Source organism: Streptomyces spinoverrucosus, assembly GCF_015712165.1.
GTDB classification, from domain to species: Bacteria; Actinomycetota; Actinomycetes; order Streptomycetales; family Streptomycetaceae; genus Streptomyces; species Streptomyces spinoverrucosus_A.
In genome coordinates this window covers 4,993,696-5,049,932 of the sequence record NZ_JADPZX010000001.1, presented here as the reverse complement: position 1 = coordinate 5,049,932, position 56,237 = coordinate 4,993,696, and the positions used below count along the sequence as shown (strand labels likewise).

Annotated in this window: 56 protein-coding genes and 1 tRNA gene (2 of these 57 only partly in view); 34 read left to right on the top strand and 23 right to left on the bottom strand. The window is 70.2% G+C overall.

The genetic code is table 11. The features are described from left to right. Nucleotides 1–110, top strand: partial view of a TauD/TfdA family dioxygenase gene (locus I2W78_RS22985; protein ID WP_230885555.1) — the 3' end only. 919 nt of this gene lie to the left of the window's left edge; the window shows 110 of its 1,029 coding nt (coding positions 920–1,029); the start codon falls outside the window, past its left edge; it ends in the stop codon at nt 108–110. A gap of 83 nt (nt 111–193) precedes the next feature. Next, nucleotides 194–760 carry a nitroreductase family protein gene (locus I2W78_RS22980; protein WP_196462158.1) on the top strand — a complete coding sequence of 189 codons (567 nt, stop codon included), beginning with the start codon at nt 194–196 and terminating at the stop codon, nt 758–760. A gap of 62 nt (nt 761–822) precedes the next feature. Here the strand turns inward: I2W78_RS22980 and I2W78_RS22975 are convergent, their stop codons facing one another. Next, on the bottom strand, nt 823–1,707 hold the full coding sequence (locus I2W78_RS22975) for a LysR family transcriptional regulator (RefSeq protein WP_307783748.1): 885 nt from the start codon (nt 1,705–1,707) through the stop codon (nt 823–825). A 447-nt stretch (nt 1,708–2,154) separates the two neighbouring features. Beyond that, nucleotides 2,155–2,688 (bottom strand): hypothetical protein, encoded by a 534-nt coding sequence (locus I2W78_RS22970; protein ID WP_196462156.1) that lies wholly within the window; start codon nt 2,686–2,688, stop codon nt 2,155–2,157. Nucleotides 2,689–3,161: 473 nt separating this feature from the next. On the opposite strand from I2W78_RS22970, the gene I2W78_RS22965 reads away from it, so the two are divergent. Beyond that, on the top strand, nt 3,162–4,379 hold the full coding sequence (locus I2W78_RS22965; RefSeq protein WP_196462155.1) for a helix-turn-helix domain-containing protein: 1,218 nt from the start codon (nt 3,162–3,164) through the stop codon (nt 4,377–4,379). A gap of 126 nt (nt 4,380–4,505) precedes the next feature. Here the strand turns inward: I2W78_RS22965 and I2W78_RS22960 are convergent, their stop codons facing one another. Next, nucleotides 4,506–4,865, bottom strand: coding sequence for a GntR family transcriptional regulator (locus I2W78_RS22960; protein WP_196462154.1), 360 nt, complete (start codon nt 4,863–4,865; stop codon nt 4,506–4,508). A 183-nt stretch (nt 4,866–5,048) separates the two neighbouring features. Here I2W78_RS22960 and I2W78_RS22955 point away from each other — a divergent pair, with 183 nt between their 5' ends. Genes I2W78_RS22955 through I2W78_RS22930 form a run of 6 tightly spaced genes read left to right on the top strand, consistent with a single transcriptional unit; the run spans nt 5,049 to nt 9,267 of the window. After that, on the top strand, nt 5,049–5,798 hold the full coding sequence (locus I2W78_RS22955; protein WP_196462153.1) for a helix-turn-helix domain-containing protein: 750 nt from the start codon (nt 5,049–5,051) through the stop codon (nt 5,796–5,798). Beyond that, nucleotides 5,795–6,217 carry an XRE family transcriptional regulator gene (locus I2W78_RS22950; protein ID WP_196462152.1) on the top strand — a complete coding sequence of 141 codons (423 nt, stop codon included), beginning with the start codon at nt 5,795–5,797 and terminating at the stop codon, nt 6,215–6,217. The genes I2W78_RS22955 and I2W78_RS22950 overlap by 4 nt, the downstream gene beginning before the upstream one ends. Continuing rightward, nucleotides 6,214–6,426, top strand: coding sequence for a hypothetical protein (locus I2W78_RS22945; RefSeq protein WP_196462151.1), 213 nt, complete (start codon nt 6,214–6,216; stop codon nt 6,424–6,426). The genes I2W78_RS22950 and I2W78_RS22945 overlap by 4 nt, the downstream gene beginning before the upstream one ends. Continuing rightward, nucleotides 6,423–7,844 (top strand): replication initiator protein RepSA, encoded by a 1,422-nt coding sequence (gene repSA / locus I2W78_RS22940; protein WP_374222695.1) that lies wholly within the window; start codon nt 6,423–6,425, stop codon nt 7,842–7,844. The genes I2W78_RS22945 and repSA overlap by 4 nt, the downstream gene beginning before the upstream one ends. Beyond that, nucleotides 7,841–8,047, top strand: a complete 207-nt coding sequence (locus I2W78_RS22935; protein WP_196462150.1) for an excisionase family DNA-binding protein — start codon at nt 7,841–7,843, stop codon at nt 8,045–8,047. The genes repSA and I2W78_RS22935 overlap by 4 nt, the downstream gene beginning before the upstream one ends. After that, a complete protein-coding gene (locus tag I2W78_RS22930) occupies nt 8,044–9,267 on the top strand; it encodes a site-specific integrase (protein WP_196462149.1) in 1,224 nt (407 codons plus the stop codon). The genes I2W78_RS22935 and I2W78_RS22930 overlap by 4 nt, the downstream gene beginning before the upstream one ends. Before the next feature lie 72 nt (nt 9,268–9,339). Here the strand turns inward: I2W78_RS22930 and I2W78_RS22925 are convergent. The 7 genes from I2W78_RS22925 to galU all read right to left on the bottom strand — a co-directional run bounded on the left by I2W78_RS22925 (nt 9,340) and on the right by galU (nt 14,924). Beyond that, a tRNA-Ala gene (locus I2W78_RS22925) sits at nt 9,340–9,413 on the bottom strand. An 84-nt stretch (nt 9,414–9,497) separates the two neighbouring features. Next, entirely contained in the window at nt 9,498–10,748 is a 1,251-nt protein-coding gene (gene sepX / locus I2W78_RS22920) for a divisome protein SepX/GlpR (RefSeq protein ID WP_196462148.1), read from the bottom strand. 173 nt (nt 10,749–10,921) lie between these two features. Then, nucleotides 10,922–11,572, bottom strand: a complete 651-nt coding sequence (locus tag I2W78_RS22915; RefSeq protein ID WP_307783746.1) for a GNAT family N-acetyltransferase — start codon at nt 11,570–11,572, stop codon at nt 10,922–10,924. 26 nt (nt 11,573–11,598) lie between these two features. Beyond that, nucleotides 11,599–12,135: a MogA/MoaB family molybdenum cofactor biosynthesis protein gene (locus I2W78_RS22910; protein WP_196462147.1), complete on the bottom strand. Its 537-nt coding sequence runs from the start codon at nt 12,133–12,135 to the stop codon at nt 11,599–11,601. Beyond that, the gene (gene moaC / locus I2W78_RS22905; protein ID WP_196462146.1) at nt 12,132–12,611 is read right to left on the bottom strand and encodes a cyclic pyranopterin monophosphate synthase MoaC; all 480 of its coding nucleotides are present in this window, start codon (nt 12,609–12,611) and stop codon (nt 12,132–12,134) included. The genes I2W78_RS22910 and moaC overlap by 4 nt, the downstream gene beginning before the upstream one ends. Before the next feature lie 83 nt (nt 12,612–12,694). Further along, entirely contained in the window at nt 12,695–14,017 is a 1,323-nt protein-coding gene (glp, locus tag I2W78_RS22900; protein ID WP_196462145.1) for a molybdotransferase-like divisome protein Glp, read from the bottom strand. Between the two features lie 4 nt (nt 14,018–14,021). Continuing rightward, the gene (galU, locus tag I2W78_RS22895) at nt 14,022–14,924 is read right to left on the bottom strand and encodes a UTP--glucose-1-phosphate uridylyltransferase GalU (RefSeq protein WP_196462144.1); all 903 of its coding nucleotides are present in this window, start codon (nt 14,922–14,924) and stop codon (nt 14,022–14,024) included. Nucleotides 14,925–15,018: 94 nt separating this feature from the next. Here galU and I2W78_RS22890 point away from each other — a divergent pair, with 94 nt between their 5' ends. Beyond that, the gene (locus I2W78_RS22890) at nt 15,019–15,645 is read left to right on the top strand and encodes a 5-formyltetrahydrofolate cyclo-ligase (protein WP_196464680.1); all 627 of its coding nucleotides are present in this window, start codon (nt 15,019–15,021) and stop codon (nt 15,643–15,645) included. A 69-nt stretch (nt 15,646–15,714) separates the two neighbouring features. On the opposite strand, the gene I2W78_RS22885 is transcribed toward I2W78_RS22890, so the two are convergent. Further along, nucleotides 15,715–18,540 (bottom strand): penicillin acylase family protein, encoded by a 2,826-nt coding sequence (locus tag I2W78_RS22885; protein ID WP_196462143.1) that lies wholly within the window; start codon nt 18,538–18,540, stop codon nt 15,715–15,717. A gap of 199 nt (nt 18,541–18,739) precedes the next feature. On the opposite strand from I2W78_RS22885, the gene I2W78_RS22880 reads away from it, so the two are divergent. The 6 genes from I2W78_RS22880 (at nt 18,740) to mscL (ending at nt 24,404) form a co-directional block, all read left to right on the top strand. Continuing rightward, nucleotides 18,740–20,236, top strand: a complete 1,497-nt coding sequence (locus I2W78_RS22880; RefSeq protein ID WP_196464679.1) for a potassium/proton antiporter — start codon at nt 18,740–18,742, stop codon at nt 20,234–20,236. Nucleotides 20,237–20,485: 249 nt separating this feature from the next. After that, nucleotides 20,486–21,760: an MFS transporter gene (locus I2W78_RS22875; RefSeq protein WP_196462142.1), complete on the top strand. Its 1,275-nt coding sequence runs from the start codon at nt 20,486–20,488 to the stop codon at nt 21,758–21,760. 67 nt (nt 21,761–21,827) lie between these two features. Further along, the gene (locus I2W78_RS22870; protein ID WP_196462141.1) at nt 21,828–22,133 is read left to right on the top strand and encodes an FmdB family zinc ribbon protein; all 306 of its coding nucleotides are present in this window, start codon (nt 21,828–21,830) and stop codon (nt 22,131–22,133) included. Nucleotides 22,134–22,236: 103 nt separating this feature from the next. Further along, nucleotides 22,237–23,070: an S-methyl-5'-thioadenosine phosphorylase gene (locus I2W78_RS22865; RefSeq protein WP_196462140.1), complete on the top strand. Its 834-nt coding sequence runs from the start codon at nt 22,237–22,239 to the stop codon at nt 23,068–23,070. 152 nt (nt 23,071–23,222) lie between these two features. Then, nucleotides 23,223–23,777 carry a hypothetical protein gene (locus tag I2W78_RS22860; protein WP_196462139.1) on the top strand — a complete coding sequence of 185 codons (555 nt, stop codon included), beginning with the start codon at nt 23,223–23,225 and terminating at the stop codon, nt 23,775–23,777. Nucleotides 23,778–23,918: 141 nt separating this feature from the next. Continuing rightward, complete coding sequence (gene mscL / locus I2W78_RS22855) at nt 23,919–24,404, top strand: large conductance mechanosensitive channel protein MscL (protein ID WP_196462138.1); 486 nt, start codon at nt 23,919–23,921, stop codon at nt 24,402–24,404. Between the two features lie 40 nt (nt 24,405–24,444). Here mscL and I2W78_RS22850 read toward each other — a convergent pair whose 3' ends face one another. Further along, nucleotides 24,445–24,627 carry a hypothetical protein gene (locus tag I2W78_RS22850; protein WP_196462137.1) on the bottom strand — a complete coding sequence of 61 codons (183 nt, stop codon included), beginning with the start codon at nt 24,625–24,627 and terminating at the stop codon, nt 24,445–24,447. A gap of 164 nt (nt 24,628–24,791) precedes the next feature. On the opposite strand from I2W78_RS22850, the gene I2W78_RS22845 reads away from it, so the two are divergent. From I2W78_RS22845 to I2W78_RS22830, 4 genes are all read left to right on the top strand, one after another. Next, a complete protein-coding gene (locus I2W78_RS22845) occupies nt 24,792–26,030 on the top strand; it encodes a low temperature requirement protein A (protein WP_196462136.1) in 1,239 nt (412 codons plus the stop codon). Nucleotides 26,031–26,082: 52 nt separating this feature from the next. Further along, complete coding sequence (locus tag I2W78_RS22840; protein WP_196462135.1) at nt 26,083–27,129, top strand: P1 family peptidase; 1,047 nt, start codon at nt 26,083–26,085, stop codon at nt 27,127–27,129. Between the two features lie 174 nt (nt 27,130–27,303). Then, nucleotides 27,304–28,527, top strand: coding sequence for a L,D-transpeptidase (locus I2W78_RS22835; RefSeq protein ID WP_196462134.1), 1,224 nt, complete (start codon nt 27,304–27,306; stop codon nt 28,525–28,527). A gap of 195 nt (nt 28,528–28,722) precedes the next feature. Beyond that, nucleotides 28,723–29,469: a DUF6227 family protein gene (locus I2W78_RS22830; RefSeq protein WP_196462133.1), complete on the top strand. Its 747-nt coding sequence runs from the start codon at nt 28,723–28,725 to the stop codon at nt 29,467–29,469. Nucleotides 29,470–29,937: 468 nt separating this feature from the next. Here I2W78_RS22830 and I2W78_RS22825 read toward each other — a convergent pair whose 3' ends face one another. From I2W78_RS22825 to I2W78_RS22810, 4 genes are all read right to left on the bottom strand, one after another. Further along, a complete protein-coding gene (locus I2W78_RS22825) occupies nt 29,938–32,052 on the bottom strand; it encodes a PTS fructose transporter subunit IIABC (protein ID WP_196462132.1) in 2,115 nt (704 codons plus the stop codon). 160 nt (nt 32,053–32,212) lie between these two features. Further along, nucleotides 32,213–33,160 carry a 1-phosphofructokinase gene (pfkB, locus tag I2W78_RS22820; RefSeq protein ID WP_196462131.1) on the bottom strand — a complete coding sequence of 316 codons (948 nt, stop codon included), beginning with the start codon at nt 33,158–33,160 and terminating at the stop codon, nt 32,213–32,215. After that, nucleotides 33,157–33,918, bottom strand: coding sequence for a DeoR/GlpR family DNA-binding transcription regulator (locus I2W78_RS22815; protein WP_196462130.1), 762 nt, complete (start codon nt 33,916–33,918; stop codon nt 33,157–33,159). The genes pfkB and I2W78_RS22815 overlap by 4 nt, the downstream gene beginning before the upstream one ends. A gap of 225 nt (nt 33,919–34,143) precedes the next feature. Beyond that, nucleotides 34,144–35,667 carry an MFS transporter gene (locus tag I2W78_RS22810; RefSeq protein ID WP_196462129.1) on the bottom strand — a complete coding sequence of 508 codons (1,524 nt, stop codon included), beginning with the start codon at nt 35,665–35,667 and terminating at the stop codon, nt 34,144–34,146. A gap of 62 nt (nt 35,668–35,729) precedes the next feature. Here I2W78_RS22810 and I2W78_RS22805 point away from each other — a divergent pair, with 62 nt between their 5' ends. Beyond that, complete coding sequence (locus I2W78_RS22805; protein WP_196462128.1) at nt 35,730–36,692, top strand: helix-turn-helix transcriptional regulator; 963 nt, start codon at nt 35,730–35,732, stop codon at nt 36,690–36,692. A gap of 13 nt (nt 36,693–36,705) precedes the next feature. Here the strand turns inward: I2W78_RS22805 and I2W78_RS22800 are convergent, their stop codons facing one another. Together I2W78_RS22800 and I2W78_RS22795 are read right to left on the bottom strand one after the other, a co-directional pair. Next, on the bottom strand, nt 36,706–37,413 hold the full coding sequence (locus I2W78_RS22800; RefSeq protein WP_374222694.1) for a TetR/AcrR family transcriptional regulator: 708 nt from the start codon (nt 37,411–37,413) through the stop codon (nt 36,706–36,708). A 476-nt stretch (nt 37,414–37,889) separates the two neighbouring features. Further along, nucleotides 37,890–38,888 carry a sigma-70 family RNA polymerase sigma factor gene (locus I2W78_RS22795; protein WP_196462127.1) on the bottom strand — a complete coding sequence of 333 codons (999 nt, stop codon included), beginning with the start codon at nt 38,886–38,888 and terminating at the stop codon, nt 37,890–37,892. A 193-nt stretch (nt 38,889–39,081) separates the two neighbouring features. On the opposite strand from I2W78_RS22795, the gene I2W78_RS22790 reads away from it, so the two are divergent. Beyond that, nucleotides 39,082–39,600 (top strand): GNAT family N-acetyltransferase, encoded by a 519-nt coding sequence (locus I2W78_RS22790; protein ID WP_196462126.1) that lies wholly within the window; start codon nt 39,082–39,084, stop codon nt 39,598–39,600. A 20-nt stretch (nt 39,601–39,620) separates the two neighbouring features. Here the strand turns inward: I2W78_RS22790 and I2W78_RS22785 are convergent, their stop codons facing one another. After that, nucleotides 39,621–40,412 carry a dioxygenase family protein gene (locus tag I2W78_RS22785; protein ID WP_196462125.1) on the bottom strand — a complete coding sequence of 264 codons (792 nt, stop codon included), beginning with the start codon at nt 40,410–40,412 and terminating at the stop codon, nt 39,621–39,623. A gap of 128 nt (nt 40,413–40,540) precedes the next feature. Between I2W78_RS22785 and I2W78_RS22780 the strand changes: the two genes are divergently transcribed. Next, nucleotides 40,541–41,068 (top strand): MarR family winged helix-turn-helix transcriptional regulator, encoded by a 528-nt coding sequence (locus tag I2W78_RS22780; protein ID WP_196462124.1) that lies wholly within the window; start codon nt 40,541–40,543, stop codon nt 41,066–41,068. A 69-nt stretch (nt 41,069–41,137) separates the two neighbouring features. Here the strand turns inward: I2W78_RS22780 and I2W78_RS22775 are convergent, their stop codons facing one another. After that, complete coding sequence (locus I2W78_RS22775) at nt 41,138–42,667, bottom strand: MFS transporter (protein ID WP_196462123.1); 1,530 nt, start codon at nt 42,665–42,667, stop codon at nt 41,138–41,140. 153 nt (nt 42,668–42,820) lie between these two features. Continuing rightward, entirely contained in the window at nt 42,821–43,465 is a 645-nt protein-coding gene (locus I2W78_RS22770; protein ID WP_196462122.1) for a TetR/AcrR family transcriptional regulator, read from the bottom strand. Nucleotides 43,466–43,780: 315 nt separating this feature from the next. Between I2W78_RS22770 and I2W78_RS22765 the strand changes: the two genes are divergently transcribed. Further along, entirely contained in the window at nt 43,781–45,064 is a 1,284-nt protein-coding gene (locus I2W78_RS22765; protein WP_196462121.1) for a M6 family metalloprotease domain-containing protein, read from the top strand. Nucleotides 45,065–45,372: 308 nt separating this feature from the next. Continuing rightward, entirely contained in the window at nt 45,373–47,046 is a 1,674-nt protein-coding gene (locus tag I2W78_RS22760; protein ID WP_196462120.1) for an IclR family transcriptional regulator domain-containing protein, read from the top strand. A 514-nt stretch (nt 47,047–47,560) separates the two neighbouring features. Here I2W78_RS22760 and I2W78_RS22755 read toward each other — a convergent pair. After that, nucleotides 47,561–48,355: an alpha/beta fold hydrolase gene (locus I2W78_RS22755; protein WP_196462119.1), complete on the bottom strand. Its 795-nt coding sequence runs from the start codon at nt 48,353–48,355 to the stop codon at nt 47,561–47,563. Between the two features lie 154 nt (nt 48,356–48,509). Here I2W78_RS22755 and I2W78_RS22750 point away from each other — a divergent pair, with 154 nt between their 5' ends. After that, complete coding sequence (locus tag I2W78_RS22750) at nt 48,510–49,133, top strand: TetR/AcrR family transcriptional regulator (RefSeq protein ID WP_196462118.1); 624 nt, start codon at nt 48,510–48,512, stop codon at nt 49,131–49,133. Nucleotides 49,134–49,229: 96 nt separating this feature from the next. On the opposite strand, the gene I2W78_RS22745 is transcribed toward I2W78_RS22750, so the two are convergent. Continuing rightward, the gene (locus I2W78_RS22745) at nt 49,230–50,765 is read right to left on the bottom strand and encodes an aldehyde dehydrogenase family protein (RefSeq protein ID WP_196462117.1); all 1,536 of its coding nucleotides are present in this window, start codon (nt 50,763–50,765) and stop codon (nt 49,230–49,232) included. A 307-nt stretch (nt 50,766–51,072) separates the two neighbouring features. Between I2W78_RS22745 and I2W78_RS22740 the strand changes: the two genes are divergently transcribed. The 8 genes from I2W78_RS22740 to I2W78_RS22705 form a co-directional block, all read left to right on the top strand. Beyond that, nucleotides 51,073–51,528, top strand: coding sequence for a MarR family winged helix-turn-helix transcriptional regulator (locus I2W78_RS22740; protein WP_196462116.1), 456 nt, complete (start codon nt 51,073–51,075; stop codon nt 51,526–51,528). Nucleotides 51,529–51,724: 196 nt separating this feature from the next. Beyond that, on the top strand, nt 51,725–51,973 hold the full coding sequence (locus I2W78_RS22735) for a MarR family winged helix-turn-helix transcriptional regulator (RefSeq protein WP_196462115.1): 249 nt from the start codon (nt 51,725–51,727) through the stop codon (nt 51,971–51,973). Between the two features lie 174 nt (nt 51,974–52,147). Continuing rightward, nucleotides 52,148–53,059, top strand: a complete 912-nt coding sequence (locus tag I2W78_RS22730) for an alpha/beta hydrolase (protein WP_307783742.1) — start codon at nt 52,148–52,150, stop codon at nt 53,057–53,059. Between the two features lie 36 nt (nt 53,060–53,095). Beyond that, nucleotides 53,096–53,695 (top strand): flavodoxin family protein, encoded by a 600-nt coding sequence (locus I2W78_RS22725; protein ID WP_196462114.1) that lies wholly within the window; start codon nt 53,096–53,098, stop codon nt 53,693–53,695. A gap of 49 nt (nt 53,696–53,744) precedes the next feature. After that, nucleotides 53,745–54,137, top strand: coding sequence for a nuclear transport factor 2 family protein (locus tag I2W78_RS22720; protein WP_196462113.1), 393 nt, complete (start codon nt 53,745–53,747; stop codon nt 54,135–54,137). A gap of 24 nt (nt 54,138–54,161) precedes the next feature. Continuing rightward, complete coding sequence (locus I2W78_RS22715) at nt 54,162–54,860, top strand: type 1 glutamine amidotransferase domain-containing protein (RefSeq protein ID WP_196462112.1); 699 nt, start codon at nt 54,162–54,164, stop codon at nt 54,858–54,860. A gap of 138 nt (nt 54,861–54,998) precedes the next feature. After that, nucleotides 54,999–55,868: a helix-turn-helix domain-containing protein gene (locus I2W78_RS22710; RefSeq protein ID WP_196462111.1), complete on the top strand. Its 870-nt coding sequence runs from the start codon at nt 54,999–55,001 to the stop codon at nt 55,866–55,868. Nucleotides 55,869–56,008: 140 nt separating this feature from the next. Next, nucleotides 56,009–56,237, top strand: the beginning of a protein-coding gene (locus tag I2W78_RS22705; protein WP_196462110.1) for an NADP-dependent oxidoreductase. 704 nt of this gene lie beyond the right edge of the window; only the first 229 of its 933 coding nucleotides appear in the window; the start codon lies at nt 56,009–56,011; its stop codon lies off the right edge, out of view.

The window sequence follows — 56,237 nt, the reverse complement described above, 5'->3', positions numbered from 1 at the left end:
CCGCCCGCTACGACGGTGCCGACCGCTGGCTGCAGCGGACCTACGTACGCCGCAGCCAGTGGACCATCCGCTACCGGCAGACCCCCGACAACCGCCGCGTGCACTACTGATCCGTCCGGTGGGGTGGGGTGGCCCGGGGGGAAACCAACACCCCCCGGGCCGCCCCACCCCCAGTCTGTGAGGAGGAAAGCGCATGGACGTCATGACGGCCGTACTGAGCCGCCGCAGCGAACACCATCTCGTCGAACCGGCCCCCACTGACGACGAGTTCGCCTACCTGCTCCGGGCCGCCGCCACCGCACCGGACCACGGCAGGCTGCGCCCCTGGCGGTGGATCCTGGTACGCGGTGAGGGACGCGCCGCCCTCGGCCGCTGCTTCGCCGACGACAGCTCCGCGCCCGCCCTCCAACGCGCCAGGACCGAGGCCAAGACCCGCCGGGCCCCGCTCCTCGCCACGCTGGTGTTCACACCGGTGACCGATCACCGCGTGCCCGAGTGGGAGCAGTTGGCCGCGACGAGCGCCATGGCCGGCTCCCTGGGCCTGCTGCTGCACGCCCGTGGCTTCGGAAGCATCTGGCGCACCGGCAGGTTCACCGAATCCCCGCAGGCCCACCGCCTGCTCGGCCTGGGGCCGAACGAACGCCTCCTGGGCTGGCTGTACATCGGCACCCCGGCAGAGCCGCAGCCGCCGAGACGGCGGACACCCGACGACGTCACCCACCGGATCTCCGTCTTCGCCCCCGAACCGGTGGCGGTGTGAAGTCCCTTCACGCGCCGGGCGTACCGCTCTCGTACCGCTCTCGTGCCGTTCTCTGCCGGGGGTCAGCCCGACTCGGCGAGCGGCCCGTCCTCCCGCATCAACCGCACCGCCTGGTCGATGAACAACTTCAGCTCCCGTGACAGCCGCCTGCCGCTGCGCCAGGCCAGCTGCGTATGGACGGAGAACGGGATGTCCCACGGCAGCGCCGTCATCTCCTCCTTCTCCAGTTCCCCGGCCACGGTCACCGCGGGAAGCAGCGCGACGCCCAGCCCGGACATGACGCCTCTCTTGATCGCCTCGATGGTTCCGAACTCGAGAAACGGCGTGGTCTCCGCGCCCCGCAGCTCCTCCTCGAACAGATCTCGGTAGGCGCATCCGGCCTCGGTGGCCAGGATGGACGCCGAGCGAAGATCGTGCAGTGACAGGTCCTGCCGTTGCGCCAACGGGTGGCCGGGGGCGGCGACGAGCACCAGCGGCTCCTCGGCCAACACCACGGTCTCCAGCCCCTGATGCCGGGTCTCCTGTTCCATCAGGAACCCGATGTCGAAGCTTCCCTGACGCAGTGCGTGACAGGTCTCGGCGCACAGACTCGGCCGCAGCGACAGCTGCACCTTCGGATAGCGGTGATGGAAGAACTCCAGCAGCGGCGGCATGCGGTACGAGGTGATGCTCTCCATCGTGCCGACCACCAGGGTCCCCGACGGACCGTCCCCGCCGGCGACGTCCGCACGAGCGGCTTCGGTCAGAGCCAGGATCTGCTCGGCGTACTCCAGCAGCTTCTCACCGGCCGGCGTCAGCCGGATGCGCCCGCCCAGCCGGTCGAAGAGCTCCACCCCCAGCGAGGTCTCTAACGCCCGGATCTGGGTCGTCACACTCGACTGCGCGTAACTCAGCTCCTCCGCGGCGCGGGTGAAGCTCAACAGCGTCGCGACCTTCTGAAATGTCACCAGGTGGCGTATCTCCACCGTGTTCCCCCTGTGAGTAAACGTTACGGCGTGAGGATCATGCCTTCCTCATGAGCTTTGTGCAGCACCCCAAAGACGACAAAACTACAGGTAGACACTCTTCGCTACGCAACGTGATGAGATTTGCGTCACGGTCGACCTCGGCTCGCCGCCCAACTCTCCCAGGAACAACGCCCCGACCCGCCACCGGCGGACGAACTTCCCCCGGCCCGCGGCGAGTCGAAAACGACGAGATCCCGACGATCGTGATGATCGCCGGGATCTCGTTGTGCAGTGGACCTGAGGGGATTTGAACCCCTGGCCCCCTCGATGCGAACTACGGGCGGGGAGGTTGCTGAGGTCTATTCGGCCGGTCAGCCGTGGTCCTGGGAGTGCTGCCAGTCGACTGCGGTCGGTGTGGTTGCTGTACTCCGCTGCTGTACAGCCACGTCAGCTACTTCCCGATGTTGATACGTATGCGCGATCATGCATCTCCTTGAGCTGCTTGTAAGCCTCATCTTCAAGCGACACTTGATCCCCTCGCCGCAGCGCGCCTAGGCAATCCAGTGCGTGCTCGACGAGAGGCGGCACGTAGCGGATCGGATGAGCACGCCGACTCATGGCGCCCCAGTTTTCGATCATGTGCAGGATGTCCACCAAGCGCTGCCGTACCTCGGAGTTGCGGACGCCTCGCGCTGCGATCGACAACGGGCCGATCAGGTCGTGGATGGGCTTTCCCCATGCTGCACGCTCTGCGTCGCTCCAATGCTTCACGTTCTCCGAAGGCGCGGACCTTGCATATTGGCTGATCTCCCACAGCCCGCTCTCAAGGCTCGTCATGGCAGCTAGCTCAGCTTCAGTACGGCGCAAATCCAGTGCCGCCTTCGCCTGGTGCTTCTGCACGAGGAATGATGTCGCACCTGAGGCAAGAGCACCGAGGAGCGTACCGACAACACCGAAGATCGCTGGCAACCAGATATCCACGGTCCAAGCTTGTCACGTGCCGATACGGGCGTGGTCCGCTTCCCAAGAGGTCGGTGGAGCGGCTTTGGGCTGGAGCTGCTTTGGGGCGAGTGATCATGGCCCCGTAAGCTGATGGCGAGTCGGGCAGTCTGTGGACCTGCCCGTTAAAGCACGACGTTGGGGCCATGATCTTAGAGGCTCGCCCCAAAGTGGCTGCCTAAAGCCGTGGAGCCGACCGCCCCAGCCACAGAGGGTTTCCCCATCCCACGCCCCCGCAGTCGCCGGCGCGCCGCCGGGCGGGGCCGCCGCTGGCGAAGACAGGGCGGCGGCCCCGCCGTACAGGCGGCGCGCTCCCGCGCCGTGCGCGGGGGACTTGATGAGGTAGAGAAACCCGTAACTCGGTACTACCGGGGGGCCGTTCGAGCGCCCACTGTCACTTTTACTGACAGTGCCACGGATTGGCGCGGGTACCTTCGTAGTGTCGAAGGGAACCCATGATGAAGGAACTGACCACGGGGCAACGGGTAGCAAGAGCACGGCGCCGTCTCGGCTGGGATCAAGCGCAACTGGCGGCCGCTGTCGATCGCTCCGTGAGCTGGGTCTCTAAGATCGAAACCGGTCGCCTTCCGCTCGACCGTATGAGCGTCCTCGGCCAGATCGCCGAAGTGCTCGGCGTAGAAGTCATCGAGCTGACGGGACAGCCGTATCGCCACGAGACTGCGGAACTCGACTCCGGTCACGCTGCTATCCCCGGCCTCCGCCTTGCCCTCCAACACGCGACCATGCCCGGAGGGGCGGCGCTGATCACGACGGCTGAACCCCCCACCCTTCCGGACCTTGCGGCGCGCGTTGCGGCAGCCGAAAGGCTGAGGCAGGATGCGAGGTTCACGGCCCTGGGTGACGTCCTTCCCCAGATCCTCCGTGAGCTGGTCATCCTCTGCGATACGGCCGATGGAGAGGACGTGCCTCGGGCTGAAGGGCTCATGCTTCGAGCGAGTCACATGGCGCGAGTGTCCTCCAACCTGCTCGGACATCATGATCTCGGCTGGAGCGCCGTTCAGCGTGAGCTGGTGGCCGCCGATCGGGCCGAGTCGCCCATTCTTCAGGCTGCCGCCCGTTGGGATCTTTGTGGTGTCTGGCTGCACGAAGGTGCGCTGAGCGCAGCACGTGACATGGCACGCAAGGCTCTCGATGACCTGGAACCTCACCTGGCCACGGAGGATCAGACGGTGCGTGCGTTGTGGGGTGCGATGCATCTTCGCGCGGCGGTTGCGTGGTCGCGGCTCTGGGATCGGTCGGAGGCCGAGTCGCACCTGACTGAGGCGCGCCAAGCCGCCGCCGGCGTACCGGAGGGCGGGAATGCCTTCCAGACTCAGTTCAACGCCGTGAATACAGAGATCCATTCAGTGGAAGTGAGCCTGGAGCTGGGGCATCCCCGTGACGTGCTCTCGCGCGCTGAGCTGGTCAACATCGCGCGGATTGCATCGGGCGAACGACAGTCGCACTTCTGGGTGTGCACGGCGGCCGGGCAGATGATGAACCGCAAACCGGCGCTTGCCGCCGACGCGATCCTGAAGGCCGACGCGATCGCCCCTCAGCACGTGCGCAACAGGCCGCTGGCCCGCAACCTCGTCGACGACCTGAGGTCGACCGACAAGCATTCGCACTCGGCGGAGATCAGGCGCCTCGCCACGAGCATGAAGCTGAGCTGATCACTACTGGAAGGGGGAAGACTGCCGTGAGGGTCGCGGACAGGGCACGGTTATTGATCGAGCTGCATGAGATCAGGAGGAAGCTCGCCGAAGCCACTCAACGTGTTGATCGGTTGTCTTCCTCGGTCAAGGACGCTCGTGAACCCGGTCTTCGAGTCGATCAAGCCGCGAGTTGATCAGCTCTAGGGCGGCTTTGATCTCGCTCAGCTCGTCGGCCATGTTGGCGTCCCGTTCGGCTGAGTCCGTGCCCACTGGGTCACTGGCCACGAACGTGCCGCGCCCTTGCTGGCTGACGATCAAACGTTCGCCCCTAAGGATGTCGAGGGCATGGCGGATCGTCATGGCGGCAACGCCGTAGTGCTCCGCCATCTTGGCGTTACCGTCGAGCTTCTGACCAGCCCTAAGAACTCCGGAAGCAATCTTCTTCCGAAGGTCGTCGGCTACTTGCTCGTAGGCGCTACGGGGATCGTCCTGGCTCACGGTCACGTCCCCAGGTTACCTAAGTGACCTAAAGAAATCTGCCCCTAGGTCTTGCGTACAGCCCTGGCGCAACTAATCTAGGTAACACAATAGAAGTTAGACAGGCTGATTACCTGCCTAAGCCCGGGGGCGGCGCTCCTACCGCCAAGCAGATTCGCCGCCCCCTTGTCCCCTGAGGGAGCTTCCATCATGCCTGCGACGCTCACCGCTTCGCACTCCGCAACCGGGAACGAACGTCTACGTGGCGCCATGGTCGCCGCCAACGTCACCATCGAGGGTCTGGCCGCACACCTGGGCATCGACGCCAAGTCGGTCGACCGGTGGCTGAACACTGACCGCACTCCGCACGCCCGCAACGCCGCAGCCGCCGCGAAGTACCTCGGCGCCGACCCCTACCACCTGTGGCCCAAGCTGGGTCAGCGGCACCGCTCGACACCGACCCCGCAGGATGAGGTCGTTGCCTGCTACCCGATGCGCAGCACCGTCCCCTACAGCCTGTGGCGCTCCACCCTGGCGAACGCCACCACGGTCATTGACCTGGCGGTCGCGAACCTGCTGTTCCTGGCTGATGCGGTGTGGGATCTGCCCGCCCTGCTGGCTGACAAGACGGCCGCCGGGGTCCGGGTTCGGATCATCACCCCGGAGAATCCGGCTGGACCGGTCACTGGCCTGGCCGACGTCTTCCCGTCACTGACGGCCACTCCCGGCTTACGTCTGGCCACTCATCCCGGTCTGCGCGCTGATGTGCTGCGGGCCGACGATGACCTGTTGGTCACCACGCCCGTGGACGGGCTGACCCCGGCGTTGGCTCCGGTGCTGCACCTGCGGCGGCTGGGCCCGGCTCCCATGGTCGGCGGTTACCTGGCCACCTTGGACCACCTGTTCGCCACTGCCACCCCGGCGCGTCCGGTGGCCCGTCTGCGGGCGGTGGTCGCATGACCGCCTCCGTCGTTGTCCCGCTGGCCGACCGGTCCCGTCCCGCCGTGCAGCCCCCGGTCAAGCGTCCGGCTGACTCGCCGCTGGCGCAGGCGCGTGCGGCCCGTGGCTGGTCGCAGCTGCAGGTGATCCGATCGCTGATGCGGCTGGCCGCCCATTGGGGCTGGCCGGTTGCCTCGGAGACCTCGTTGAAGGTCCAGCTCTCCCGCTGGGAGAACGGCGCCAACGAGCCGAGCCAGACCTATCAGGTCCTGCTCTGCGCGGTGCTGCGAGCCACCCCCGCCGAACTCGGTTTCGGGCGTGCTGCCTGTCCAGCTGCTCCGCTGGCCGGTGAGGACACGGCCGCGCTCGCTGATCGCGTACAGGCGCTGGAAACCCTGGTGATCCAGCTCTCTGCGCGGCTCGGGGCGGTGGTCGCGTGATCTACTTCCCCGACCCCGAGCATGCGGCCGAGGCAGCCGACGAGGACCGCAGCACCATGATCGCCTGCTGGCTGACCGTCAACGAGAACGGCCCGCGTGATGCGTTCTGGACGTTGTTGGACGACGCTCTGAACGCGGAGGACTGGGCCAAGCTCACCGGCCAGTACCCGCCCCCCGGGCACGGCTACCCGAGGGAGGACCACGCGTGACGGTCTTCCCCGTCGTCCCTGAGGCCGTGGCCGGTGCTGCGGCCTCCCTGGGCACCGACCCCATCACCCTCGCCGACCTGCTCCGGGTGGCGAACGCGCCCGGCTTCGACCGCTGGCAGGAACAGATCCGCCGTACCGGCGGCTGCTCCAACCCCATCCGCCTGATGGGCCAGACCGTCACCCGCGATGCCAAGACCGGTGACGTGCTGTACTCCTACAGCACCGAGCACGAGCCGGGCGGCATGCTCCGGGTCGCCTGCGGCAACCGGCGGGCTTCGCGCTGCCCGGCCTGCGCCTGGACCTACGCCGGGGACGTCTACCACCTGATCCGTGCCGGGATCACCGGTGATCCCCGGATGGGCATCCCCGGCGAGATCCGCCAGCACCCCGGCGTGTTCGCCACCCTCACCGCCCCCTCGTTCGGCCCGGTCCACAACCGGCCCGACATCGGCCGCTGCCGTTGCGGCACCCAGCACCCTGCCGACGATCCGGCCCTGGGCACGGCGCTCGATCCGGAGCGGTACGACTACGCCGGGGCGGTGCTGTGGAACAACCACGCAGGCGACCTGTGGCGGCGCTTCACCATCTATCTGCGCCGCGAGATCGCCGCCCGCGCTGGCCTGACCCAAGCCGCGATGCGGGAGGTGTGCCGGGTCTCCTTCGGCAAGGTCGCCGAGTTCCAGAAGCGCGGCTCTGTCCACTTCCACGCGGTCATCCGCCTGGACGGCCCGGCCGGACCCCACGACGCTCCCCCGGCCTGGGCGACCGTGACCCTCCTGGACGATGCGATCCGGGCCGCTGCTGCTCGCGTCGCCGTGCCGGTTCCCCCCGCCGGCGCTTTCTCCGGACGCACCCTCCGGTGGGGATCGCAAGTGGACGTGCAGGGCATCGGCGGCATGGACACCGTGGAACTGACCGATCAGGCGGTCGCCTCCTACGTCGCCAAGTACGCCACCAAAGCCGCCGAGACCACCGAGACCGTAGACCGCCGGATCGGGGAGCTTGCGGAACTAGACCGGCTGTCCCTGCCCGAGCACACCCGCCACCTGATCGAAGCCTGCCGGGCGCTCGATGACGCCTACCCGGACCGACTGCTGTGGCGCTGGGCTCACATGCTCGGCTTCCGCGGTCACTTCATGACCAAGTCCCGGGCCTACTCCACCACCCTGACCGAACGCCGCCAGGTCCGCGCCGACTACCGCGCCCGCCAAGAACGCCACGAACGCGGACTTCCCGAACACCTCGACGAAACGGAGGGATCAACCCTGGTGCTCGCGCACTGGACCTACGCAGGACAAGGCCACACCCCCGGCGAGTCCTGGCTGGCTGCCTCGATCGCTCGGGACATCCGCTTGAACCGCGAAACCGCTCGGGAAGCTCTGCAAGACCAACTGGACTGGGAGGAAGTAGCAGCATGACCGCCACCGTGATCACACGGAAGTGGCACACCACAGCGGAGGTTGCGGCCATGCTCGGCTTCGGCCTCTCCAAGACCAAAATGCTCGTCCTCACGGGAGAGATCCGCTCCGTGAAGATCGGTCGCAACCGGCGCATCCTGCCGGAGTGGGTTGACGAGTACGTTCAGCGCGTCGCCTCCGGATCTGAGGGGGTGTCAGCATGAGCGGCAAGCGCGGTAACGGCGAGGGCTCGATCTATCCGTACAAGAACGGTTTCGCCGCGTACGCCTGGGTGACCACCCCGGAGGGACAGCGCAAGCGGAAGTACGTCTACGGCAAGACACGCGAAGAGGTCCACGACAAGTGGATCAAGCTGCATGCTGAGGCCAAGGAAGGGCCGGTATCCACGTCCACGCCGACGGTGGCCCAGTACCTCACGCGGTGGCTCAGGGAGGTCGTAGAGCCCGATCTGAAGCCCAAGACGGCCGAGACGTACGCGATGCACGTCCGGCTCTACATCGCGCCGGGGCTGGGCTCGAAGCGGCTCGACAAGCTGACCGTGCGAGATGTGCGGAACTGGGTGAACACCCTCTTGGATCAGTGCCAGTGCTGCGCTCAGGGCCTGGACGCGAAGCGAGATGAGCCGCGCTGCTGCGCTGCCGGTGAATGCTGCGAGCGCATCCCGTCACGTCGCACGGTGCAGGATGCTCGCGCGGTCCTGCGGTCAGCGCTGACCAACGCCATGACGGAAGAGCTGATCTCGAAGAACGTGGCGGGCCTGGTCAAGGTGCGATCGGCACGGAAGAAGAAGCGTCACCCGTGGTCCGTGGAAGAAGCTCGCCAGTTCCTTGAGTCGGCCAGCACGGCCCGTGACCCGCTGTACGCGGCCTACGTGCTCATCCTCGTGCTGGGCTTCCGGCGCGGTGAGGTGCTGGGCCTCACCTGGGAAAACGTGAACCTGGACGCCGGAGAGATCACCGTGCAGATGCAGCTACAGCGGATCAATCGGCGCCTGGTCCATGACGAGACCAAGACCGAGGCGTCGACGGCCACGCTCCCGCTGCCGCAGATCTGCGTCACGGCGCTCCAACTCCAGCTGAAGAAGCAGGAGTTGGCGAAGCAAGCGGCCGGTGAGCTGTGGACGGAATCCGACTTCGTGTTCACGACCCGCTACGGCACGCCGTACGAACCCCGCAACTTCAACCGGCTGTTCGTCGCTCGGTCGGAACGTGCGGGTGTCCGTCGTATCCGTCTGCACGACACCCGGCACACGTGCGGCTCGCTCCTCGCTGCCCTCGACGTACACCCCCGGATCGCGATGCAGATCCTCCGCCACAGCAAGATCGCGGTGACGATGGAGGTGTACACGCACGTCCCATCCGAGGCGACTCGCCGGGCACTTCGCAAGCTCGGCAAGCACCTTGGGAAGCGAGATCCAAAGTAGTTGCTGTACTTCGCTGCTGTACGGCACGTCAGAGCCCCGGTCGGTGATCACCAACCGGGGCTCTGAGCTGCGTGGACCTGAGGGGATTTGAACCCCTGGCCCCCTCGATGCGAACGAGGTGCGCTACCGGACTGCGCCACAGGCCCTTGCAACGAGTGAAACTTTAGCACCCCGATCGGGGTGCTTGGAAATCCGTTCCCGCTGGACCCGGGGCCGGAGTCCCGGCTCGGCTACTCGTTGGCCGCCCGCGGCCGCTCCCCGTCCTCGTACTGGTCGAACAGCGGCGTACGCCCCCGTTCCCGCGCCCGTCGCGCCGAAGCCGCCCGGCGCCGCGCGTCCCCGCGCCCCTCGCCGTCGGCCCTGTCCGCCGCGCCGTCCGCCTCCCGGGTCTGCCCCGTCTCCCCCGCCTTCGCGTCGGACGGGGACGCGACGCCTGGCGCCCCGGAGCCGTGCTCCCGCGTGCCCGCGACCGCATCCTGGTCCCGCGCCACCGAACTCGACCGCGCCGAACTCCACGCGGTCGGCGCCCCGAGATCCACATCCGGCGTCGCCCGCGGCGCGACCGGCGCCGTCACATACGTTGGCAAGGGCACCGGCACGGGCTCCCAGCTCTCCCCGCGCCCGGGCCGCCGCTGCCGCTCCCGCTGCTGATCGACCCACTCGGCGTGATCGGTCTGCTCCACCAGCGCCCGCCGGTCCGCGGCCAGCGCCGACAGCCCGGGGTCGGCCTCCGGCTCGGGCCCCTCCTCGGGTTCGCCGGCCTCGGCCTCGGCCGCCGCGTGCCGACGCGGCTGACGGGCCCGCTCACGCAGCCGCTGGGCCGCGGCCTCCGCCCGCCGCCGGTCCATCTGGTACGCGAACCGGCGGCGCTCCTGCGTACGCAGATACGCGATGTACCCGCTGAGCAGCACGGCGGGCACACCGGGCGCCCAGAGGAAGGCGAGCCCGCCGACGGCCGCGACGATCGCGCCGAGCGTGAAGGCGAGGAAGAGCATGACGGTGGTGCGCCTGCGGCGCGCAAGCACCTTCGAGCGCCGGGCGCGTGCCGCGGCCGCCTCCGCGCCGGGGGCACGACGGGCCGGAGGGATCGCCTTGTGTGGGGGCGCGGACGTGTCGTCCCGGGCGGGGGCGGTGCCGGCCGGGCGGGCCTCGGACGCCTGCCCGGCTCCCGACGCCGTCTCCATGACGCCGCCCACCTGAGGGCGCGTCGGAGACACGGCAAAGGCCCGGACGTCCACCGAGTCGGTGACGGCGTCCGGGTCGTCCGCGTCGGGCTCCCCCTCGTCGGCGGAGCGCGCCCGCAGGTCCTTGGCGTATCGGCGCTCCATGCCCGCCCGTCCGGACAGCAACCGGATGGCTGTGCTGAAGCGTTCCGTCGGACGGGCCTCGTTCAGCTCGTCCTGCCTACGGAGCCACATCGGCACCAAGTAGGCGGCCCAGGCCCCGACAATGACTGCGTAGATGAGGCCGCTGCTGCTCACGCCTCACACGGTAGAGGGGTTTGCGTGAGGCCATCTGCCAATTGAGCCGGTGTGTCGCACGATCTGGCTGATATTTCGAGCTTTTTTTGTGACCGATGCGATCAGCAGGCTGCCGGTCCCGCGAAATTCATTGCCCCGGACCGGTCGGGAACCGATCAATTTCGAACATGTATTCAATTTCTGGGTCCGGCCGGATTCCCGGGGGCGTTCTGCGGCATGTCCTGCGCGTTCCCCTGGGTCTTCCGCATCCGGGTCCGGCGCCAGCGGGCCAGCAGTCCTTCGGGGACTTCTTCCGCCGTGAGCGCGAACACGAGATGGTCGCGCCAGGCGCCGTCGATGTGGAGATAACGGGGCCTGAGGCCCTCCTCGCGGAATCCGAGTTTCTCCACCACGCGGCGGCTGGGCCCGTTCTCGGGGCGAATGCAGACCTCGATGCGGTGCAGGCCGACGGTCCGGAAACAGTGGTCGACGGCCAGCGCCACGGCCGTAGGCATCACGCCCCGCCCGGCCACCGCCTCGTCCACCCAGTAACCGACGTGCCCCGAGCACATCGAGCCCCAGGTGATCCCGGCGACCGTCAACTGCCCGACCAGGCGCCCCTGGTACTCGATGACGAACGGCAGCATCCGGCCCGCGCTCGCCTCGGAGCGCAGATGGCGGACCATCTGGCGGTACGTCGGACGGTGCGCGATCGGCCCGCCGGGCGTGGGCGGCGGAATGGTCGCCTCCCAGGGGCGCAGCCAGTCCCGGTTACGCCGGTTGACCTCACGCCAGGCCCGTTGGTCGCGCAGCTTTATCGGACGGAGGACGACATCGCCCTCCACCAGTTCGACGGGCCAGGATGGGCTGTTCAGCTCGCACCCCCGCTGCTGGGTCTGGGGTGGTCGCCACCGCGGATCTGGTCGACGGCGTGGATCAGCAGGGGCTCCAGGACGGCCAGCCCGTCGCGCACGCCGCCGGTCGATCCCGGCAGGTTGACGATCAGTGTCCCGCCCGCCACTCCGGCCAGGCCCCGGGAGAGCACCGCGGTCGGCACCTTGTCCCGGCCGTACGCGCGGATGGCCTCCGCGATGCCCGGCACCTCGCGGTCGAGCACCGCGCGGGTGGCCTCCGGGGTGCGGTCGGTGGGCGAGATGCCCGTGCCGCCCGTGGTGACGATCACGTCGTACCCGGCGTCCACGCCCGCCCGCAGCGCGGCCTGAACGGGGTCCCCGTCCCGGACGACCTGCGGTCCGTCGACGGCGAACCCGAAGCCCTTGAGGCCGTCCGCGATCAGCGGGCCGCCCTTGTCCTCGTAGACGCCGGCGGCGGCCCGGTTGGAGGCCGTGATCACCAGAGCGCTGTACGGCGCGACCAGCGCACCGCCGAGCGCCGCGTCGAGAGTCATGCCCGGCTCCAGTCGCCCGACTTGCCGCCCGTCTTCTCCTCCACCCGCACGTCCGTGATGACCGCTCCCTTGTCGACCGCCTTGACCATGTCGATCACGGTGAGCGCGGCGACGGAGACCGCGGTGAGCGCCTCCATCTCGACGCCCGTGCGGTCCGTCGTCTTCACCGTGGCGGTGATCTCCACGGCGTCGTCCGCGACCGACAGGTCCAGTGTCACACCGGACACCGACAACGGGTGGCACAGCGGGATCAGGTCCGGCGTCCGCTTGGCGCCCATGATCCCCGCGATCCGCGCGGTGGCGAGGGCGTCTCCCTTGGGGACCCCTTCGCCGCGCAGCAGCTCGATCACACTGGGTGAGACGAGGACGCGTCCGCTGGCGCGCGCGGTGCGCGCGGTGACGTCTTTGCCGGATACGTCGACCATGCGGGCGGCGCCCGCGTCGTCGAGGTGCGTCAGTCGGTCCTGCGTGCTCATGGTGTGGCGCTCCCGGTCCGGGCCCGTCGCGGTGCGGCGCACGGGCCTGCTGTGCGCGACACGGTACCGCCAACCTGGGGTGGTCAGCCGAGCAGGACCACCTCGACCTCGGCACCGGGCTCGACGGACTGGACGTCCTCGGGTACGACGATCAGCGCGTCGGCGTGCGCGAGGGCGGCGATCAGGTGGGACCCGGCCCCGCCGACCGGCGTCACCCGGCCGTCGGCGTAGCTGCCGCGCAGGAACTGCCTGCGGCCCTTCGGGGAGGTCAGCGGCTCGTCCCCGGTCAGCGTCGCGCGCGTTCTGGGCCGGTGGACGTCCTTCAGGCCCATGAGGGTGCGGATCGCGGGGCGCACGAACAGTTCGAAGGAGACGTACGACGACACCGGGTTGCCGGGGAGGGCCAGCAGGGGGGTGTGGTCGGGGCCGATGGAGCCGAAGCCCTGGGGCTTGCCGGGCTGCATGGCGAGCTTGCGGAACTCGATGCCGCTGCCCGCCACGTCCTCGTCGCCGACGTGCGACAGCGCCTCCTTGACGACGTCGTACGCCCCGACGCTGACGCCGCCCGTGGTGACCATCAGGTCGGCACGGACGAGCTGGTCCTCGATGGTGGTGCGCAGGGTCTCGGCGTCGTCGGCGACCGCGCCCACCCGGTAGGCGATGGCGCCGGCGTCGCGGGCGGCCGCGGTGAGGGCGAAGCTGTTGGAGTCGTAGATCTGGCCGCCGGCCAGCTCCTCGCCGGGCTGGACGAGTTCGCTGCCGGTGGACAGCACCACCACGCGCGGGCGCGGGCGGACGCGCACGGTGCCGCGGCCGATCGCGGCGAGCAGCGCGATCTGCGGCGGGCCGAGGACGGTACCCGCTTCGAGGGCGCGGTCACCGGCCCGCACGTCGCTGCCCTTCGCGCGTACGTGCGCGCGTGCCTCGGCGGGCCGGTGCACGCGCACCTGCCCGGAGGCGCCCTCGGGGCCGAGGCTGCGGGCCCGCATCCCGCTGACGGGGCCCTCGCCGAGGCCGCCGTCGGTCCACTCCACGGGCACCACCGTCTCGGCGCCGGGCGGCAGCGGGGCGCCGGTCATGATGCGGGCGGCCTGGCCGGGGCCCACGGTCCGCAGCTCGGCCTGGCCCGCCGCGACGTCCCCGACGACCTCCAGGACGGCCGGGAACTCCTCGCTCGCGCCCGCGACATCCGCGACCCGTACCGCGTACCCGTCCATGGAGCTGTTGTCGAACGGTGGCAGGGACACCGGCACCGTGACGTCGTCGACCAGGACGCAGCCCTGGGCGTCGAGCAGTTGCAGCTCGATGGGTTCGAGGGGGCGGACGGTCTCGAGGATGTCCTCCAGGTGTTCGTCCACCGACCACAGGTGGTCCTGGCCGGTGGCGCGGGGCGCGGCGGTGCTCAAGTGGCTACATCTCCTCGGTGACGTAACTGCGAAGCCAGGTCCGGAAGTCCGGGCCCAGGTCTTCACGTTCGCACGCGAGTCTGACAATGGCACGCAGATAGTCGCCGCGGTCGCCGGTGTCATAGCGGCGGCCCTTGAAGACGACGCCGTGCACCGGGCCGCCGACCTTCTCGTCCGCGGCGAGCTGCTGGAGGGCGTCGGTGATCTGGATCTCGCCGCCGCGGCCGGGCTCGGTCTTGCGCAGTATGTCGAAGATGCGCGGGTCGAGGACGTAGCGGCCGATGATGGCGTAGTTCGACGGGGCGTCGGCCGCGTCCGGCTTCTCGACCAGGTCGCTCACCTTGACCACGTCGCCGTCCTCGGTGGCCTCTACGGCCGCGCAGCCGTAGAGATGGATCTGCTCGGGCGCCACCTCCATGAGCGCGATGACGCTGCCGCCGTGCTGCTCCTGGACCTCGATCATGCGCTTGAGGAGCGGGTCGCGCGGGTCGATCAGGTCGTCGCCGAGGAGTACCGCGAAGGGCTCGTCGCCGACGTGGGGGGCCGCGCACAGGACGGCGTGACCCAGTCCCCTGGGGTCGCCCTGGCGCACGTAGTGCATGGTCGCGAGGTCGCTCGACTCCTGGACCTTGGCGAGCCGCTCGGCGTCGCCCTTCTTCTCCAGAGCCGACTCGAGCTCGTAGTTGCGGTCGAAGTGGTCCTCAAGGGGCCGCTTGTTGCGACCGGTGATCATGAGGACGTCGTCGAGACCGGCCGAGACGGCCTCCTCGACCACGTACTGGATCGCCGGCTTGTCCACGACCGGCAGCATCTCCTTGGGAGTGGCTTTGGTGGCCGGCAGGAACCGGGTGCCGAGGCCTGCTGCGGGAATGACAGCCTTGTTGATCCGTGGTTGCGCCTGAGTCATGTCCGCAACCATATCCGGTGCGTTTGTGAGGAATCACAGGCTCCGGACAGTTGGCGCTCATATGAGCCCTTTGATCACGGTACGGGAGCGACGGATGGGCCACCTCGGACGCATGGGCGAGCCTGACAAGCGCACATTGCGGCGAGAGCTCCTCGCGGTGAGAAGCAGGTTGCCCGCAGGTGACGTGGAGGCGGCGGCGGCCGCGCTGGCCGAACACGCGCTCGAACTGGGCGAGCTGGCGCATGCGCGCACGGTGGCGGCGTACGTCTCCGTGGGGAGCGAGCCCGGCACGCTCGCGCTACTCGACGCGCTGCACGCGCGGGGGGTACGCGTCCTGCTTCCGGCGCTTTTGCCCGACAACGACCTTGACTGGGGCGTTTACTCCGGGAAGGGCTCCCTCGCGCGTGTCCAACACGGCGGAAAGATGGCTCTTTGGGAGCCGGCCGGCGAGCGGCTCGGCCCGGACGCGGTGACGGGCGCCGACGCCGTGCTGCTGCCGGGCCTCGCGGTCGACGCGCGCGGGATGCGGCTGGGGCGCGGCGGAGGGTCGTACGACCGTGTCCTGGCGCGTCTGGAGCGCGCGGGCGCCCATCCCGCGCTGGTGGTGCTGCTGTACGACGCGGAGGTCGTCCCGCTCGTCCCCACGGAGCGGCACGACCGGCCGGTGCACGCGGTGGTGACGCCGTCGGGCGTGCGCCGCTTCCCGCGCTCCCGGAGGTGAGGCCCCGGCAGACCGAAGGGCCCTCCACGCGCGCGTGGAGGGCCCTTCGGGTCGGTCGCCGTCAGTGGGTCACGGCTTCAGGGCCAGGGTGTCGTCCGTGCCCTTGTCCACCGCCTGCTTGGTGAACGACCAGTCCAGCAGCTCGCCCTTGGCCCACTTGCCGGTCTGGTCGGTGTAGTGCGAGCTGTAGGCGTGCCCGGAGGCGCCGCTGAGGTTGATCCACTTCGACTTGTCGAAGTCGTCGAGGTTGACCACCATCCGCATCGACGGCACCCAGACGACGCCGTAGCCGCCGGCAGCGTTCCAGCCGGTCGCGTTGACCGTCGCCTCGCCGCCACTGAGCTCCCAGGGGCCGCGGTTGAGGACGTACTGCAGGAAGCCGGGGCCGTCGGTGCCGAGGGTCTGGTTCTTCAGGAACAGGCGGTGCAGCCGGCCCCAGCTCCAGGTGTCGATGTCCTTGCCGAGCTTGGCGGTCAGCTCCCAGCGGGCGTCGATCATGGCCCGCTTGAAGAGGTCGTCGCGGTTGTCGGCGGCCGGGCGGGTGCCCGACTTGGGGGTCGTCCACCAGTCGCTGTTCTCGTCGTCCATGAGGCTGCGCACGACCTCGAACCAGCGGTCGCCGCCGTCCGGCTGGGCCTGGTCCGCGTCGCGCTGGCCGCACTCGCGCACCCGTCGGTCGTCGTCCACCGGGCCGGTGGTGTTGACCGGCTCGACCCACAGGCACTGGCCCCTGACGCGCAGTTCCTTGGGCAGCTTGTCGCCGAACGCGAGCTTGAGGATGTTGCGCCAGACCGAGTTGAAGTAGGCGGCGGCCGCCGAGTCGGCGTCCTGGGTGTAGTCCCAGCCCTCCAGGAGCTTCTGCGCGTCGCGGACGTCCTTGTCGCCGACGTCGATCTTCAGCAGCTGCGGGACGAGCAGCTTGGCGATCTCGCTGCTGCTGTCCATCTGCATCTGCCGCATGTCCTCGGTGGAGATCTTGCCGTCGCCCTTGATCTTCGACTCGATCAGGTCGGTGATCCGCTGGCTGCGGGCGCCGTAACCCCAGTCCGTGGTCAGCGTGTACGGGTAGTCCTTGCCGACCACGGCCTGGTTGGCGGTGACGATGTAGCCGCGCTGCGGGTCGTACTCGTAGGGCAGCTCGTCCTGCTCGACGTAGCCGGTCCAGCGGTACTTGGAGTCCCAGCCCGGCGCCGGGACGGAGCCGTCGTGGCCCTTCGCGCGCGTGGGGATCTTTCCGGGCAGCGTGTAGCCGATGTGGTTCTCGGTGTCGGCGTAGACGAGGTTCTGCGAGGGCACCTCGAACAGGGCCGCCGCGGCGCGGAAGTCGTCCCAGTCGGCCGCCTTGTTCATGGCGAAGACGGCCTCCATGGTGGTGCCCGCGTCCAGCGCGGTCCAGCGCAGTGCGATGCCGTAGCCGTCGCCGCGGTCGGGGGCGGCGGTGTCGACGGTGGCCTTCTTGCCGACCTTCACCAGTTCGTCGTCGCGGTCGGACAGCAGGGGGCCGTTGTTGGTCTCCCGGACCACGATCTTCTTGGAGGTGCCGCCGGCGACCTTGATGGTCTCCTCGTAGGTGGTGAAGGGCTTCACCTTGCCGTCGTAGAGGTAGCCGTCGCCGGTGAGCTTCTCCAGGTAGAGGTCGGTGACGTCGACGCCGGAGTTGGTCATGCCCCAGGAGATGTCCTGATTGTGACCGATTATCACGCCCGGCATACCGGCAAAGGTGTAGCCCGAGACGTCGTACTGGCACTTGTCGGAGACCGTGCGGCAGTGCAGGCCCATCTGGTACCAGACGGACGGCAGCGAGGCCGACAGGTGCGGGTCGTTGGCGAGCAGCGGCTTGCCGGTGATGGTGTGCGCGCCGCCGACGACCCACGAGTTGGAGCCGATGCCGTTGCCGTTCACGCCGACGGCCTCGGGGAGGTCCTCCAGCTCGTCGTAGAGGCCCGAGAGCTGGGTCTGGAGGGCCGAGGAGCCGGTGGAGGAGGACGTGCCCGTCGAGGTGCCCGTGGACGTCCCTGTGCCGTCTGTGGAGGTTCCGGCCGTGCCGTCGGTCGAGGTGCCGCTCGTGCCGTCCGTGGAGCCACCGCTCGTGCCGTCGGTGGAGCCGCCGCCGTCGAACGTCTGGGTGAGTTCGTCGTACTGGCCCTGCTGGACGACGACCTGGTTCCGGTCGTACGGGTACCGCGGGTACAGGTCGGCGACCTGCTTGGGGCCGAGGCGGCTGGTCATCAGGGCGCGGTCGATCTCGTCCTGCATGTTGCCGCGCAGGTCCCAGGCCATCGCCTTCAGCCACGCCACCGAGTCGACCGGGGTCCACTTCTCGGGCTTGTAGTCGTTGCTGAAGCCGAGCGCCGCGTACTCCACGGAGATGTCCTCGGCGCCCTTGCCCTCAAGGTAGGCGTTGACTCCCTCGGCGTACGCCTGGAGGTACTTCTTGGTGGTGGCGGACAGCTTGGTGTCGTACTCCTTCTGCGCGGTCCGCTGCCAGCCCAGCGTGCGCAGGAACTCGTCGTTCTCGACCTGGCTCTTGCCGAACATCTCCGACAGGCGCCCGGCGGTCATGTGCCGGCGGACGTCCATCTCGTAGAACCGGTCCTGCGCCTGGACGTAGCCCTGCGCCATGAACAGGTCCTCGTCGGAGGAGGCGTAGACCTGCGGGATGCCGTAGCCGTCCCGCTTCACGTCGACGGGTGCGGTCAGGCCCTTGAGCGTGATCGAGCCCTTGGTCTGCGGGAAGGAGGCGCGCACGGTGCTGATGGACCAGTACGCCCCACAGGCGGCGCCGCCCATGATGGCCAGCACCAGTACAAGCACCATCAGTCGGGCTTTGCGCCCCTTCTTCCTGCCGGACTTGCCGGGCTGCTGACCCGTTGAGGCGGTGGTGTTGGGGGGCATCGCTGTCCTTGCTGTCCTAACGCGAGCGGCAGGCGGTACTGGAGTGCTGGAGCAACCATAGGCGCAGGGCCCGGTGCGCCTTGACGCGGAGTGGGGAACCAGCACGGACGGACGTTCGATCATGCACGGCGAATGTCAAGAAATCGTCAAGAGTTAGGTAAGGTAACGAAGTAACTGCACCACGGAAAGGGAACGGCCGCTGAGTATCCACGACCTCAACGAACTCCTGCTCGTCTGCTCGCTCGTCCTGCTCGTCGCCGTGGCCGCGGTCCGGATCTCCTCGCGCAGCGGGCTCCCCAGCCTGCTCGTCTACCTGGGCATCGGCGTGCTCATGGGCCAGGACGGGATCGGCGGCATCCGCTTCGACAACGCCGAGCTGACCCAGGTCATCGGATACGCCGCCCTGGTCGTGATCCTGGCCGAGGGTGGCCTCGGCACGAAGTGGAAGGAGATCAAGCCGGCCCTGCCGGCCGCGACCGCGCTGGCGCTGGTCGGGGTCGCCGTGAGCGTCGGGGTCACCGCGTCGGCCGCGCATTACCTGGTCGGGCTGGAGTGGCGGCAGGCGCTCATCATCGGCGCGGTCGTCTCCTCCACGGACGCGGCGGCGGTCTTCTCCGTGCTGCGGAAGATCCCCCTGCCCGCGCGCGTGACGGGCACGCTGGAGGCCGAGTCCGGCTTCAACGACGCACCAGTGGTCATCCTGGTCGTCTCGTTCTCCGCGGCCGGACCGTTCGAACACTGGTACGTGCTGGTCGGCAAGATACTGCTGGAGCTCGCCATTGGTGCCGCCATCGGCATCGCGGTGGGCTGGCTGGGCTCCTGGGGACTGCGGCACGTGGCCCTGCCCGCCTCCGGTCTCTATCCGATCGCCGTGATGGCGATCGCGGTCACCGCCTACGCGGCGGGCGCCCTGGCCCACGGCAGCGGCTTCCTCGCCGTCTACCTCGCCTCGATGGTGATGGGAAACGCGCGCCTGCCGCACTGGCCCGCCACGCGCGGGTTCGCCGAGGGGGTCGGCTGGATCGCCCAGATCGGCATGTTCGTCCTGCTCGGTCTGCTGGTCACCCCCCACGAGCTGGGTGACGACATCCTGCCGGCGCTGGTCATCGGGCTGGTGCTGACCATGGTGGCGCGTCCGCTCAGCGTCGTGCTGTGTCTGCTGCCGTTCCGGGTGCCGTGGCAGGAGCAGACGCTGATGTCCTGGGCCGGGCTGCGCGGCGCCGTGCCCATCATCCTGGCGACCATCCCCATGGTGAGCGGCGTGGAGGGCAGCCGTCGCATCTTCAACATCGTCTTCGTACTGGTCGTCGTCTACACCCTCCTCCAAGGTCCGACGCTGCCCTGGCTCGCCCGCCTGCTGCGCCTGGGCGACGGCTCCGAGGCCGCCGACCTCGGCATCGAGTCGGCCCCCCTGGAGCAGCTGCGCGGGCATCTGCTGTCCGTCAGCATCCCGGGGGAGTCGAAGATGCACGGCGTCGAGATCAACGAGCTGCGGCTGCCCGCCGGGGCCGCGGTCACCCTCGTCGTCCGGAAGGGCACCTCGTTCGTGCCGCTGCCGACGACCGTGCTGCAGCGGGGCGACGAACTGCTCGTGGTGGCCACGGACCCGGTGCGGGACGCGGCCGAGCGGCGACTGCGGGCGGTCGGGCGCGGCGGCAAGCTGGCCGGGTGGCTGGGTGCGAACGGATCTACCTAATCGCAGGTGGACGCACCTCAGGTGCCCATTTTCACAGGTGCACCGGGTCTTCCTACCTGTAGGATGCAGGCGTCACCCAGATCGAACCAACTCTGCCTGACGCAGAGCTGGCGCGACCGTATGGCGGCCGGAAACGCCCTTCGACGCAGTGGGCGCCGGTATCTACCGCAGTGCGCGCAAGAGGACAGCTCTCGGCGCCCGGCCCACCACAAGTGGGCCGCGCTACCAGGCGGCAGAAAGGCAAGGGCCGTGGCGTCCACGGTCACCTCGTCGAAGACCTCCCGCCCGGGATACGGACAGCTGCTGCGCACCCGCGGCGCCTGGACGTTCCTGCTCCCCGGCTTCGCGGCCCGTCAGCCGTTCGCGATGCTGACGATCTCCATCGTGCTGCTGGTGCAGCACACCACCGGCTCCTACGGCGCGGCAGGCGCCGCCGCGGCCGTCACCGGCGTCTCCATGGCGCTGTTCGCGCCCTACAGCGGGCGTCTGGCGGACCGCTTCGGGCAGCGCGCCGTGCTGATCCCCGGCATCCTGGTGCACGCCCTCGCAGGCCTGACCCTGACGGCACTCGCGCTGGCGGACGCCCCCCTGTGGGCGCTGTTCGTGGCAGCCGTCCCCACGGGTGCCTCGGTGCCGCAGATCGGCCCCATGGTGCGCGCCCGCTGGGGCGTGAAGCTCCAGGGCTCCCCCCTGATGAACACCGCGGCGGCCTTCGAGTCCGTCACGGACGAGCTCACCTTCGTCGTCGGCCCGCTGCTCGCCACCGCCCTGTGCACCGTCGTCGACCCGGCGGCGGGCCTGGTGACCGAGGCCGCGCTGACGCTGGTCGGCGGTCTGCTGTTCGCCGCGCAGAAGAGCACGCAGCCGACGGTCACCACCGGCGGGCACGCGCGCGTGGAGCAGGCCTCCGCGCTGCGCATCCCCGGGGTGCGGGTGCTGGCCGTGGCGTTCCTCGGCATCGGTTCCGTCTTCGGCGGCATGCAGGTCTCGCTGGCCGCGTTCACCGAGTCGATCGGCGAGCCCGGCCTGAACGGCGTCCTGTACGGGACCTTCGCCGCGGGCAACATGCTCTCCGGCATCGCGTGCGGCGCCATCGCCTGGAAGGCGGCCCCGCAGCGACGCCTGGTCGTCGGCTACGGCGCGCTCGCGCTGGCCGCCGCCGGCCTGTGGGCCGCGCACTCGGTGCCGCTGCTCGCCGGGCTCGGCCTCCTCGTCGGCATGTGCATCGCGCCCGCCCTGATCACCGGCTACACCCTGGTCGAGGGCCTGGTCCCGGCCGGGGCGCGCACCGAGGCGTTCACCTGGCTGACCGGCGCGGTGGCGCTCGGTCAGGCGGGCGCCGTCACGGTCGCCGGACAGCTGGAGGACCGGTTCTGGGGCGGCGCCGGGTTCCTGGTCCCGCTCGGGGGTACGGCGCTCGCGCTGGTGACGCTGGTCGCGCTGAGGTCGCGACTGTTCGCCCGGCCCCGAAGCCGCACCGTCGCACGTGGCGTCGGTCACCGCTCGCCGGTCGCAGTGGACTGATCCCGGGGAATACGTCACTATGGACCGTCGTTAGCACTCATCGAGTGAGAGTGCCAGGAGGAAGACAGTGCCGACCTACCAGTACCAGTGCACCGAGTGCGGCGAGGGCCTCGAGGCGGTGCAGAAGTTCACCGACGACGCCCTGACCGAGTGCCCCAGCTGCCAGGGCCGCCTGAAGAAGGTGTTCTCCGCGGTCGGCATTGTCTTCAAGGGCTCCGGTTTCTACCGCAACGACAGCCGCGGCTCCTCGTCGAGCAGCTCGCCGGCGTCGACGAGCTCGTCCTCGACGTCCTCGTCTTCCTCCTCCTCGTCTTCGTCCTCGGACTCGAAGGCGTCCAGCTCGGGGACGTCGGCCGGCACCACCGCCGCCTGAGCCACACACCTCCCGGGACCCCGCCGTCGTACGACCGGTGGGGTCCTCGGTCTTTCCGGCGCCGACTCCTGCGGTCACACCGACGGCCGCTACTGTGCTGAGCATGGCGAACGCAGAGATCGGTGTAATCGGCGGCTCAGGCTTCTACTCGTTCCTCGACGACGTGACCGAGCTGCAGGTGGACACGCCGTACGGGCAGCCCAGCGACTCCCTCTTCCTCGGCGAGGTCGCCGGCCGGCGGGTCGCCTTCCTCCCCCGCCACGGACGCGGTCACCATCTTCCGCCGCACCGGATCAACTACCGGGCCAACCTCTGGGCGCTGCGCTCGGTCGGCGTACGCCAGGTCCTCGGGCCCTGCGCGGTGGGCGGGCTGCGCCCCGAGTACGGTCCGGGCACGCTGCTCGTGCCGGACCAGCTGGTCGACCGTACGAAGTCCCGGGTGTCGACGTACTTCGACGGGCTGCCGCTGCCCGACGGGACCGTGCCGAACGTGGTGCACGTGTCCCTGGCCGACCCCTACTGCCCCGCCGGACGGTCGGCCGCCCTGAAAGCCGCTCACGGGCGGAACTGGGAGCCGGTGGACGGCGGCGCGCTCGTCGTGATCGAGGGGCCGCGCTTCTCCACCCGTGCCGAATCGTTGTGGCACCAGGCGCAGGGCTGGTCGGTGGTGGGCATGACCGGCCACCCCGAGGCGGTGCTCGCCCGTGAACTGGAGCTCTGCTACACCTCGCTGACGCTGGTCACCGACCTCGACGCGGGCGCCGAGACCGGGGAGGGCGTCTCCCACGACGAGGTGCTGCGGGTGTTCGCCGCGAACGTGGACCGGCTGCGGGGGGTGCTGTTCGACGCGGTGGCGGCGCTGCCGGCGAACGAGGAGCGGGACTGTCTGTGCGTGAACGCGCTGGGCGGGATGGATCCGGGGTTCGAGCTGCCGTAAGGCCGACTGCGGGGTGTGTGCAGGTGGCGGAACTTCCCGTTCGGGTGAGGGAGTTGTCCACAACCCGTCGGTAGTACACGGGCACCGGCGGACGGCGGCGCGAAGCCTCATCGTGGGCTGCAACCGATCCGTCGTCACAGGTGGTGGTCCTCGTGTCCTTCGCTGCGTCCTCCGTTCCGCGTCCCCCCCGTCCCCCCGGCACCGATGCGCCTCCGACCTGCGAGGTGCCGCACTTCGCTCCGGTTCGCGTGCGCGGCGGGCGGTATCAGCTGCGACGGTTCGTACGGCACCGGCGGCGGGCCCTGGCTGCCGGGCTCGCGATCACCGCCGCCGCGCTCGTGGCGGCCGGCCCACGTGCCCCGGCCGACGTCCATCAGGGCGAGCGGGCTCGCGGGCACCCCGTGGCGGACCGGGCGCCGGAGCGCCGGGCCGGGGAGCGGGTGTCCGCGCCCGTGCGCATCGCCGACGCGGCGACGGTGCGGCTGCTGCGGCCCGGCGACCGGGTCGACGTCGTCGCCGCCGAGGAGACGGCGACGGGCGGTGACGCCGATGTGGTCGCGCGCGGTGCGCTGGTGACGAAGGTGCCCGAGCCGCTGGACGGCGAGGTCGACAGCGGGGCGCTCGTCGTGCTCTCGGTGCCGCGTCCCACGGCGGCGCGTCTGGCGGGCGCGAGCGCGACGGCCCGGCTGGCGGTGACGCTGTGCTGAACCGCGTCTTGCGCGCTGTACGCGACTTGCTGTCAAGTCGCTCGTCGGCGCTACCGAATTGGACACGGCTGCCTCGCCCTGCCGTAGGTTGCGGAACTGTTTGTTCCACAAGCCGCACATGCGACGAGGAGAGGCCACTAGGTGAGCGAGAAGAAGGAACCGAGCGTCTGGCAGGGCTTCAAGGCCTTCCTGATGCGCGGGAACGTCGTCGATCTGGCAGTCGCGGTGGTCATCGGCGCCGCCTTCACCAACATCGTCAACTCGGTGGTGAAGGGCGTCATCAACCCACTGGTCGGCGCGATCGGCACCAAGAACCTCGACAGCTACAGCTCGTGCCTCAAGGGGCCGTGCGAGGTGGGCCCGGACGGGACGGTCACGAGTGGCGTCATGATCCAGTGGGGCTCGGTCCTGGGGGCCACGCTGAGCTTCGTGATCACCGCGGCGGTGGTCTACTTCCTGATGGTGCTGCCGATGGCGAAGTACCTGGCCCGGCAGGAGGCCCGCAGGAAGGCGCGGGAGGGCACGCACGAGGTCATCGAGGTGACCGAGCTGGAGGTGCTCAAGGAGATCCGCGACGCGCTGGTCGCACAGGGCCGGCAGCGCGGCTCGGGCCACACCGAGCCGTAGCGAGGGCGGTTGGCAGGGTCCTGGGGGCCCTGCGAACGGCTCACAGGTGGTGGGGCGGCTTCTCGTCGAGGAAACGCTTCAGGTCGTCGGCCGCGTCGCCGCCGCTGCCCGGCCGCTCGCCCCACCCCCGGTCCGTGTCGTCCGAGGACTGCTGGTCCAGCGGATCGCCGAAGATCAGCGCGGCCTTGGGCGCACGGGGCTCGGGGGCGGGAGAGGTACTCATGCCTCCAGGGTACGGGGCGGACACCGACGCGGCCCGTGGCCGCACGGGGCCGACGCCGCACCGCGCCACGCCCGAACCGGGGCGGCGGGCCCCTGCCGACCGGGATGCCTGGTTGGCCCTGGCTTGCGAAGATTTTCCAGCCGGTATCTGCTGTGCTTGGAATCATGACGTCCAGTCCGACTCCGCCGCCCGCCACGTCCGGCGCGCCGACCCCTCGGAGGCCGCTGCGCCGACTCACCGCCCGAGGTCGCGACGAGGCGCACCGCGCCGCCACGCCACTGGAACTCTTCTTCGACCTGTGTTTCGTCGTGGCCGTCACACAGGCGGGAATCCAGCTGGTGCACGCGGTCGCCGAGGCCCATGCCGGCGAGGGCATCCTGAGCTACGCGATGGTGTTCTTCGCCATCTGGTGGGCTTGGATGAACTTCACCTGGTTCGCCTCGGCGTACGACAACGACGACGCCCTGTATCGCGTGGTCACCCTGGTGCAGATCGCCGGCGTCCTCCTGCTCGCCGCCGGGATCTCACGGGCCTTCGAGGACCACGACTTCCTGCTCGTCCTGCTCGGCTACGTGGTGATGCGGCTGGCCCTGGCCACACAGTGGTTACGCGCCGCGCGATCGGCCGAGGGCGCGGAGCGCACCACCGCGCTGCGGTACGCGGGTGGCGTGCTGCTCTGCCAGGTCGGCTGGGTGGGGCTGGTGCTCTTCCCGCAGCCCGCGCGCCCGTGGGTGTTCCTGGTGATGGTGGTCGCGGAGCTGTGCGTGCCGGTCTTCGCGGAGAAGGTCCGGCCGACCACGTGGCATCCGCACCATATCGCCGAGCGGTACGGGCTGTTCACGATCATCGTGCTCGGCGAGACGATCGCCGCGGCCACGGTCGCCGTGAAGTCGGGCGCGGACGAGACCGACGCGATGGGCGAGCTGCTGCCGATCGCGGCGGGTGGCCTGCTGATCGTGTTCTCCGCCTGGTGGATCTACTTCGCGGTGCCGGTCCACGGGCGCCTGCGCTCCAACCGGCAGGCGTTCGTGTGGGGTTACGGCCACTACCTGATCTTCGCCTCGGCGGCCGCGATCGGCGCGGGCCTGGAGGTGGCGGTCGAGCAGACGATCGGCAAGGCGCACATCTCCACGCTTTCGGCGTCCGCCGCGGTGACGCTGCCGACGGCGCTGTTTCTGCTCACCGTCTGGGCCCTGCACTCGCGCTACTTCAAGGTGGGCATCACCGCGCAACTCGTGCTGCCGATGACGGCGTTGCTGGTGATCTGCTGCACCTTCCTGGGCGACTGGGCGGTCCTCGCGGCCGGCGTGGTGTCGGCGCTGGCGGTGGTGACCGGGGTGATCCTGACGGCACGCCTGGCCGCCCGCGAACGCCGGGCGCAGGCGGGCACGCCGACCGTCTGAGTCCCGGAACGCGCCCTGGGGAAACGCCCGAGGGGGCAGGAGACTGGTCTTCATGACAGTTGATGCTCTGACGGACGTGACCGGCCTGCGGGTGGGGCACGCGACGCGCACCGGCGACGGCTGGCTCACCGGCACCACGGTCGTCCTCGCACCCGAGGGCGGGGCAGTCACCGCGGTGGACGTGCGCGGCGGTGGCCCCGGCACCAAGGAGACCGACGCCCTCGATCCGCGCAACGTGGTGCAGAAGACCGAGGCGGTCGTGCTGACCGGCGGCAGCGCGTACGGGCTCGACGCCGCGTCGGGAGTGATGGCCTGGCTGGAGGAACACGGGCGCGGGGTGCGCGTCGGGCCGGATCCGGCGCACGTCGTGCCGGTGGTGCCCGCCGCGTGCGTCTTCGACCTGGGCCGGGGCGGCGACTTCCGGGCCAGACCGGACGCGACCCTCGGCCGGGCCGCTGTCGAGGCGGCCGCGGCGAGCGAGATCGGCGCGCCGGTGCGGGAGGGGTGCGTGGGCGCCGGTACGGGTGCCGCGGTCGGGCCGATGAAGGGCGGGGTCGGCACCGCGAGCGTCGTCCTCGACTCGGGCATCACGGTGGCCGCGCTGGTGGTGGCCAACGCGGCGGGGTCGGTGGTGGATCCGGAGACGGGGGTGCTGTACGGGGAGTTGTTCCAGGGGCGCGTGAACTACCCGTCGGCGCAGGTGCACGAGGCGGCACGCAAGCGACTCGCGGAGAGCGCGGCGAGGCACGCGCCGCCCCCGCTGAACACCACGCTCGCGGTCGTCGCCACGGACGCGGACCTGTCGAAGGCGCAGGCGCAGAAGCTGGCGGGCACGGCACACGACGGCATCGCACGCGCGGTGCGGCCGGTGCATCTGCTGCACGACGGCGACACGGTCTTCGCGCTGGCGACCGGGTCACGCGAGCTCGATGCCACGCAACCGCTGGCGCTCAACGAGATCCTGGCGGCGGGCGCGGACACGGTGACGCGCGCGATCGTGCGAGCGGTCCGCTCGGCCGAGTCGGTGGAGGGGAAGGGGCGGGGGGAGGGGGAGGGCGGGGGGTGGCCCTCCTACTCGGAACTGTATGGAGGGAGTTGAGCAGCCCCCCGCCCCGCCCTGCCCCGCCCTGCCCCGCGTCAAGCGAAGCGATTGTCCCGGTTCTGTCACGTGATGGCGCTCCCGGTGAGTGGAGGGAACCCCACCGGTCCCCGGTCCCCTCTTTCTCCACGCACCGGAACGGATCACCCACATCACATGAACAGGGAGCAGCCCGTGACAACGCCGGACATAGCAAAGCGGCGCACGCTGGTCGCCTGTGCCGCCCTGATGGTCGGCGCGGTCACCCTCACCGCCTGCAGTGGCAGCGCCAAGGCCGACAACGACGGCAAGGGCGGCGGCAGTGGCGGCGAGAGCAAGACCTCGGCGGCGCGGATCGTCATCTCGGCCAAGGACGGTTCGACCGGCGCGTCGATCAACACGACCGGCGTGAAGGTCAGCGACGGGAAGCTGACCGAGGTGAAGATGACGGTGGCCGAGACGGGGCAGGCCGTGCCGGGGGCGATCTCCGCGGACGGGCGGAGCTGGAAGCCGAAGGAGCAGCTGGAGCGGGGGACGAAGTACGAGATAGCGGCGACCGCGAAGGACGCGGGCGGCAAGGCCACCGCCGCCGACTCTACGTTCACGACCGTGACGCCGGCGAACAGCTTCATCGGGACGTACACGCCGGACAACGGGACGACAGTCGGGGTCGGGATGCCGGTGTCGTTCACGTTCGACAAGGCGATCAGCGACAAGAAGGCCGTGCAGTCGCACATCACGGTCACGTCGAGCAGTGGGCAGGAGGTGGTCGGGCACTGGTTCGGGGCGCAGCGGCTCGACTTCCGGCCCGAGGACTACTGGAAGGCCGGCTCCAAGGTCACGATGAAGATCGACCTGGACGGCGTGGAGGGCGCGAACGGCGTCTACGGGGTGCAGAAGAAGACGGTCACCTTCACCATCGGGCGCTCACAGGTCTCCACGGTGGACGCCAACACGCAGACCATGACGGTCGTGCGCGACGGCAGGACGATCCGGACGATCCCGATCTCGGCGGGCAGCCCCGAGTTCACCACGTACAACGGGCAGATGGTGATCTCCGAGAAGCTGGTGGAGACCCGGATGGACAGCCGCACGGTCGACCTCGCCAACGCGTACGACATCCCGGACGTGCCGCACGCGATGCGGCTGACCACGTCCGGCACGTTCATCCACGGCAACTACTGGTACAAGCCCGCCAATCCGCCCTTCGGCCGCTTCGGCAGCAGCCACGGCTGTGTCGGGCTCCAGGACGTGCGGGGCGGGCAGGGGGACACTCCGGCCAAGTGGTTCTTCGACAACTCGATCACGGGGGACGTCGTGATCGTGAAGAACTCCGCCGACTCCACGGTGGCGCCGGACAACGGGCTCAACGGCTGGAACATGGCGTGGAGCGAGTGGATCGCCGGGAGCGCCGACTGACCGACGCGAGCCGGGAGATCCGTACGACGGCCGTCCGACCAGGACTTTTTGACGGAGCGTCGGGTCGCGTGGGAACTTTTCGCGCGGCCCGGCCGTTTTCCCGGCGTACGTTTTCTCGGTTCCCGGACATGATGTCCGACCGAGGGGCTACGGTATGCACCCACAAGGTGACATGCAGCAACGCCGGGAGAAACCTTGAGCGTTCCGTACGAGACGGCAGCGTACGAATCACCCGATTCGCCCGAGTCTCCGGAGGAGCATCTCGCGCGACTGCTCGGACGCGCCCTGAACTCGTTCGAGCTGCCGGACGAGACGATAAGGCGGCTCGACAGCGCGCTGGCGCACGACAGCTCGCTGCACTCCGCGCACCACAGCGCGGGCCTGCACCAGGAGACGTACCGGCACACCTGGCTCCTCGCCGACGGCTCGGCGCTCACCCTCTGGGAGCTCGTCCACAACACCACGCCGGGCGGCCCCCCGCAGCACGAGGTGTACGTCGACTCGGAGGAGTTGCACGCCGCGGGCTCCCGGCTCGCGTTGCCGCCGGACACGCCGGATTTCGAACTGCCGGTGCCGGTGGAGCTGTCGTCGATCCCCACGCCGCGGCACGCGTACGTGCCGGACGACTCGGCGGATCACGCCCGCCGGCTGCTGCGCCGGGCGGAGAACCCGGACCGGCCGGGCGCGGAGACGGCCGCGCTGCTCGCCATGGCGTGCGCCCACCAGATCACGCAGGCCTTCGGGCGCCCGTGCCGCGCGGGGCGCGCCGGGCTGGGCTTCGCGCTCTACGAGCACGCGTTCCTGCTGTGCGACGGGCAGGAGATCTCCCTGTGGGAGGTCGAGCACACGGCGACGCCGGACGGTCGGCACATGTGCGAGGTGTACACGTCCGAGGACGCGGCCCGGGAGGCGATGGAGCGGAGGGCCGCGCAGCTGTCGTGAGGGGCGGTCGGCTGAGCGACGGGATCCTGACGGCGCGCGAGCCTGAAGCGCCGCGTTTCTCATCGGCACGCGAGCCTGAAAACGCCGCGTTCCTCACCGGCACGCGAGCCTGAAAGCGCCACGTTCCTGGCGGCGCGCGCCTCACACGCCCCGGCGTGAACGAACAGCACGGTCCGGGACTCACCTCGGTCCCGGACCGCACTGCCTCCCCGTGCTCGGCGTTACACCGCCACCGGCTGCCTTCTCCGCGCCCGGCGTTACACCGCCACCAGCTGCCTCTCCGATCCCGGCGTTACACCGCCACCAGCTGCCTCTCCGATCCCGGCGTTACACCGCCACCAGCTGCCTCTCCGATCCCGGCGCTACACCGCCACCAGCTGCCTCTCCGATCCCGGCGCTACACCGCCACCGGCTGCCTCCTCCGATCCCGGCGTTACACCGCCACCGGCTGCCTCTCCGATCCCGGCGTTACGCCGCCGCCACCGGCTGCTTGGCCTCCGTCGGGACCGCGACCGGCTCGGGCTCCGTCGCCCCGGGGGCCGGCTTGCGCAGGCCCTTGAGGACGATGACCAGGCCTGCCGTGACCGCCGTACCCGCCGCGATGGCCAGCAGGTACAGCAGCGGCTTGCCGATCAGGAAGGTGACCCAGATGCCGCCGTGCGGGGCGCGCAGGGTCGAGCCGAACGCCATGGTCAGGGCGCCGGTGACCGCGCCGCCCGCCATGGAGGCGGGGATGACGCGCAGCGGGTCGGCGGCCGCGAACGGGATCGCGCCCTCGGAGATGAAGGAGGCGCCGAGGACCCAGGCGGCCTTGCCGTTCTCGCGCTCGGCGGTGGTGAACAGCTTCTTGCGGACGGTGGTGGCCAGGGCCATGCCCAGGGGTGGGACCATGCCGGCGGCCATCACGGCGGCCATGATCTTCATCGCGGAGTCGCTGGGGGCCGCGACCGAGATACCGGCCGTCGCGAAGGTGTAGGCCACCTTGTTCACCGGGCCGCCGAGGTCGAAGCACATCATCAGGCCGAGCAGCACACCGAGGAGGACGGCGTTGGCGCCGGACAGGCCGTTCAGCCAGTCGGTCAGGGCCTTCTGTACCTCGGCGATGGGCTTGCCGATGACCACGAACATCAGGAATCCGACGATCGCCGAGGAGATCAGCGGGATCACCACCACGGGCATGATGCCGCGCAGGGGCGCCGGGATGTTGACGCGCTGGATTCCGAGGACCACACCACCGGCGATCAGACCGGCGACCAGACCGCCGAGGAACCCGGCGCCGATCGTCACGGAGATCGCGCCGCCGACGAAGCCGGGCACGAGGCCGGGCCGGTCGGCCATGCCGTAGGCGATGTATCCGGCGAGGACCGGGACGAGGAAGCCGAAGGCCGCGGCGCCGATCTGGAACAGCAGGGCGCCCCAGCTGTCGATCTGGCCCCAGTCGAAGTGCTCGGTGACGGACTTGGCCTCGTTGATCTGGTAGCCGCCGATCGCGAAGCCGAGGGCGATGAGCAGACCGCCGGCGGCGACGAACGGGACCATGTAACTCACGCCGGACATCAGCCACTTGCGCAGCTTGGTGCCGTAGCCCTCGCCGGGCTCGCCGGCGCGCTCGACGGGGGTCCCGCCGGGCCTGGCGGCCGCGGTGACCTCGCCGCGCGCCGCCTTGCCGCGCACCTCGGAGATCAGCTCGGCGGCACGGTTGATGCCCGCCTTCACGCCGACGTCGACGGTGGGCTTCCCGGCGAAGCGGTCCTTCTCCCGTACGGGCAGGTCGTGCGCGAAGATCACGCCGTCCGCCGCCGCGATGACCGCCGGGTCGAGCCTGGTGAAGCCGGCCGAGCCCTGCGTCTCGACGACGACCTCCACACCGGCCTCGCGGCCCGCGTTCTCCAGCGACTCGGCCGCCATGTAGGTGTGGGCGATGCCGGTGGGGCAGGAGGTGACGGCGACGATACGGAACGGACGCTCGCCGCCCAAGTCGGCGGAGTCGCCGGAGTCACCGGAAGCGGCGACGGTGTCACCCGTGGCGGCGTCGGCGGAGGCCGCCCCCGACGCCGCCACGGAGTCCGCGGAGTCGGCGGAAGCGGCCGAACCGGCCGCGGCTGCCGACTCCGTCTCCCCGGCGGTGGCGGCCGCCGGAGTCTCGTCCCCGCGGATGAGCGCCGCCGCGGACCCCGCGTCTCTCACCGCCCGCAGCGCGTCGGTGAACTCGGTGTTCATCAGCTGCCGGGCCAGCGACGACAGGATCGTCAGGTGGGCGTCGTCGGCCCCGGCGGGCGCGGCGATCAGGAAGATCAGGTCGGCCGGACCGTCCGCCGCACCGAAGTCGATCCCGGCCGCGCTGCGCCCGAAGGCGAGCGTCGGCTCGGTGACGTGCTCGCTGCGGCAGTGCGGGATGCCGATGCCGCCGTCGAGGCCGGTCGGCATCTGTGCCTCACGGGCCGCCACGTCGGCGAGGAAACCCTCCAGGTCGGTCACCCGGCCCAGGGCCACCATGCGCTCGGCGAGGGCGCGCGCCGCCGCTTCCTTGGTGTCGGCGGACAGGTCGAGGTCGACCAGGTCCGCGGTGATCATGTCACTCATCGCGGGCTCCTTAGCACGCGTATCGCCCGTGAGGTGGGGTGGGCGGAAAAGGGGACGGGGATGCTGTGGGGGGTTGTGGGGACAGCCGCGGCGAGTAAGGGGGAGCCTCGCCACGCACCGGCCGATTCGGCAGATGACGGACAAACCGTCGTAGGCACGCTCATGAGACCGGCTCCTTCAGCTCGCGGTCAACCGGCACGTCGGAGGTGACCGTCACCGCTGCCGGGTCCAGATCGCCCGGCGTCGGCATCACGCTCCCGGGCAGCTGGACGGCGGCCGCGCCGTGCGCGATGGCGGAGGCGAGGGCCTCCGGGCCGCTGCCGCCGGCGATCAGGAAGCCGGCGAGCGAGGAGTCGCCGGCGCCCACGTTGGAGCGCACGACGTCCACGCGCGCGCTGCCGTACCAGGTGCCCGCGTCGTCCACGAGCAGCTGCCCGTCGGCGCCCAGGCTCGCCAGCACGGCGCGTGCGCCCCGCTCGCGCAACTCCTCGGCCGCCTTCACCGCGTCGCCCACCGTGGCCAGGGGCCGCCCGACGGCCTCCGCGAGTTCCTCGGCGTTCGGCTTCACCACGTCGGGCCGCTCCCGCAACGCCTCCAGCAGCGCACGCCCCGAGGTGTCCAGCGCGATCCGGGCGCCTCCGGCGTGCGCCCGCGCGACCAGCTCGGCGTACCAGGAGGGCGCGAGGCCGCGCGGCAGGCTGCCGCAGCAGGCGATCCAGTCGGCGTCCCGGGCCTGCGCGCGCACCGTGTCGAAGAGCAGTTCCTGCTCCTGGGCCGACAGCTCCGGCCCCGGCGCGTTGATCTTCGTGAGGATGCCGTCCGCCTCCGCGAGCGCGATGTTCGAACGGGTGGCGCCCGCGATCGGGACCGGCGCCACCTCGATGCCCTGCGCGTCGAGCAGGTCGGCGACGAGCGCGCCCGGCGCACCACCCAGGGGCAACACCGCCACCGTGCGCCGTCCGGCGGCCGCTACGGCGCGCGAGACGTTCACGCCCTTGCCGCCGGGGTCCATGCGTTCGCCGGTGGCGCGGATGACCTCGCCGCGCTCCAGGGACGGGACCTCGTAGGTGCGGTCGAGGGACGGGTTGGGGGTGACGGTGAGGATCATGCGCGCACTACTTCCGTGCCGCCGCGCTCGATGGCGGTGGCGTCTTCGGGGCTCAGCCCGTGGTCGGTGATCAACAGGTCCACGTCGCTCAGGTCGCCGAAGCGGGCGAAGTGCTCCTGGCCGTGCTTGGAGGAGTCGGCGAGCAGCACCACGCGGCGGGCGGCCACGAGGGCCGCGCGCTTGACCGCGGCCTCGGCGAGGTCGGGGGTGGTCAGGCCGTGCTCGGCGGAGAAGCCGTTGGCCGCCACGAAGAGGACGTCCGCCCGGATCTCGCCGTAGGCCCGCAGCGCCCAGGCGTCCACGGCGGCGCGCGTACGGTGCCGTACGCGCCCTCCGACGAGATGGAGCTGGATGCCCGGGTGGTCCGCGAGGCGGGCCGCGATGGGCAGGCTGTGCGTGACGACGGTGAGCGAGGCCTCCAGCGGGATGGCGGCGGCCAGCCGGGCCACCGTCGTACCGGCGTCGAGGATCATCGTGCCCTCGGTGGGCAGTTCGGCGAGGGCCGCCTTGGCGATGCGGTCCTTCTCGTCGGCCGCCGTGGACTCGCGCTCGGCGATGTCCGGCTCGAAGTCGAGGCGGCCGACCGGGATGGCTCCGCCGTGCACCCGGCGGACGAGGCCGGCGCGGTCGAGGGCCTTCAGGTCGCGGCGGATCGTCTCCGCGGTGACCTGGAACTCCTCGGCCAGCGACAGCACGTCCACCCGGCCGGTGTCGCGGGCGAGACGGAGGATCTCCTGTTGCCGCTCCGGTGCGTACATTGCCCCTTCGCCTCCGACTGTGCCCGAACGTGTGGTTTCACTCGGAGGCTACGCCCGGATTTCCGGAAAGTAAACAGGCTCGGACTTGATTCGGGCATGAACGGACTTCACCGAACCGCACTCCAGCGCCGGAAACGGACTCCAGCGCCAGGAACGCACTCCAGCGCCGGAAAAACAGAGAAGGACCCGGCACCTCAGTGCCGGGCCCCACGGGGAACGGGTGACTCAGTGCACCAGCGCCGCTTCCTTCTCCGCCGCGACGACCGGCTCATCCACGCCGCCCTCGGCATGCCCCGCCGCCCGCCTGGGCAGCGCGAACATCAGCAGGAAGATCACCACCATCACCCCGGCGACCCACCCCACCGCGTGCTGGAAGCCGTCCACGAACGCCGGCCCCGCCCCGGCGGAGACGATCCGCTCGTCCACCACGCCGAAGAAGACCACGGACACCAGCCCGAGCCCGAGCGCGTTGCCCATCTGCTGCACCGTGCTGATCAGCCCGGACGCCGAACCGGCGTGCTCGCGCGGCACCTCGGACAGGATCGCGTCGGTCAGCGGGGCGACGATCAGGCCCATGCCCGCGCCCATCACGACCAGCGGCAGGGCCATCTGCCAGGAGGCGATGGCGAGGCCGTACCGCTCGGACTCCCAGATGTAGAGGCCCAGCCCGGCGGCCATCACCAGCGCGCCCGCCTGCAGCACCCCGCGACCGAAGCGCGGCACCAGCTTCTGCACCGACACCCCGGCGGCCACCGACACCGCGATCGAGAACGGCACCCCGGTCAGCCCGGCCCGCAGCGGGCCCCAGCCGAGGCCGAACTGCATGTACAGCGTCCACACCAGGAAGAAGATGCCGAGCGCGATCCCGAACACGGTCTGCACGGCGATACCGGCGGCGAAGCTCTTCACCCTGAACAGCGACAACTCGATCAGCGGGGAGCCGTCGCGCGCCGCCTTGCGCCGCTCGTACGCCACCAGCGCCCCGCCGACGACGAGTGCGCCGCCCATCGAGACGTACCCCCACACCGGCCAGCCCAGCTCGCGGCCGCGGGTCAGCGGGTAGAGCAGCATCAGCAGCCCCAGCGTCACCAGGGCGACGCCGACGAGGTCCAGTTTCAGGGCGTACGGCGCCCTGGACTCGGTGATGAAACGGCGGCCCAGGATCAGGCCGGCGACGCCCACCGGAAGGTTGATCAGGAAGATCGGGCGCCATTCGAGGCCGAAGAGGTTCCACTCGGTCAGCAGCGCGCCGAGCAGCGGGCCGGAGACCGCGCCGAGGCCTACGACGGCGCCGAACAGGCCGAAGACCTTGCCGCGTTCGTGCGCCGGGAAGGTGGCGTGCACGATCGCCAGGACCTGCGGCACCATCAGCGCCGCCATCGCACCCTGCAGGATCCGCGCGCCGACCAGCATCTCGGGGGTGGCGGCGAGGCCGCACAGCGCGGACGCGAGGGTGAAGCCGCCGATGCCGATGAGGAAGACGCGTTTGCGGCCGTGGATGTCGCCGAGGCGGCCGCCGGTGATCAGGCCCGCGGCGAAGGCGAGCGCGTATCCGGCGGTGATCCACTGGATCTGGCTGAAGGAGGCGCCCTCGTGGCGCTGGATCGACGGGATGGCGATGTTCACGATCGTGACGTCGACGAGGTCCATGAAGGCGGCGGTCATCACGATCGCGAGCGCGAACCAGCGACGGCGATCCGGTATCGAGGGCATGCCCGGTCCGGGCTGAGAGGTCTCGGTGGAGGTCATGCGTTCAAACTAGGTCCGCATTAGGTCAGATCATGTCCTAGTTGTACGGCATCCTCGGACTCATGACGACGGACACTCCGGCTCGGCTCCTTCAACTGCTCTCCCTCCTCCAGACGCCCCGCGAATGGCCCGGCGGCGAGCTCGCCGAGCGGCTCGGGGTCTCGCGGCGCACGGTGCGGCGGGACGTCGACCGACTGCGCGAGCTGGGCTATCCCGTGCAGGCGACCAAGGGCGCGGACGGCGGCTACCGGCTCGTCGCGGGCAAGGCCATGCCGCCCCTCGTCCTCGACGACGAGGAGGCGGTGGCGATCGCGGTGGGCCTGCGCGCCGGCGCCGGACACGCGCTTCAGGGCATGGACGAGGCGTCCGTACGCGCGCTGGCCAAGCTGGAGCAGGTGCTGCCGAGCCGGCTACGGCACCGGGTGGCCACCCTGCAGACCGCGACCACGGCACTGACCAGCGGCGACGGGCCGACCATCGCACCCGAGACGCTGACCGTGATGGCGTCGACGGTGGCCGGCCACGAGCGGCTGCGGTTCGCGTACCGCGCCGGGGACGGCAGTGAGTCGCGGCGCCTGACCGCGCCGTACCGGCTGGTGTCCACGGGTCGGCGCTGGTACCTCGTGGCGTACGACCTCGGCCGCGAGGACTGGCGTACCTTCCGCGTCGACCGGGTGAGCGAGCCGTTCGCGACCGGAGCGCGGTTCACGCCACGGGAGTTGCCGACCGGGAGTGCGGCGGAGTACCTGCGGCGGTCGATCCGGCGTCAGCAGGAGACGTACGAGGTCACAGTCACGTTCGAGGCGCCCGCCGACGTCGTCGCGGCGCGGCTGCGGGGGTGGCTGGGTGCGCCGGAGCCGCTCGACGAGGGCAGGTGCCGGTTGCGCGGCAGCACGGCCGACCCGTTGCAGTGGGTGGCGGTACGGCTGGCGATGCTGGGCTTCGAGTTCACGGTGCGGCAGCCGACGGAACTCGTGGAGTACGCCCGGGAGTTGGGGGCACGGCTGAGCCGGGCGGCGGGGTGAGGGGCCAGCCCGCTCACCCCCACCGGAAGTCTCGCAGCGACTCCAGGTTCCGCAGCGCCAGCTCCGCCGGGCCCTCCGGTCCCGTCGCCGGGGCGGTCCCCGCCGCCCAGGACTCGACGGCCACCCGTACGACCGCGCTCGCGACGGCCGCGGTGAAACGCAACTGCGGGGAGGCGCCTTCGGCAACGTTGTCGTCACCGTCGGTAGTGGGCGGCACCCGCTCCCCCAGCACCTCTACCAGCGTGTCCTCCGAGGATCTGCACACCTCCGCCCACACCTTCCGCAGCGCCGGGCTCGCCTCGGACATCCGGATCAGCGTGCGCACCCACTCCCAGGACGCCGCGGACACGCCCACCCCCGGCGTCAGGGTGTGCCGTACCGCGTGCTCCAGCGCCTGCGGGAGCGACAGCTCGGCCGGGGCCTCGCGGACCGCTTCCACCCAGCGTTGGGCGCCGGCCGCGTAGAGGGGGGCGACGGCCTCCTCCTTGGTGGCGAAGTAGCGGTAGAAGGTGCGCGGCGCGATCCCGGCGGCCTGGGCGATGTCCTCGGCGCGGGTGCCGCGCAGTCCGTGCCGCACGAAAAGGCCCGCCGCCGCGCGGGCGATCTCCATCCGCGTCTCCGCCTTGCGCCGCTCGGTCAGGGAGGCGGCCGAGGGGGACGGCGAGGCCGAGGAGGACGCCGAAGAACGCCGGGGGTGCTGTGCTGGGGTGGTGCTGCTCACGTCGTCAGGCTATGCCGATGTGGCACAATCTGCCATTCCGGCGGGCCACCCCGGGGTTCAGGTACGGGGTGCCCCGCCGCCCAGGCCTGCCCTCAGCCGGGCGAGGGCCACGCGACGCACATGACACGCCGCAAGGGACGCGGCGCAAGAGACCCGACGCAAAAGAGCCGGGCCCCGACGCCCGGGGGAAGGCGCCGAAGCCCGGCTCGGGGAGGTCCCGGCGCCGGGGGGAGTGCGTCGGGACGTGGCTTGTGGTGTGTGGTGCGGCAGTTGCTCGGCCACCCGTGGTGCCGTGCGCACAGCCGTAGTGACCGTCGGTGCCCGGGGGCTCACCCTCGGGCCCGAACTACCGTGCCAGGGAGTCTTGTTCCCGGCCCGCGTCGTTTGAAGCGGCGTTACACAGCCATGTTTGCGCGGGCCTTCGCCCCCCGGCGTACGCCCCCGCAACGATCGCCGTGCGCCACCTCGGACGAGCCTCACGCGGCGGCGTCGAAGCCGGTCTGACGTGCCAGCTTCTTCAGCTCCAGCAGGGCGTGCTTCTCGATCTGACGGATGCGCTCACGGGTCAGGCCGTGCTCCTTGCCGACCTCGGTCAGGGTCCGCTCCCGGCCGTCCTCGATGCCGTACCGCATCTTGATGATGGACGCCGTGCGCTGGTCGAGGCGGCCGATGAGGTCGTCCAGTTCCTCGCTGCGCAGCAGGGTCATCACGGACTGCTCGGGGGAGACCGCCGACGTGTCCTCCAGCAGGTCGCCGAACTGGGTCTCGCCCTCGTCGTCCACCGACATGTTCAGCGAGACGGGGTCACGCGCCCAGTCCAGGACGTCACTGATGCGCTCCGGCGTCGAGCCGAGCTCCTCGGCGATCTCCACGGGCTCCGGCTCCCGGCCGTGGTCGCGGTTGAACTCGCGCTGCACGCGCCGGATCCGGCCCAGCTCCTCCACCAGGTGGACGGGCAGGCGGATGGTGCGCGACTGGTCGGCTATGGAGCGCGTGATCGCCTGGCGGATCCACCAGGTGGCGTACGTCGAGAACTTGAAGCCCTTGCGGTAGTCGAACTTCTCGACCGCGCGCACCAGGCCCGCGTTGCCCTCCTGGATCAGGTCCAGCAGGGGCAGGCCGCTGCGCGGGTAGCGACGGGCGACCGCGACGACCAGGCGGAGGTTGGAGCGGATGAAGATGTCCTTGGCCCGCTCCCCCTCGTCGACCAGGGCCTGAAGCTCCTCACGGGTGGCGTCCGCCTTGGACTCCTCGTACCCGTCGAGGACCTGTCGCGCGAACACACCCGCCTCGATGGTCTGGGACAGCTCGACCTCCTTGGCGGCGTCGAGCAGCGGCGTCCGCGCGATCTCGTCGAGATACATGCCGACCAGATCGCGGTCCGCGATCTCGCCGCCATGGGCGCGAACACTGCTGGCCGCGTCGACGGTCCCGCCTGCGGCGGACGTACGACGGGCGACGGCACGGGTTGCCATGCGTGCTCCCTTGCGATGTGAGGTCAGCGGGTGGTCCTACGAACGCTCAGCACCCTCTCCGGTCTTCGTTCGGGTGCCCTGCATCCGATGGAAACAACGACTGGAATCAGGACAGAATTCCCAACCCGCCCCTCGATTTTTCTGATCATGCAGTACCCTGTCCGGCTCCTGTCCGGCCACACGAGGAGGCCCGATGCCGTCGGGACGTACAGAGGTGCAGGTCAGACCGGGAGTCGAGGGTGATCTCGCGGCCCTCACCGACCTCTACAACCACTACGTTCGTGAGACGCCCATCACATTCGACACGGCGGTCTTCACTCCGACGGAGCGCCGCCCTTGGCTGCTCTCCCACCCGGAAGACGGGCCGCACCGGCTGATGGTTGCCACGGACGCGGACTCACAGGAAATCCTGGGGTACGCCACATCCGGCCCTTATCGCGCGAAGGCCGCGTACTCCACGTCCGTGGAGGTCACGGTCTACGTCGCCCCGCACGCCGGCCGCCGCGGCGTCGGCACGCTGCTGTACGAGGCCCTCTTCGAGGCGCTGGCCGGTGAGGACCTGCACCGCGCCTACGCGGGCATCGCGCAGCCGAACGAGGCGTCCACGCGGCTGCACGAGCGCTTCGGCTTCCGGTACGTCGGCACCTACCGGGAGGTCGGCCGCAAGTTCGGGCGTTACTGGGACGTGGCCTGGTACGAGAAGGAGCTGTAGGCCGGAGCCGGCAGTGCGGGTCAGCCGAACTGCACCGACCGCTTCGCCATCCCGAACCAGAACCCGTCGATCACCGACTTCTGCGCGCCCAGCTCACCGGCCACCTCCGCCGCGCCCATGGTCACGAACAGCGGGGCGAAGTGCTCGGTGCGGGGGTGGGCGTAGCGGCCCGCCGGAGCCTTGTGGAGGAAGTCCAGCAGGGCGTCCACGTCACGCGCCTGAAGCGCCCGCCGGCCCCAGTCGTCGAACTCGGCCGACCAGCTCGGCACTCCCCCGCCGGTGTGCCGCAGCGCGGCGAGGTTGTGGGTGAAGAAGCCGGAGCCGACGATGAGCACGCCCTCGTCGCGCAGGGGGGCCAGCTTGCGGCCGATCTCCATCAGCCGCACCGGGTCGAGGGTCGGCATGGAGACCTGCAGGACGGGGATGTCGGCCTCGGGGAACATCTCGACCAGCGGGACGTACGCCCCGTGGTCCAGGCCCCGGTCCGGGACGTCCTGGACCGGCATGCCGGGGCCGCGCAGCAACTTGCGTACGGACTCGGCGAGTTCGGGAGCGCCCGGAGCCTCGTACCGGACCTGGTAGTAGTGCTCGGGGAAGCCCCAGAAGTCGTAGACGAGGGGGACGGTCCGGGTGGCGCCGAGGGCGAGCGGGGCCTCTTCCCAGTGGGCGGAGACGACGAGGACGGCCCGCGGGCGGGGCAGTGCGGCGGACCAGGCGGCGAGCTGTCCGGGCCAGATCGGGTCGTCCGCCAGCGGTGGGGCACCGTGACTGAGATACAGGGCGGGCATGCGCTCCTGAGCGGCGGCGGACATGACGGCGGCTCCCTCCGGGAGGACCCAGTTTCGCTTCGACCAATTTGCTTTAACTCTAAATCTTTCCAGCCCTGACCTTACGCACTATTTGTTTAAATTTCAAGGAGAGGTCTCGTACAGTGGAGCCCATGAACACGGCATCCGCACCCGCACCCGCGTCCGCACCCGCCGACGAGCCGAACTGGCTCACCGACGAGGAGCAGCGCGTCTGGCGCTCGTACATCGAGGCCGCCACGCTCCTGGAGGACCACCTCGACCGCCAGCTCCAGCGGGACGCGGGCATGCCGCACGTCTACTACGGCCTCCTCGTCAAGCTCGCCGAGTGCCCGGACCGTCGGCTGCGGATGACCGAGCTGGCGATGCACGCGAAGATCACCCGCTCCCGTCTCTCCCACGCCGTCGCCCGGCTGGAGAAGAACGGCTGGGTCCGCCGCGAGGACTGCCCCTCCGACAAGCGGGGCCAGTTCGCGGTGCTCACGGACGAGGGCGTTCAGGTGCTGAAGCGGTCGGCGCCGGGCCATGTGGCCGCCGTACGGCAGGCCGTGTTCGACCGGCTCACCCCGGAACAGCAGAAGTCCCTCGGCGAGATCATGCGGATCGTCGCCGAGGGACTTCAGCCCAGCGAGGCCGGGGCGGATCTGCCCTGGCTCCGCTGAGCCCGTGCGGAGTGCCCGAAGGAGTACGCCGGGACAGGCGCCGTCAGTGGGTCGATGCGGTCAGCGGGGTCAGTGGGCCACCACCGGCACCGCCACCTCGTCCTCGGCTCCCTCGCCCGCACCGGCGGGCGCGCCCATGTTCGGGCGGCCGGCGTTGATGAAGGTCATGGCGATCGCGGCCGCGACGACCAGGATGCCGACGGCGAACCAGATGGCGCTGGTGTAGCCCTGCACCTGGCCCTCCAGCTGGACCAGCTGCTGCTGCGTCGGGGAGGTCGCCGAGCCGATGTGGTCGGCGATGTACGACGTGGTCGCCGAGGCGGCGATCGTGTTCAGCAGGGCCGTGCCGATCGCGCCGCCGACCTGCTGCGAGGTGTTGACCATCGCTGAGGCGACACCGGCGTCCCGCGGCTCGACGCCCTGCGTGGACAGGGACATCGCCGGCATGAACGCCGTACCCATGCCGAGGCCGAGCAGCAGCATCGCCGGCAGCAGCAGAGCGGCGTACGAGGAGCCGATCTCCAGCTGGGTCAGCAGCAGCATGCCGACCGCGGCGACCAGGAAGCCGGGGCCCATCAGCAGGCGCGGCGCGACCCGGGTCATCAGACGGGTGCCGATCTGGGTCGAGCCGGTGATCATGCCCGCGATCATCGGCAGGAAGGCGAAGCCGGTCTTGACCGGCGAGTAGCCCTTCACGACCTGGAGGTAGTAGGTCAGGAAGAGGAACAGGCCGAACATCGCGATGATCGCGAGGCCGAGCGAGAGGTAGACGCCGGCGCGGTTGCGCTCGGTGAGGACGCGCAGCGGCAGCAGCGGGGCCTTGACCCGGGCCTCGACGAACACGAACGTGGCGAGGAGGACGGCCGACGCGACGAACATGGTGACGGTCACCGAGTCGCTCCAGCCTTCGGACTCGGCGCGGGTGAAGCCGTACACCAGCGCGACCAGACCGAGGGTGGACAGGATGACGCCGGGAATGTCGAGCGGGGAACGGTTGCGGCCGCCCTCGGGCTCACGGATGACGAACCAGGCACCGGCCGCGGCGATCACCGCGAACGGGATGTTGACGTAGAACGTCCAGCGCCAGTCCAGGTACTCGGTGAGGAAACCGCCGAGGATCAGACCGACGGCACCGCCACCACCGGCGATGGCGCCGTAGATACCGAACGCCTTGGCACGCTCCTTGGCGTCCGTGAACATCACGGCCAGCAGGGAGAGCGCGGCGGGGGCGAGGAGGGCGCCGAAGACACCCTGGAGGGCGCGGGCGCCGAACATCATCGCCTCGTTGGTGGCGGCACCACCGAGCGCGGAGGCGAGAGCGAAGCCGGCGAGGCCGATGACGAAGGCGCGCTTGCGGCCCCACAGGTCGGCTATCCGGCCGCCGAAGAGCAGCAGACCGCCGAAGGCAAGGGCGTAGGCCGTGACGACCCACTGCCGGTTGCCGTCCGAGATGCCCAGGTCCTGCTGGGCAGAGGGCAGCGCGATGTTCACGATGGTGGCGTCGAGGACGACCATCAGCTGGGCGAGCGCGATGAAGACGAGCGCTTTCCAGCGGTTGGCGTCGGGGACGCCGGGAGCCTTGACGGCTGTTTCAGACATGGGGGTACCCACTTCGGGACTTCAGGACTTCGGGACTTCAGGACTTCGGGACGGAAAAGCGTCGGAGCTGCGAGATGGAATGTAAGTACGGAAATACGTCGAAACGTCTGGCAGGAAATTGCGAGAGTCGGGAACGTGAAGATCAGTCGGCGGTCAGGCCTGGCGCAGGACCTCCAGGGTCACCGCCGTACCCGGCAGGCCGGAGCGGGCCGGCGCCCGCAAACCGTCCAGGAACAGCTGGAGATGCCGGTGCACGAAGCGGTCCACGCTGAGGCACGCGGCACCGGCCGGAGGCCGGCTGAGCTGGGCGATGACGATCATCAGATCGCCGACCCCCACGTCCGTGCGGAGCTGCCCGGCCGCCTTGGCGCGCGCCATCACCTCCTCGACGAGCTGCTCGACCCGGCGCCCTGCGGCCTCCAGATCGGGGTGGTGCTCGTCGAAAGTGCTGGAGATCATCGGGCACAGCGCGCTGATCCGCTCGTCGGCGGCGGCGTGCACGAAGCGCTCCAGCGCGGCGAAGGCGTCGCCGTGCTCCTCCAGGGCCTGCTCGGCGGCCTGGGCCGTGCGGTCCATGACGGAGCAGACGACCTCGCGGACCAGGGCGTCGCGGTCCGGGAAGTTGCGGTACACCGTGGCGTTGCCGACGCCGGCCCGGCGGGCGATCTCGTCGAGCGGAACCTCGGGTCCGTGCTCGACGAACATCTCCCGGGCGGCGGTGACGATCCGCTCCCGGTTGCGCAGGGCGTCGGCGCGCGGCCGGGTCGCCTTGCGTCGTTCGGGGGTGGCGGTCTGCACGGCGTACTCCTGGGTCAATGTCTGAGGCGTTCATGACTGAGACTGCGGGGCGATCCGGGGAGCGATCCCCCGTTTCGCTCGTACGCCGGTTCAAACGGGGAATCGGTCCCCGGTTATTTCCCGTCCGCCAAAAGAACCCCTGTGACCCGTGTCACAGCACTCCACTGCCTCGGTCGCACCCCCGCTGACCGGCGCTTACTCAGCGAAAACCCACGATCGGTCTGCTCCAGCGCGCGCCCACGCCGCACCCGGCACAGGGTGAATCGAGAGGGTGCAGCCGGAGACCGGTGGCTGCCTGGAGCGAAAGGTCCATGCATGCAGCCGTCCCGCCGTCGGATACGCCCGCGCCGCGCGGCCGCGCTCGGCGCGGTGACCGCCGTGACACTCGCGGTGAGCACCTCGGCCGGCACGGGCCACCACACGGTGGGCTCCGCGACGGCGGGAGCACGGCCGCTCGGCGCTCTGGCCCGTTCCTCCGACCACGGGCCCTGCCTGATCAGCGGCAGGGCCGACGTGCAGATGACGGAGGGCATCCCGACCCCCGGCGGCTACTCCCGCTCCACCGGCACCGTCCGCGCCCTCACCGTGATGATCGACTTCTCGGACGCGCCCGGCAAAGGCAACGCGCTGGACCGGTTCAACGAGTTCTTCCCACGGACCCGGGAGTGGTTCCGCACCAGTTCGTACGGCCGCCTGGACTACCGCCCGGAGACCCCGATCGCCGACTGGCTGCGGATGCCGAAGTCGTTCCAGGCGTACGGCATAGAACGCGGGGCCCCCTTCGACCCCGGCTACCGGCGGCTGGTTCAGGACATAGTGGCCGCGGCCGATCCCAAGGTCGACTTCCGCGAGTACGACCTGCTGAACGTGCTGGTGACGCCGAACGCGGGCCCCTCGGCGCTGGACACGGTCCTGTCAGTGACGTTCGCGGGCAACAAGGAGGCGCCCACGGCGGACGGCGTACCCGTCGCCAACGCCTCGTTCGTCTACTCCCGCCAGGACGACGGCTCCGGCTCCTACGACCTGACCGGCTACCGCGTCCTGCCGCACGAGAACGGCCACGTCTTCGGCCTGCCCGACCTCTACACCCAGGAGGGCGGGGGCGCGGTCGGGCACTGGGACATCATGAGCGAGGACTGGGGCGCCAACAACGACCTCCTCGGCTGGCACAAGTGGAAGCTGGGCTGGCTGGACACCGCCCAGGTGACCTGTGTGTCCCGCCCCGGCACCACCGAGCACACCCTGACCCCGCTGGCCCGCGCGGGCGGCTCCAAGCTCGTCTTCATACCCCTCGACCGCCGCACGGGATACGCCGTGGAGCTGCGCACCCGCGACGGCAACGACGAGGCGGTGTGCCGGCCGGGCGTACTGATCTACAAGGTCGACGCGGACGTGGACACCGGCCGCGGTCCGGTGACGGTGTACGACTCCCACCGCGACAGCGGCGGCTGCACCCGCAGCCCGAACGTCCACGCCGAACTGTCGGACGCCACCTTCACCCCCGGGGAGTCCTTCGAGGACCGGGGGCGGGGCGTGCGGATCGTGGTGGCGGGGGCGGATCTGGAGGGGAACCATGTGGTGCGGGTGACTCGGCGGTAGGGGGACTCGGCGGGGGTGATGTTGGCGGTCGGGGTGGCCGTGGCGTTGGTGAGGTGACGGTCGGGGAGGAATCGGCGTCGGGGACGCGGCGGAAGGCGCGGACTCAACACGGGTGACGCGGCGATCGGGGTGGCCGTGGCGTTGGTGAGGTGACGGTCGGGGAGGAATCGGCGCCGGGGACGCGACGGAGGTGGGCGGAATCGGCGACGGAGGGGGCGGACTCGGCGGCCGGTGGCAGGGCGGGCCGGAGACGATCTGGGGATCCGCCGTTACCGTAGGCCTGCCGCGATCGCCGTACCGGAGAGAAGATGCCCGCCAACCCCACGCTGAAGGAGGCCGCCGCCTCGGCCGTGCCGGACGAGGCGGTCACGCCGTTGATCCGCGGGATCGCCGTACTGCGGCAGCTGACGGAGGCGGGCGGCACCCTAAGCCTGAGCGCGCTGGAACGCGCCACCGGCCTGGCCCGTTCCACGGTCGACCGCATCACCTCGACGCTCGCGCACATGGGATACGTCCGCCTGGACGGCCGCGACGCGGTACTGGCCCCCCGCCTGATGGAACTCGGCAATGCCTATCTGGCCGCCCTGCGCCTGCCCGCCCTGCTGGCCGCCCGCGCGGACGCCCTCGCCGACGAACTGGACGAGTCGGTGTCCCTCGCGGTCGCCGACGGCGACGGCATCCGCTTCATCCACCAGGCCACCCGCCGCCGCGCGATGTCCCTCAGCTTCCGCATCGGCGACCTGCTGCCCGCCGAACGCACCGCGCCGGGCCCGCTGTTCGCGACGGAGTGGACGGCGGAGGACTGGAAGCGCTGGCGGGCACGCCGGGCGGCGGACCCGCAGAACCGCGACTTCCCGGCCGTACCCCCGACCGAACAGCCGCTGCCCGCCGAGGAGTTCACCCGGCGTTCGACGCGAGCCCGGCAGGACGGGTGGGCGCTGGACGACCAGTTGATCGAGCCCGGGCTGGTGGCGGTGGCGGTTCCGGTACGGGATCCCCGTACCGGCCGGATCGCGTGCGCGGCGAGCGTGGTCAGCCACACCAGCCGGCACACCGCGACCGGCCTGCGCGACACGCTGCTGCCCCGGCTGCGCGCGGCGGTGACGGCGATGGAGGAGGACCTGCGCACGGCGCCCCGCCCGGAGCCCGCCCCGGCCCCCTCGGGGCTGGCGACCTGGACGGGCGCGTCGAAGCAGGAGCTGGGCCGGGAGTTCGTGGAGTCGCTGGCCCGCGGCCTGACCGTACTGACCGCCTTCGGCGAGGGCCGGGCGGACCTCACCCTGACGGAGGTGGCGAAGGCGACGGGCCTGGCCCGCGCAACCGCACGCCGAGCCCTGATCACCTACGAGCACCTCGGCCTGGTCGCCCAGCCCCGCCCCGGCACCTTCACCCTCACTCCCCAGGTCCTCTCCCTCGGCTACCCACCCCTGTCCCGCACTTCCCTCCCCCACATCGCCGCCCCACACCTGGCCGCACTCGCCGAGCGCATCCACGAGTCGACATCACTCGCCGTGCTGACGGCGGCCGGGGACGAGATCCAGTACACGGCACGGGTGGCGACGGCCCGGGTGATGAGCGTGAACATCACCGTGGGCACCCGGCTGCCCGCGTACGCCACGTCCATGGGCCGCGTCCTACTGGCCGACCTCCCGCCGGCCGACCGCACCCTCGGCCCACTGCGCCCGCTCACTCCCCGCACGATCACCGATCCACAGACCCTCGCCCGCACCCTGGAAGAGGTCCGGCACCAGGGCTACGCCCTGGTCGACGAGGAGCTGGAGGAGGGCCTGCGCTCGCTAGCGGTCCCCGTCCGCGACCGCACGGGCCGCGCGGTGGCCGCCCTCAACACGGCGATGCACGCCTCCCGGCACACGCTCCCGGAATGCGTCGACCACCTCGTCCCGGCCCTCCGCGAGACGGCCGACGCGATCGAGGCGGACCTGCATGTGTCGGGACAGTTCACTCGGGTGCCCCTGAGCTAAGACAGCCCGGACAGGCCCGTCCGCGCACTCGACCCCCCTGTGCAGCACCCCGCCGCACCCCGATCCGGTGTCCTGTGGACCGAGCGCCCTGACCCACCTCAGGGCCGGCCCCGCCTTCGTGGGGCTTGTAGAAAACTCCGTCGCCGCAGGTCAGCGGGTGGCCAGGAGGTCGCCCCGGAACGCACAGCCGTCGATTCGGGAACGCTGAGCGTATCGCTGCGGGTCAGGCCGAGTCCTGTCACGAGCGTCAGGCACAGCCACGCAGTCAAGAGATCGTCAAGCGCTCGCCCAACGCCCGCAGCATGACGCCATACGGGCAGAAGTCCAACCGCTCGTTCGCCGCCTGCCCTTCACCGATTCACCAAGCACACTTCGGTCGGCTCTCCTCAGTAGGCCGAGACGGTGAAGCGGACCCGCCAGGTGCTGCCACCGTGATCCGCGGTCGGAGCAGCTGCCACGGACGCGCCGCGGCGCCGCGACACTGGGCCGCGCGGTGCCGCGGCGCGTCCGCCTTTCAGGCGTCGTGCTTGCCGAGGAAGTCCGCGATGAGTCGGAGCCACTCGTCGGCCCGTTCGAGCATCGGCAGATGGCCGGTGGCGATCTCCGCAAGCTCGGCGCCGGGGATGGTCTGGGCGAGCTGGTGGTGCAGAGCGGTGGAGGTGAGCCGGTCGTCGGTGGTCGAGATGACCAGGGCAGGCACGTTGATGGCGGCGAGGTCGTCTCGAACGTCGACCCGGCCGACAAGGTCGGTCTGCTCAGGACTGCCCTCGGCCGCGGCGGCAGCCGTGTAGCCGAGCACCTGCGGCAGCTGCTCGCCCGGCATCGACTCCAGCCCCTGAGTACCGAGGGACATCAAGAGCATGAATTCCGCGAGCAGTTCACCGTCTCCGGACGCGGCGATCTTGTTCCAGACCGAGGAGGCGAGTGCCAGCCGGTTGTCACGGTGTGCGAAGGCGGCGGTCAGAACGAGCGCGGTGACGCGCTCGGGATGGCGGGCGGCTACGCGGACGGCGACCGCGCCGCCGAGGGAGTAGCCGGACACGGCGAACCGGTCGAGGCCCTCCGCGTCGGCGGCGGCCACAAGCTGGTCCGCGAGGTCGTCGACCGACAGCGGGGCGGTCGACCGCGGCGTTTCACCGCTGCCCGGATAGTCGACACCGACCACGGTGTGGCCTGCGGCGAGACCTTCCAGGATGGGGCCGTAGGTATTGGCCAGGCTGCTGCCGGCGCCATGGGCGAGGAGCAAGCCGGGACCGGAGCCGAGGCGCGTTCGGGCGAATACGGGCTCGGGCATGGTGTGTGACGTCATGGTCGACTCTCTTTCACAGGTGGCGGGGGTCAGAGGACCCACTCATCAATCATCCATTGAGTATGATTACTCATCGCCAGTATCACACACAGTGGATGAATCTGGTGGTGATGTGAATCACACGTCGTGTATGACGCGCAAGTAGAGTGACGGCATGAAGGAGCCCCTCCACCGCCGTCGGCCGACCCCGGACAATCCGCGCGTGCAGCGCACGCGCAACCGCGTGCTGGCCGTCGCGCGCGAACTGCTGCCGCAGGTCGGGCCGGCAGGGCTGACCTATGCCCTGCTGGCCGAGCGGGCGGACGTCACACGGCAAACCCTCTACCGTCACTGGCCCACCCGAGCCGCCCTGCTCTTCGACCTCGTCATCGAGGGCCCCGACCTGGGCAGCTACCCCGAGCCGAGCAGTGACGTGGGTGCTGTCGCCACCGCCTGGCTGAAGAGCCTGCGCTCGGGCGTCGGCGTGCCGGCCGTACGCACCGCGGCCCTGGCCGTCGCCGCACAGGCCGACCACGACCCGGACAGCGCCCGAGCGCTCGCTCGGATCGGCGAGGACCGCCACGCCGATTTCAACAGGCTGCTGGAGCCTTCGGGCATCCAGGTCGGCGACGACGAGTTCACCCTGCTCTACGGCCCCGTCCTCGCCCGGCTCTTCCTGGACCGTGGCACGGTCACCGACGCCTTCATCGACTCCGTCGTGACCCAGTGGCTGGCGACGCTCCATCGCGCCGGCGCGCACCGCGCCGGTCCCGACAGTGACCGCGGCCCACTGAACTGAGCATGATCCCCACGCGCGAGGGGGCGCAGTCGGCGTTCCGCGACGCCTCCTCGCGCGGGCACCGCAGCGCGGAACAGCGTCCTTCCGGTCGTACGATCAGCCGGTCTTCTCTCCGCCCTCGGCCAGGACCCTGTCGCGCACGGCGGCGAGGGCTCCCGCCAGCGCACGCGCGGGCCTGCCGAAGGTCGTGACCGGGAACTGGGCGGGGCCGGTCTTGGCGGTGAAGGAGTGCGGGTAGGCGAACTCGCGGAGTCCTTCCTCGCCCTGCTTGCGCCCGTATCCGCTGTCGCTGCGGCCGCCGAAGGGCACCGCGGGGTTCATCGAGAACACCAGGACGTCGTTGATGCTGGTCATGCCCACGCGCAGGCGGCGGGCGATGGCTTCGCCGCGCTCACGGCTGAAGACGGCACTGCCGAGTCCGTACCGGCCGGCGTTGATGTGGGCGATGGCCTCGTCGGTGTCGGTGACCTTGACGACCGCCAGGGTGGGCCCGAACGTCTCGTCCGTCACCGCCAGGGAGTCGAAGCTCACGTCGACGAGGATGGTCGGCGCGACATAGTGGTCTCCCACCGCGTCGAGGCCGCCGACGGTGGCCGTCGCTCCGCGCTGCAGCGCGTCCTGGATGTGGTCCCGGATGATCGGTATCTGGGTGGGCAGGGGCACCGGGCCGATCTCCGCGTCCTCGCCGCTGCCCACGCGTACCTGCCGGGCGAGGTGGCTGATCTTGTCGACGAACTCGTCGTGGACGGACTCGACGACGTAGGCCACTTCGAGGTTGATGCAGCCGTGTCCGGTGTTCTGCACGGCGCCCCAGAGGACATGGGCGGCGGCTTCGTCGAGGTCGGCGTCCTCGGCGATGATGACGCCGTCCTTGCCTCCGAGTTCCAGCAGGACGGGGGTCAGGGTCTGCGCGCACTGGGCGGCCACCTTCTTGCCGGTGGCGACGCTGCCGGTGAAGGCGAGTTTGTCCAGGCCGGCCTCGATGAGCGCGCCGCCGGTGGCCCCGTATCCGTTCAGGTTCTGCACGACGGCCGGCAGGTCCGGAACGGCCCGCTGCCAGGTCCGGATGAGCCACTCGGCGACGCCGGGCGTGATCTGACTGGGCTTGAGGATGACGGCATTGCCGGCCGCGAGCGCGTCGGCGAGGATGGCGGCCGGGGTGAGCAGCGGAAAGTTCCACGGGCCGATGACACCGACGACGCCATAGGGCTGGTACTCGACCCACGCCCGCTGGTTGGGGACGGTCGGGCTGCCCGGGAGTTCCCTGCCGCCCAGCACGCGCGCGGCGTTCTCGGTGACGTACTCCAGGTGCTCCAGGGTCCCGAGCACCTCCACACGGGCCTCTTCCAGGGACTTGCCGTTCTCGGCATGAATGAGCGCGGCGCCCTCCTCACCTCCGAGGGCCAGCTCCCGCCGCCACGCGAGCAGGCGCTCCGCCCGGCCTTCGAAACCGAGGTCCCACCAGGCGGAGGCGACCGAACGGGCGGCGGCGACGGACGCGGCCGCCTCTTCCTTGCCGGCCACGGGATACCGGGCGAACTCGGCCCCGGTGGCTTGATCGAAGGTGACTATCTCGTCGGCGTCGTATCCGATGACTCCGTCACGCGTGATCGTCGCATCGTTGCTGGTCATGGGGTTCTCCCACTCTTCCTACGCCGACTCGCGTGCGGCACCCCGGGGCGATGACCGGGGGCGCACGTGGCGCTCGGCGCGAAGGGACGGTGAATGCCGGCGAATGACACGCCGACCTGGATGACTTCCCTGGGGCGAGGAGCCGAGGAGATCCGGCGCGACGCCCGCGGTTCGAAGGCACATCGGCCCCCACCAGGCAGGGCGCAGGGGGCCGTGACGAGATCAGAGTATCAATCATCTGGCCACTGTCAAACACTTGATAGATAGAAAGTAGGTGACAGGCATGAAGCCCCGTATGCTTCTCCACGTGACGCGAAATGAAGAGGATCCCGTCGCGCTCGACGCGCTGGACCGGGTGACTTGGGCGCTGCGCCGTGCGGAGCTTGCGGTGCTGGCACTAAAGGAACAGCGCCTGCGCCCCTTGGGCATGGCGGCCGCGCACTACACGCTCATGATGTCCGTCCACGCCGAACCGGGACTGGCCGGAGCCGAGTTGGCCCGCCGCCTCAACGTGACCCCGCAGGCCATCGCCTCCTTGGTGACCCGCCTGGAAGGTCGCGGACTGCTGGAACGGCGCGAGCACCCCCGCCACCGGCATGTACAGGAACTGCATCTCACCCCCGCCGGCCGCGAGGCGCTGCGCGCGGCCGACGCGGTGATCGCCGATGTCGAACGGCACGTCACCGACGACCTCGGCTCCGACGACACCACGGAACTGCGGGCACTGCTCAACCGGGTGGCCAAGAGGGCTCGCGAGGCCTGAGAGGGGCCCGGCACCGGCCACGCCGACCCCGCCCGGCGATCAGCCGATCAGCCCCGGACGCTCACCGCGCCGGAAAGGCGGAATGCGACGGGATCGCGCCGGACCCGGGATCACGGGGGCCCGTCGGCGGCAGAGCTGCCGGATTGAGTTCGGCCAGGGCCAAGGGCCGCCGGTACAGCAGGGAATGGGAGCCGCCGTGACCCAGCTCGTCGAACGAGGGCTACTGCGACGTGAGCCCCATCCGACCAGTCGTCGCAGCATGCGCCTGTACGCCACCGACGAAGGGCACTCGGTGGTCACGCGCGCGGCGTCGATCGCCGGTCGGATCGAAGCGGAGACGACGTCACCGCTCGGCGCGGACGACAAGGGCACCATCCACCGTCTGCTGTACCGCCTGGTCGAGCAGCTGAACCCGGACGCCCTCACCGTCGACAATCGCTCCTGACCCGAGGCCGCACGAAACGCACGCGCGGAATGAAAAGGGGCTCGTCAACCCGGTCATTCATATCCAGGGGACGGTTTCTTCCCCCCATCGCGGGTGGACATCACCTCGACACCGGCGAATCATGGTGTGCGGACCGCCAATCGGCGGAACCGGGGCGAAAAGGGGACTGGCGCCGTGGTCGAGACCGTTTCATTCAGGAACAAAGAAACAGAAATCGCGGGACACCTTCATCTGCCGGACGACTTCGACGAAGAAAAGAAGTACCCGGCTCTGGTCGGAATTCACCCGGCCGGTGGCGTGAAGGAGCAGACCATTGGCCAGTACGCGAAGCGACTGGCCGCCCATGGATTCGTCACCGTGGTTTACGACTCCTCTTATCAGGGAGAAAGCGGCGGCGAACCCCGCCTCCTGGAGGATCCGACGGTCAGGGTCGAGGACGCCCGCTGCGCGGCGGACTTCCTCACCACTCTCCCGTACGTCGACACCGAGCGGATGGGCGTCTTCGGTATCTGCGCGGGCGGCGGTTACGCGATCAGCGTGGCGCAGACCGAACGCCGCTTCAAGGCGGTTGCCACCGTCAGCGCGGCCCCGATGGGCGAGGGTTCGCGGGGCTTCCTGGGGCACCTGTCCCCGGTGGCCGAGCAGATCAAAACCCTGGAGATGGTCGCCCAGCAGCGCACGGCTCAGGCGCGCGGAGCGGCACCCGCCTACGCTCCCTTCGTCCCGGAGACGCTGGAGGAGATCGACGACAACACGCCGGACCTCCTGCGTGAGGGATACGACTACTACCGGACTCCGCGTGGTCAGCACCCCAATTCCAAGGGCCGTTTCCTGCTGACCAGCATGGACAAGATGTACGCCTTCTCGGCATTCGACCAGATCCCGGAACTGCTGACCCAGCCGCTGCTTCTCATCGCGGGAAGCAAGGCGGACACAAAGGTGTTCAGCGACCAGGCGTACGAGCTTTCCAACGGCCCGAAGGAACTGTTCGTCGTCGACGGCGCGACGCACATCGCCATGTATGACATTCCCGAGTACATGGATCAGGCGATCACCAAGATGGTGAAGTTCTTCGCCGTCCTCTAGCCCCGCCGAAGAAATCATTCAAGGAGAAAGATCACCATGTCCCATCCCGGCGGGCCCATAGTCGCCATCGCCTTTCATTCGGGCTACGGCCACACGGCCGTCATCGCCGAAGCCGTGGCGCGCGGTGCCGCGAGCGCCGGCGCCGAGGTCGTCTCGATCTCCGTCGACACCATCACCGACGAGCAGTGGGCACAGCTGGACGGCGCCGACGCGATCATCTTCGGCGCGGCGACGTACATGGGCACCGCCTCCGCGGCCTTCCACGCGTTCGCCCAGGCCAGCAGCAAGCGCTGGTTCCCGCACGCCTGGGTGGACAAGCTCGCCGCGGGCTTCACCAACTCCGGCGCGAAAAGCGGCGACAAGTCGTCCACCCTGGGCTACTTCGCCACCCTCGCCGCCCAGCACGGCATGCACTGGATCAGCCTGGGTCTGATGCCGGGATGGGACTCCACCAAGGGCAGCGAGGACGACATCAACCGGCTGGGCTTCTTCCTGGGTGCCGGTGCGCAGAGCCCGACCGACGCCGGTCCCGAGGCTGTCCACAAGTCGGACATCGCCACCGCGGAGCACCTCGGCGCGCGGGTCGCACGCCAGGCCGCGATCTTCCGCGCGGGCCGGACCGCCCTCGCCGCCTGATCACAGGACCCTTTTTCCGTTTCACCCACCCCCCGCAAGGAGCACAGCCATGTCCGATTCCCCGAGCCTCGCCGTCATCCGCCGGGTCTACGAGTCCCGAATGGCACCCGAGGTCACCAAGGAGGTGATGGCTCCGGACTTCGTCTGGGACATCACCCCCGGCTTCCCGAACAGCGGTGTCTATCACGGCTGGGAGAGCGTGGCCACGGACTTCTTCGGCAAGACGATGCCGAACTACGAGTCCTTCGGCGCGGTGCCCGAGGAGTTCTACGCGGACGAGACCGGCCATGTCTTCGTCTACGGCCACTACCACGCCGAGACGAAGACCGGGAACACGGCCGACGTCCGGTTCCTGCACCTGTGGACCGTCCGCGACGGCCAGGTCGTACGGATGCGGCAGATCGCCGACAGCCACGTCCTCCAGGAAGCCCTCAAGGGCTGACCCTCCCCTCATCAGGAGCTCCCCATGGCGAAGATCCTCTTCGTGATCACCGCGTCCGACCACTGGACGCTGGCCGACGGAACCCGCCAGCCCGCCGGTTTCTGGGCCGAGGAGGCCCTCGGTCCCTACCAGGTCTTCAAGGAGGCCGGATACGAGATCGCGGCGGCGACCCCCGGCGGTGTGCCGCCGACCGCCGACGCCCTCAGCCTCACCGCCGAGTTCAACGGCGGTGAGGAAGGCGCCGAGCGCATGCGGACCGCGCTGCGGGAGGCCACCGAGCTGGCACACCCGATGCGCATCGAGGACGTGAACATCGACGACTACGTGGCCGTCTTCTACCCCGGCGGCTGGGGCCCGATGGAGGACCTGCCCGACGACGCCGCTTCCGGCAGGCTCCTCACCGACTGGCTCGCCTCCGGCAAGCCGGTCTCCCTGGTCTGCCACGGCCCCGCCGCCCTGCTGGCCACCATCGGCCCCGACGGCACGTCCCCGTTCACCGGCTACCGTCTGACCGGCCTGTCCAACACCGAGGAGAAGCAGAACGGTCTCGCGGACCGCGCCAAGTGGCTGCTCCAGGACCGTCTCGTGGGCGAACTCAAGGCCGACTACCGCGAGGCCGAGCCGTTCACCCCGCACGTCGTGGTCGACCGCACCCTCTACACCGGCCAGAACCCGTACTCGGCCGTCCCCCTCGCCCAGGAGCTGGTCAAGGCGCTGGGCTGACGATCCGAAACGCCTCCGCTGGTGGCCCGGTGCGCGATCGCGCACCGGGTCACCGGCCGTCGCCGCCCACTGGCCGATCAGCCAGGGGAGGAATCTGTCCCCCCTACACGGTGCTCCGTTTGTGACAGGCTGAGCGTTATGAACCGCAACCCTCATCTGAACGAGCTGGGTGAGTTCCTCAAGGCGCGTCGTGCTGAGCTCACCCCCTCCGATGTCGGTCTCCGCGGCGGTCAGCGACGGCGTGTGAAGGGGTTGCGCCGTGAGGAGGTGGCACTCCTCGCCGCGATCAGCACCGAGTACTACACGCGGATCGAGCAGGGCCGGCTCCAAGCGTCGGCTCCCCTGCTCGACGAGATCGCCCAGGTGCTGCGGCTGAACGACGACCAGCGGGCCTACCTCTTCGACCTCGCGGCGAAGGAGCGGGTGCGCACGTCCGCGTACCGCGAGCGCCAGCAGGTGGACCCGCAGCTGCAGCGCATGCTGGACGATCTCACCTCCTCACCGGCCTTTGTCATCGGCCGGTGCACCGACATCCTCGGCTGGAACCAGCTCGCCGCCGCCCTGTGGACCGACTTCGGGCGCTACCCCGAGCAGGAGCGTGTGTTCGTCCGGCTGCTGTTCACCGAACCCTGGATGCGTGAGCTGTACGTCGACTGGGAGGAGGTCACCCGGCTGGCCATCGCCCAGCTGCGCATGGAGAGCGCGCGCTACCCCGACGACCAGCCCCTCACCGCACTGGTCGAGGAACTCTCCGCCCGTGACGCGCAGTTCCGGCAGTGGTGGACCGAGCACGACGTCGCGATGCGGGGCCAGGGCGTCAAGAAGCTGCGTCATCCGGTGGTGGGCGAGCTGACGCTGGACTGGAACACGCTCACCTGCGGCACGGACCCCGACCAGCACATCATCGTGTGGAACGCCGAACCCGGCTCTCCGTCCCACGACGGGCTGCGGCTCCTCGCCTCCTGGGCCGCCGACCAGAAGCCGACGGCGTCCGACGCGACGACCTGAACGCTTTCGCTCATGTGGGGGGAAGAATGTGTCCCCCCTGTAGCCGTATCCCCGCCAAAATTCTTCCCCTTTTCCGGGCGTATGCGAGACGGAAAAGTCGAACACCTCGACGACCTATGTCAGACAACGAGGTGCTTCGCATGAAGGCTGTAGGTTTCACGGAATTCGGTGGGCCGGAGGTGCTTCAGGTTCTTGAGCTGCCTGCCCCGGATGCCGGTCCGGGAGAGGTGCGCATCCGGGTGCGCGCCGCGACCGTCAACGCAGTCGACGCCCTCCGGCGCAGGGGACCCGCCCGGTCTCCGGACGCCCGGCCGCCGTTCGTTCCCGGCATGGAGGCCGCCGGCGTGGTGGACCAGATCGGCGCGGGTA

Bases quoted from the DNA above. Each gene is read 5' to 3' on its own strand.
- I2W78_RS22715 (WP_196462112.1), top strand. From the start codon at position 54,162: ATGGCGAAGATCCTCTTCGTGATCACCGCGTCCGACCACTGGACGCTG.
- I2W78_RS22955 (WP_196462153.1), top strand. From the start codon at position 5,049: ATGCCTGCGACGCTCACCGCTTCGCACTCCGCAACCGGGAACGAACGT.
- moaC (WP_196462146.1), bottom strand. From the start codon at position 12,611: ATGAGCACGCAGGACCGACTGACGCACCTCGACGACGCGGGCGCCGCC.
- I2W78_RS22935 (WP_196462150.1), top strand. From the start codon at position 7,841: ATGACCGCCACCGTGATCACACGGAAGTGGCACACCACAGCGGAGGTT.
- I2W78_RS22965 (WP_196462155.1), top strand. From the start codon at position 3,162: ATGATGAAGGAACTGACCACGGGGCAACGGGTAGCAAGAGCACGGCGC.
- I2W78_RS22885 (WP_196462143.1), bottom strand. From the start codon at position 18,540: ATGCCCCCCAACACCACCGCCTCAACGGGTCAGCAGCCCGGCAAGTCC.
- I2W78_RS22765 (WP_196462121.1), top strand. From the start codon at position 43,781: ATGCAGCCGTCCCGCCGTCGGATACGCCCGCGCCGCGCGGCCGCGCTC.
- I2W78_RS22795 (WP_196462127.1), bottom strand. From the start codon at position 38,888: ATGGCAACCCGTGCCGTCGCCCGTCGTACGTCCGCCGCAGGCGGGACC.
- I2W78_RS22810 (WP_196462129.1), bottom strand. From the start codon at position 35,667: ATGACCTCCACCGAGACCTCTCAGCCCGGACCGGGCATGCCCTCGATA.
- I2W78_RS22980 (WP_196462158.1), top strand. From the start codon at position 194: ATGGACGTCATGACGGCCGTACTGAGCCGCCGCAGCGAACACCATCTC.
- I2W78_RS22720 (WP_196462113.1), top strand. From the start codon at position 53,745: ATGTCCGATTCCCCGAGCCTCGCCGTCATCCGCCGGGTCTACGAGTCC.
- I2W78_RS22845 (WP_196462136.1), top strand. From the start codon at position 24,792: ATGACGTCCAGTCCGACTCCGCCGCCCGCCACGTCCGGCGCGCCGACC.
- I2W78_RS22840 (WP_196462135.1), top strand. From the start codon at position 26,083: ATGACAGTTGATGCTCTGACGGACGTGACCGGCCTGCGGGTGGGGCAC.
- I2W78_RS22910 (WP_196462147.1), bottom strand. From the start codon at position 12,135: ATGACTCTCGACGCGGCGCTCGGCGGTGCGCTGGTCGCGCCGTACAGC.
- I2W78_RS22745 (WP_196462117.1), bottom strand. From the start codon at position 50,765: ATGACCAGCAACGATGCGACGATCACGCGTGACGGAGTCATCGGATAC.
- I2W78_RS22850 (WP_196462137.1), bottom strand. From the start codon at position 24,627: ATGAGTACCTCTCCCGCCCCCGAGCCCCGTGCGCCCAAGGCCGCGCTG.
- I2W78_RS22780 (WP_196462124.1), top strand. From the start codon at position 40,541: ATGAACACGGCATCCGCACCCGCACCCGCGTCCGCACCCGCCGACGAG.
- I2W78_RS22825 (WP_196462132.1), bottom strand. From the start codon at position 32,052: ATGAGTGACATGATCACCGCGGACCTGGTCGACCTCGACCTGTCCGCC.
- I2W78_RS22785 (WP_196462125.1), bottom strand. From the start codon at position 40,412: ATGTCCGCCGCCGCTCAGGAGCGCATGCCCGCCCTGTATCTCAGTCAC.
- pfkB (WP_196462131.1), bottom strand. From the start codon at position 33,160: ATGATCCTCACCGTCACCCCCAACCCGTCCCTCGACCGCACCTACGAG.
- I2W78_RS22790 (WP_196462126.1), top strand. From the start codon at position 39,082: ATGCCGTCGGGACGTACAGAGGTGCAGGTCAGACCGGGAGTCGAGGGT.
- I2W78_RS22890 (WP_196464680.1), top strand. From the start codon at position 15,019: ATGGGCCACCTCGGACGCATGGGCGAGCCTGACAAGCGCACATTGCGG.
- I2W78_RS22950 (WP_196462152.1), top strand. From the start codon at position 5,795: ATGACCGCCTCCGTCGTTGTCCCGCTGGCCGACCGGTCCCGTCCCGCC.
- I2W78_RS22775 (WP_196462123.1), bottom strand. From the start codon at position 42,667: ATGTCTGAAACAGCCGTCAAGGCTCCCGGCGTCCCCGACGCCAACCGC.
- I2W78_RS22805 (WP_196462128.1), top strand. From the start codon at position 35,730: ATGACGACGGACACTCCGGCTCGGCTCCTTCAACTGCTCTCCCTCCTC.
- galU (WP_196462144.1), bottom strand. From the start codon at position 14,924: ATGACTCAGGCGCAACCACGGATCAACAAGGCTGTCATTCCCGCAGCA.
- I2W78_RS22760 (WP_196462120.1), top strand. From the start codon at position 45,373: ATGCCCGCCAACCCCACGCTGAAGGAGGCCGCCGCCTCGGCCGTGCCG.
- I2W78_RS22710 (WP_196462111.1), top strand. From the start codon at position 54,999: ATGAACCGCAACCCTCATCTGAACGAGCTGGGTGAGTTCCTCAAGGCG.
- I2W78_RS22930 (WP_196462149.1), top strand. From the start codon at position 8,044: ATGAGCGGCAAGCGCGGTAACGGCGAGGGCTCGATCTATCCGTACAAG.
- I2W78_RS22725 (WP_196462114.1), top strand. From the start codon at position 53,096: ATGTCCCATCCCGGCGGGCCCATAGTCGCCATCGCCTTTCATTCGGGC.
- I2W78_RS22755 (WP_196462119.1), bottom strand. From the start codon at position 48,355: ATGACGTCACACACCATGCCCGAGCCCGTATTCGCCCGAACGCGCCTC.
- I2W78_RS22815 (WP_196462130.1), bottom strand. From the start codon at position 33,918: ATGTACGCACCGGAGCGGCAACAGGAGATCCTCCGTCTCGCCCGCGAC.
- I2W78_RS22750 (WP_196462118.1), top strand. From the start codon at position 48,510: ATGAAGGAGCCCCTCCACCGCCGTCGGCCGACCCCGGACAATCCGCGC.
- I2W78_RS22865 (WP_196462140.1), top strand. From the start codon at position 22,237: ATGGCGAACGCAGAGATCGGTGTAATCGGCGGCTCAGGCTTCTACTCG.